Genomic DNA, 57,671 nt, shown 5'->3' with positions numbered 1-57,671 from the left:
AACTTAGTCCCGCTAATTGAACCACTGTATAGTTAATCGCTGCAAAGATAATAATTGTCAATGCAAATGGAAATAAGTTATTAAAACTGCTTGCTACATTTGAAGGTACTGAATCTGGCATATTAATCTTCAAATATTTACTTTTACATAATTTTGTAAATAGTTCTACCGAAAACAGTGCAATAATCATTCCCAAAAACAATCCTTTAGAAGCCGTATAATCTTTGGCAATTCCAGCAACCGTAATTGACTCTTCTCCTACTGTAGCTACAATATTTGTACTTAAGCATGCAACAAAACTACAAACCGCTACTATTCCCGTCATAAACCCTTTTATTCCATTTTTAACTCCCAGCTCTAATCCAATTAAAACGACAGCTGCAATTGTAAAGAAATTTAAAGTAGCATAATTTGCTGCATTAAATAGATCAGTGAACATTTCCAGCCAAGAAAACCCTTGCACCTTTGCTAAACTAATCCCTGTTGTTTCCGTCGAACAAACTACATTAACAATCAACGTACAAAAAGCTCCAGTAATAATTACCGGCATCAGTGTTGTAAAAGCTGTTTTAATTGCATACATATGTTTTTGATTACTAATCTTGCTTGCTACAACTAATAATTTTTCAGTTAACGAATCTGAAATTTTCATTTTCCTTCTCCTTTCATATATACGAACTTAGTTCTTATATATGTATTTTAGAAAATAAAGTTATCAATGTCAACGAATCAAGTGTATTTGTGTACAATATCCGTATATACGTAAAATAGTACAAAAAAAAACCAGATTACTCTGGTTTTTTATTCATGTTCTTAAATGCAGTTGAAAGCATTAATTTAATACGATTTAATTGATTAACCTCACTTGCACCAGGATCATAGTCTATTGCCACGATATTACTTTCAGGATAAGCTTTGCGTAAAGCTTTAATTGCCCCTTTACCCGTAACATGGTTTGGCAAACATCCGAATGGCTGCATACAAACAATATTAGGAGCTCCTGATTCAATTAGTTCAATCATCTCACCCGTTAAGAACCATCCTTCTCCCGTCTGATTTCCAATCGAAACAATCGAACTAGCTTTTTTAGCTAAATGTTGGATTGATGCAGGAGGATCAAAACGATTAGATTTCTTTAAAGCTTTGATCATATCATGACGAAGTAAATCAACAAACTTAATTGCTAAATTACAAATTCGTGCAGAATTTTTAGAAGCATGAAAATGTTCATTTTCAAAATCAGTATTATAGAAACAATATTGGAAGAAATCTATTAAATCAGGCATTACTGCTTCGCCACCTTCACGTTCAATTATTTCTACAATTTCATTATTTGCAGTTGGATGAAATTTTACTAAGATTTCACCAACTAAACCAACCCGTGGTTTTTTTATATCTAATAGTGGTAATTCATCAAATTCTTTAACAATTTGATAAACATTTTTTCTAAATTGTTTAATACTTCCATTTTTTACATTTTCTTGACATCGTTCAACCCATGATTGATATAAATCATTTGCACTTCCTGGAATTACTTCATAAGGTCGAACTCGATATAATACTCGCATGAAAATATCACCGTACATTGCCCCAATTACTACCTTTTTAATTAGTGGCAAAGTTAATTTAAATCCAGGATTATTTTCCAAACCTTGAAGATTAGCAGAAATAACAGGTACTTGAGGCATTCCTGCATCTTGCAATGCTTTACGGATAAAGGCGATATAATTAGTAGCACGGCATCCTCCGCCAGTTTGCGATATAATTACAGCAGTCTTTTCTAAATCATACTTACCACTCAATAAAGCTTCCATAATTTGACCCGTAACTAAAATACTTGGATAACAAGCATCATTATTAACATATTTTAAACCAGCATCAACTGCCCCTTTATCAACTGATGGTAAAACCACTAAATTATAACCAGACTCCTGCATTGCTGTCTCTACAAATTGGAAATGTAAAGGTGACATCTGAGGGCATAAAATAGTATAACCTTGATCACGCATCTCTTTAGTAAAAGGTACTTTTAAGGGCTGATATTTTGGATAGAGCTGTTTTTTGTTTTTAGCTTGTTTTTCAATCGTTGCTTTTAATGAACGAATTCGGATTCTAATTGCCCCAAGATTGCTCCCCTCATCAATTTTAATCAAAGTATAGATTTTATGACGAGCTTTTAAAATATCAGCAACTTGATCACTAGTCACAGCATCTAGCCCACAACCAAATGAAGTCAATTGAATCAACTCTAAATTAGGCTGAGTTGCTACAAATGAAGCAGCCCGATACAATCTTGAGTGATATGTCCATTGATCGACTACTCGCAATTGATCTAAATCCTTATCTAAGTGGCAAACACTATCTTCACTAAGAACTGCCATGCCCTCAGCTGTAATCAAATCAGCTAATCCATGGTTGATTTCCGGATCAACATGATATGGACGTCCAGATAAAACAATTCCTGTCATCTTATTATCTTTAAGATATTGTAAAACCATTTCTCCTTGATCTTGAATATCTTGCCGACATTTAGCTAATTCATCATAAGCATCATTAATTGCACTCAATAATTCTTTGTCGTTAACATTAAATGCCCGCAATTCATCCTTTAAGTTATTGAATAAAGTTTTTCGATTGCTTAGGTCCATAAATGGATTTCGATAGATAATACTGCGATTCTCCAGATTATCAACATTATTACGAATTACTTCTGGATATGAAGTAACGACCGGACAATTATAATGATTATTAGCATTATCAAATTCTTTACGTTCATAAGCTAGACTTGGATAGAAAATATATTTTATACCTTTCTCAATCAAAGCTTCAATATGCCCATGTGCTAATTTAGCTGGGTAACAAACACTTTCTGATGGAATTGATTCAATGCCCTTTTCATAAATTGCTTTAGATGAGCGAGGAGAAAGAATTACTCTAAATCCTAATTTAGTAAAGAAAGTATGCCAAAACGGATAATTTTCATACATATTCAATACTCGAGGAATTCCCACAGTCCCACGCACAGCCTGATCTTCAGTTAGTGAACGATAGTTAAAGACACGACGATATTTGTAATCAAATAAATTTGGTAATTTCTTTGATGAAACTGGTATATTGGCTCCACGTTCACAACGGTTACCACTAATATACTCACTATTATCATTAAATGTAGATACGGTCAACATACAGTGGTTAGTACATTTTTCACAATATCTAATTTCACTTTGACAAGTGAAATTTTCTAATTCATCCTTAGTTAATAAGGTTGTCGGTTCTCCTTGGTAACTTTCTCGGGCTAAACGGGCAATCCCAAAAGCTCCCATCAATCCAGCAATATCTGGACGAATGGCATTAACACCAGCTTCTTTTTCGAACGCTCTTAATACTGCCTCATTATAAAAAGTTCCCCCCTGGACTAAAATACTGTCCCCTAGTTCTTCTTTACTTCTTAATTTAATTACTTTATATAGAGCATTTTTGATTACTGAATATGATAAACCAGCACTAATATCTTCAACTTTTGCCCCTTCTTTTTGGGCTTGTTTTACTTTTGAGTTCATAAATACAGTACAACGACTTCCTAAGTCGATTGGCGCTTTTGACTCTAATGCCAGCTTTGCAAAATCACTCACCTCGTATCCTAAGGATTTAGCAAAAGTCTCAATAAATGAACCACATCCACTTGAACAAGCCTCATTTAATAAGATATCTTGAATAATTCCATCCTTGATCTTGATTGCTTTCATATCTTGACCACCAATATCTAAAATGAAACTTACATCTTCTTTAAAATAAGTAGCAGCCTTATAATGAGCCATCGTTTCCACTTCACTCATATCAACTTTAAGAGCCGCCTTGATTAATGCTTCACCATAACCAGTGACTCCACTACGAACTAATTTAACATTAGGAGGAATAAAATCATAAATATCTTTGACTATTTTTACTACCACATCTAGCGGATTACCTTCATTTGAATCATAGAAAGAGTATAATAAAGAATCATTATCATCGATCAATACCGCTTTAGTTGTTGTAGAACCAACATCTAAACCTAAATACACATTCCCGACATACCCCTTAATATCATTTTTTCGAACTTTATTAATATAATGACGATGTCTAAATCCATTTCGATCATTTTCATCAGCAAATAGTGGGTCTAGTGTATCTTCGCTAGCAAGCATTGTTTCATCAATATTATCTAATTTCTCAATCAACGCTTCAATCGTTGTTGACTTTTCTTCTTCTTTCGCTAATAGAGTAGCTCCCATGGCAACAAACAGTTGAGAATTATCAGGAAAAATAATTTCGTCATCTTGTAAATTTAAGGTTTCAATAAAACGTTGTCTTAATTGATCTAAAAAATATAACGGTCCCCCTAAAAAAGCTACTTTACCACGGATTGGTTTACCACAGGCAAGACCACTGATCGTCTGATTGACTACTGCTTGAAAAATTGAAATCGCAATATCCTCTTTGTTTGCCCCTTCGTTAATTAGAGGCTGTACATCAGTTTTCGCAAATACTCCACAACGTGAAGCAATTGGATAAATCATTTGATAATTTTTCGCTAATTCATTCAATCCTCCAGCATCAGTTTGAAGTAATGATGCCATCTGGTCAATAAAAGCTCCAGTTCCCCCTGCACAAGTTCCATTCATTCTTTGTTCCAGTGAACCTTGAAAATAAGTTATTTTAGCATCCTCTCCACCAAGTTCAATTGCAACATCACATTCAGGAATATAAGTTTCAATTGTTTTTGTGCAGGCAATTACTTCTTGAACAAATTTAACATCTAGACATGAAGAAAGTGATAACCCCCCTGAACCTGTCATCACAGCCGTTACTTCTAAATTACCAAATTGTTCTTTAACATCATTGATTAATGTTTTAATTGTTGCTTGGATATCAGAATAATGTCGCTCATATTTTGAATAGATACAATTATCATCCTGATCCGTAATATAAATTTTTATCGTAGTTGACCCAACGTCAATTCCCATGTAATACTTCTTTTCCATTTTGTTCTCCTACTCTAAATTTTTCTTAATCTTACCAATTATTCTGATTAAGTCATCGACCTCTTGCGGTTCTAAATCTTTAACCAAAATTTCTTCCATTTTTTGAATATGTGATTCTAATAACTCTTTGAACTCATGTGCTTTGGTCGTGAGAACGATCTTTTTTAATCGTGCGTCATAATCAACACTTACCCGTTTTACAAAACCATTACCTTCTAAGCATTGTAATAACCCCGTTGCTGTTGAACGGCGAATATTGAAAGTTGCTTCGATATCTTTTTGAAAAATATCTTTATCTTGATGATCATACAAATACCCTAAAACTAACCCTTGAGGTCCAGTTAAACCATTGTGCTCTTCATTAAAACCCAATTCATTTAAACACCGGCAAATCAAGTTCGCAAGAATCCTAATTTCTATTCCGATCCGCTTTTCTTTCACTATTTCCCCTCCTATTGTTAGGTTGCTAACATTATATACCAATGTCGAAAGATGTCAACGTTTATGCTTTTATTTTTAAACAATTTTTATTTTTACCCCTTATAATCTACAATATTATCAACTAAATAATTCAAAAGAAAAAGAACATCGGCCCGCCAGTACAATGTTCATCAGTTAAATAATTGGAACCCAACTGACCTAAGTTCTAATTTTAGTTGCACCAGCAATAACTTTTGTTGCTTTCGATAACTGCTAGGACTCATTTTAAACAATGCTTTAAAACTTTTAGAAAATGAACGTTGAGTATCATAACCACTAATCAATGCAATATCCTCATAAATAAGCATCCGCGCTGCCTCATTAAAACGACGTCGTTGAAGCTATTGATAAATTGTAATTCCTGCAATCATAGTAAACATTCGATACAAATGATATTTTAAGTAGCCAATTTCCTGTGCAATCGTAGTAAGTGTTAAATTTTCATCCTGTAGATGTTCTTCAATATAATCTATTACTTTATTAATTTGCTCTTCATTGTTCATTCTTATTTACTTCCCCTGCTCTAAGCATAGCACATTAGTTAATTTCATCTTGCACCATTCTTGCGCAATTAAAAAAGGCTACCAAAATAGCCTTTAAATCTTATCAATATTACTTATTTCTGTAATATTTTGATATGTGTATAAATACCCTAAAAAGCACCATGCTAATGTAGCTGATAAAGAATAAATATAGAATACCCCATAATCAGATAAACTACCAATAAATTCACTTAAAACGATCATAGCGAACATTTGAACAATAAAGTATATTTCTTTGCCGTGACTTTTTTTCAAAACATTAAAAATCATTAAAAGTGTCTTAAAGAAAAATACAACAAATAATATAAACCCAATTACCCCAGTAGTTACTAACGCCTCTAAAAAAACATTATGACTATGAACAACTTGAACTGCCCAATACTCCAATGCATCTGTTTCCTGACTGCCTATTTTTTTAAAATTATTTGCTCCAATTCCAATAACTGGTTCCGTATGCCAAATTTCTAAAGCAGCTTTAGTTAATGATACCCGTCCATTAGAAACCTCATCGATAATTGTCAATCCTTGATTAAAATCTTGCCAATTCCCAGCAATTAATAAATGTCCCGCCTTAACAACTTTATCCATTTGAAAACGACTTGTCTCCTTAGAAGCAATTCCCTGCATCTGTGGAACAATCTCAACTACCCGCTGACCTACTAGACTTGCACCAGCAATAACTACAATTAGACTAATTACCAGCCCTAATCTCTTAAAATTACTATACGGCTTACGACGTATTAAAAAATAATATCCAACCATGACGATAATGATTGCTAAAATAATTAATGCCGCACGACATCTTGTTAAAAGAATATATACCAGCTGAATCCCAATATTCGCAAGATACCAGTATTTTCCCTTAAACTTCTGCCTTGCTGCGACTAACGCTAAAACAATCGTAATACACGCTAAAAAAGCAGCTGGATTACTATTAAAATAAATTCCAAACAAACGATTCCCGACCATTCCTAAAGTCCAGCCGTTAGCTAAACTAGAAAAATGCACTAAATACATTCCAATAGAGATAAGTGAAGCTCCACCAACTAATACATTTACTAGTGGAATAATCATTCGTACTTCATCTTCAATATCATCTTTGCTCATTGAAACAGGATTATTAAAAATCAATAAATAAATAACTAATTGCATTACTGCAATAACATAGGAATTTAAATCACTATAGTCATTCCTCGCTGTAGCAAGCAATAAAATCAGTCCTTGAACGATCATTAGCAGACTGTAATTCTTTTTTAATTTAAACTTTTTTTTATAAATATCATGCACAATTATTACTAATGCCCAAATCAATAATGGCACAAACAGGTAGTTCGTCTCAATACCTAAATAGCCCAATGCTAAAGTATTGATAAACATATATATAATAAAACATAATTTATAATACTTTCGATTAAAAACCATTTTCTTCTATCTCCAATTTAATACTCTTATTATACCATTATTATAAAAAAATAAAACAACAAAGGAGCTCGAAAGAGCTCCTCTTATTTAATGAGTTAATCCTTTTAATTCACTATCTTTAATTTCTTTACCTTCTTCGACTTTATTGATCAATTCTTGTACTCTTTCAATATGTGATTCAAAAGGAATCATAACATCACTATTAGTCCCTTTCATTGAAAAAGTATCATCCATTAATTGATACTCACCTTCAATTTGAACATTGATGATCTTCCAATCCGCCATATCATTTAATTGCATATTTATCAATGACTTAATCTCTTTATCTGACATATCTGTTTCAAAGCAGCCTTCAACTGCACTTAAAATATTATTAAAATTAGTAATAATCTTAGGTGACATAGCTTTATCAAGCATTGCCTTTAAAACCTTTTGCTGATTTTCACCACGAGCAAAATCACCACGTTTTAATCTTTTTCTTTCTCGAACGAAACACAATGCTTTATCACCATCCATCTCATTCAAACCTTCAGTGATTTGATAATTACCATGCAAAGTTTCAAAAGCCTCACTTGAATTAACTGTAATTCCGCCTAAAGCATCAACAATATTAGTCATGCCACTAAAATTAGTACGTGCAAAATAATTAATTTTCATTTCCAATAAATCTTGAATTGTATTAATTGTTTCACTTGTTCCATATATACCAGTATGTGTTAATTTATCCATTTTTCCATTTTTATGCAAGTTAATTTGACAATCACGAGGTATACTTGTCATCAAAATTTGTTTTGTTTTGGGATTTACCGTAACAATTAAATTTACATCACTACGTGATACTGTTTTTAAACTTCCATAAACATCAATTCCTGTAACATAAATTGAAAAAGCATTTTCAGTAACATCTGTTTGTTTAGTCGTTACTTCCATTTTCGCATCATAAGCATATGATTTTAAAACCTTAGTAACATCATTAAATTCTTCATGATTTGTCTGCAGCATCGTTCGATATTGTTCACCAACAACAATTGCATCTACTTTTCCCTCATAAAGAGCATCTGCAAGTGAAGCATAATTATCATACTTAGTATATTCATGATCACCAATCTCGGTATCAAGATCTTTTAAGGCTTCAGCAATCGTAACAGTATCCTTTTCATAAGATACTCCAATTTTTTTGGAACTATCAAGATCTTTTAATTTAGTAATTTTACCATTCTTTAATGAAATCACTGAAACAACATATTCTTGTCCAGTGGCATTAGAAACATTTTCAATAAAATTATTCCCTCTTGAAATATAAGTACAGCCAGCAATCAAAATGATACTTGTCAATAAACTAATAATTTTAGTAACTATTCCTCGTTTACTCGATAATCCTTTTTTGATTTTTTGTTCACTACTATAAATAATTCCAAAGAATCCTGCTAATAACAACGCTAATACCACAATTCCAGCAATTAAATACTTAGTCGGCACTAAATCCAGTTTGAATGTAAAGTAGACTACTGCAATCGTAGCTAATAATTGAATTCCTAAGACAAAAAACTTCGATGTAATAAATTTGAGTATTTTTTCTTTCATATTCTTGCTCCCAACTATAACAGTTTTACCTATCATACATAAAATAACTTTATTCGTCAAATTAATCCCTTTTTTTCTTTGATTCGGACGTATATAGATATTATAATCTATAAATCTATGTAATAAAAAAGAAAAATATGTTAATTATCTACTTCTTATCAAGTACCATTCATAACTAATTTACTATAAAAGTTTATATTGCAAAAATTATATATAAAAAGACTTGTGATTTTCCACAAGTCTAAATTAATCCATTGTTTCCGTTTTAGGATCAATTCCTGCTCTATCCAAGACTGCATGAACAACATTACGTTTTCCGCTTTCACTACCAGCTGAAGTACATGTTGATAAAGTAATTACCGGATTACCTGCAGCTTGTTCAAAATCAACCTTAATATCACTAGTTTTTAACATCTCTTGATAAAAAGCTTGAATATCAGTAATTCCAGTATTATATAATAAACTCTCTTCTGGAATAATATGTGCTGCTACTACTTTATAACGACTTACTGTCCCATCTGGTAAATAAATATAAACATACGGGTGTTTATCTGCAAAATCTTGTTCTGTATATGATTTAATGTTATTAAACATTGAACCATTTTTCATATTATGACCATAAATAACAGTATTTAAATCAGTAAAAGGGTTTTTATTTTCACTTGCAATAAAAATTGAACCGGCTCTAAATTCCTTTTTGTCAATATCACTATGAATATATGTATCATTAGTTTCTCCTTGAACAATTGGATAACTAACTTTAGTATCAGGAATATCGATCCATCCCTTAACATCTGAATTTCTTGCTAATAAGGCTTCAAAATCAATTGTCTTATATGAATTTTTTTGTTCTGTATTTTCAGTAACATATGTTTCTTCTACTTCTTTATTACTATCATCCATGCTCTTATATTCAAGAAAAATTGAGGCTAGATTATACGCACTATAACAAAATACACAAATACAAACTAATAAAATAATTTTTCTAATTAAATCTTTAGCTCCAGTCGGTTTTATTCTCTCAATAAAACTCTTTTTTGTTTTTGCCATTAGACATTAAATTTAAACAACATGATGTCACCATCTTGACCAACATATTGTTTTCCTTCCTGACGAATCTTACCAGCTTCTTTTAAAGCATGTTCACTGCCATATTCGACTAAATCATCAAAACTATATGTTTCTGCTTTAATAAAACCTCTCTGGAAATCACTATGAATAATTCCCGCCATTTCTGGGGCTGTCATACCTTCTTTAAAAGTCCAAGCTCGTACTTCTTGTACCCCGGCAGTAAAGTATGTACGAAGTCCTAATAGTTTATAGGCTTCTTTGATCAATTTATCAAGACCGCTTTCTTCAATTCCTAAATCTTGTAAAAATAAATCTTTTTCTTCTTTATCCATTCCAACTAATTCACTTTCAATTTTTGCACAAATAGGGACAACATCAGCCCCTTCACCAGCTGCAAATTCAACGACTTTATTATAATGTGGATTAGTAGTTGGATCTTCTAAGTCTTCTTCACCTAGATTTGCCACATAAATGATTGGTTTCATTGTTAATAAAGTATATTGTTTAACAACATCCATTTCTTCTTTACTAAACTCGATCACTCGAGCTGGTTTATTGGCTTCTAGCGTACTTTTTAATTTTTCTAAAATAGCGACTTCTAACTTCGCTTCTTTGTCTCCTGATTGTGCTTTTTTACCAATTCGTCCAATTCTTTTTTCTACAGTATCTAAATCAGCAAAAATCAACTCTAAATTAATTGTTTCAATATCTCTAATAGGATCGACATCGCCATCAACATGAGTTACATCCTTATCTCTAAAACAGCGAACAACTTCACAAATTGCATCAGTTTCACGAATATTCCCTAAAAATTTATTTCCTAAACCCTCACCACGACTCGCCCCTTTAACAAGACCAGCAATATCAGTAAAACCGAAAGTAGTTGGAACAGTTTTTTTAGGTTCAACTAATTCTGTTAACTTATCTAAACGATAATCAGGTACTTCTACAACCCCAACATTAGGGTCGATTGTTGCAAACGGATAGTTTGCTGCCTCAACTTGGGCATTTGTTATTGCATTAAACAATGTTGACTTCCCAACATTTGGCAATCCTACAATTCCGGCTGTCAGTGCCATTTATATCACTCCATTCATATGCTCTTATATTCTACTTAATATCCAGGTAAATTGCAAGTTTGTTTAATTTTAAAGTATCTAGTATAATTAACTAAACTTTAATTTAAGGAGACTATTATGTTTAATCAAATCGATATTCACGGCTGTACTACGATTGAAGCTAAAATCCGGCTGGATAACTATCTAAATTCATTATCCCCCAATACGAAAGAAATTACTGTAGTTCACGGCTATTCAAGTAAAATACTACAACAATTTATTCGGAAGCAATATAAACATAAACGTGCTGGTCGGCGCATCTTAACAATGAATGCAGGCGAAACGATCATTCAATTAAAATAAGGAGTTTTTATGGAAAAATTTTATCAAACAATGTTATCTAATATTCGTAAACATCCCTTGCTGCAAAAAATCATTATGGGCTTTACCCGCTATATCCCTATTATTACTTTTATTGTTTATTCAATTTTGCTCGTTTATTTACTTTATACTCAAAATACATTATTAGCTAAAACACTTTATAAGCCACTTGCTTCATTTTTAATTGTAACACTTTTGCGCAAAGTAATTAATCGTAAACGCCCTTATGAAGCTATGGCTATTGATCCTTTAATAGAACATAAGCAAGGTGAATCTTTCCCTTCACGACATACGGTCAGTGCTTTTGCAATTGCATTAGCTTGTCTTCAGGTAAATTCACTGCTTGGGACGATCATGTTAATTCTAGCATTTGTCGTTAGCTGTTCACGAATCTTAAGTGGTGTTCATTATATCAGTGATGTTCTAAGTGCCGTAATCATTGCTTTAATCATCAGTTTCCTCTAAGCGTATATGCATATATATAAAAGATGGTGCCTATGCTATTTCAATTACCTGTTGATACTAATTTAGATAATCCGTTAAATCAATCTATTTTAACCAAACAAGTTCTCGTTTATATAAATAATAAATCATGGATAAAAGAAATTGATTAAAAACGTCATTTATTTGAATTGTTTAAAAATGAATTGAACTATAAATATCTGTTCTATATGATTTATGATAGCTCAAATGATGCTCTTATCAAACAATTATATCAAAAGCTCTCTAAATACATTAATCTAACTATAAGCTCCTCGTCGAACGTGATGATGGGCTTCCATCAACACTTGAAATAATTTTAACAGACCATTAAAAACTCTTCTTTTGAAATTACTATCTCTTGTGAACTGGTAATAATCAAGTTGATTCAAAATAATTATTGACCCAAAATATTACCTAGTTAATAATGTTTATTCAAAAACAATTAAATATTTCATTTTTATGCTATACTTTTATTGGTGATAAAAATGAAAAGAGAAGGTATTCATGGTTTAATTCAATATCTTAATAAAACTACTAATAATGCAACTAATACTCAGGTTGCTAAAGCAATCTTTACTAATCGTGATAAAATCAATGAAATCAGTCTTGAAAAACTAGCCGGTGACAATTACTTGTCTCAAGCTTCGGTTAGCCGGTTTATAAAAAATCAGGGTTATAAAAATATCAATGAGTATCGTTGGGATTTCATTGCTGGACAACAAATGCTGCGACTTAATGCTTTTAATAATAAAAAAGTGATTATTAGTAAAAATAACGAAGAAATTAAAAATGATGTAAAACAATCATTACAAAATGCTTTTAATGATATTGATAAGCTTGATATGACAGCACTTGAAAGATTAGTTAAAATAATCAATAATTATAAACAGGTTCTTTTTATTGGTTCTGAATTTTCATTGGCTAATATTTATCTAGTTCAATTAGAAATGGTTCAATATGGTATCAATGCTTATAGTTATAACGATCCCATTATTATGGCAGAAAATCTTAGGTCTTTGAAAGAAGATACCCTAATTATTTGTATCAGTACCAGTGGTCAATGGTACAATGCTCCTTCAACTAAGGAAATTAGAGATATCTTACTCAGTCTTAATAACCCTAAAATTCTTCTTACCTGTATTACACAGCATACTGATGAAGCAAAGTTTGATTATATCTATAAATTTGGCAATCAGCGTAATGATGAAATTAGCGGTTATATCCAGCTTACTTATTTTATTCCAATCTTTAGAAATATGTATATTCGTTACATCGACTAGTTCATTCAGTTTTTGAATAAACTAGTTTTATTTTGAATTGATCGTTCAAAGATAATTATGTTTTATTATTGTAAGCGCTTGTATAATTTTAATGTAACTTAAAAGTTATAAATATAAAATCAGGGGTGGAACAATGAAAAAAATAACAAAAGCATTATTAGCACTAACATTGTCACTATTAATGTTAGCAGCTCCAATTTCAGTTAATCAATTATATGCAAATGAAAACATTTTAACTGAAGTAACTAGTGACACAATCAATAATTATACTTACTACGAATATGATAGTGAAGCAGATGGCTACACCTCAAAACGTAGTAATATCTTAACACCTATTTATTACATTTTTGCGGGAAAACAAGATCTTACTAGCGCTGATAAATTAATTGAAGAAATTGGTCTTCTCGATAATGTTCATGAATGGGCAGGGAAAGTATATATTATTAATCCTATATCAACGCAATATAACAATGATGATGTCACAGCCTTCAAAAAATTAGCCGGCACTGGTGTCAGCAACATTAAAGTGATCGGAATTGATGAGGGTGCCACTTTCGTCAATAATTATATTAGTCAAAATTGTTACTTTATTGCTGGAATGATGGTATATGGCGGTACAATGAATAGCGATTTAACTTATAACGTTCCTATACCAGCATATTTAAGTTCAACAGCAACATCAGCTGTTAGTTATTACAAACAAGCTAATCAAACTGACCAATCTCAATCATTTAACAACTACACGATCTATCAAAATTCTACAAATCCATTACAAATCGTGGTAAATTCAAAAACAGATGAAACATTAAAAAATGCATTCGATAATGCCTGGGAAACAGTTTTTTCTAAAAACTATCGTCAGCATAATGAAACAACCGAGTTCTATAATATGCCTGTTACTGATACAAATTTAGCTAATGCTGAGCAACCGTATAAACTAATTGAAACGCCAATTTTTGATCGCCTTGGAATCATTCATAATCAAGAGATTAATCAAACTGTCTCAAATATGCCTGGAAAATACACTTGGTTTGAATATTTACCTAATCAAGTAATTGATACTAAGAAAGATTCAGTTCCTTTAGTTCTTACGCTTCATGGAAACGGTAATGATCCTCGGGTTCAAGCCGATTCTTCTGGTTGGATTGAATTAGCTGCAAAAGAGAACTTTATCGTTGTATCCCCAGAATGGCAGGATGCTAGTGTCAATTTTTCAAAATGCGATGGTTTAGGGGATGAAGGAATTATTAACTTAATTGATGATTTGAAAATTAAATATCCACAAATCGACAGATCACGAGTATACGTTACCGGCTTATCAGCAGGCGGTGCCGAGTCATTATTATTAGGGGTCAAGAATAGTGAAACTTTTGCAGGGGTTGGGGCTGTTTCTGGTGTCAATCTTTATAGTGAAGCAATCACTGAATTAACCAATGATTATAAAGGACATGAAACACCTTTATTATATATTTGTGGTGATCATGATTTCTTTCAAATGATTCCTGTTGATGGTTCAAGTCAATACGGTACTTCACAATTATATGGTTTTAGTATTTGGGCTGAAGACAGTAATACACATATATATAGTGCCCTACAAGCATATCAAAAAATCAATGACTTAACCGTGACGGATATGAATATGGATTTAAACCCTTATTATGGCATTAAATTGGATAATCAGCAATGGACAAAACTTGGTGAAAAAGACATGTATACAGGAACTTTGTCTAACAATAACGGTGTAGTAATGGAACTTGCTGCAATTAAAGATCATGCTCACTGGAACTATAAACCAGAAGCCCAATATATTTGGAATTTCTTTAAAAACTACCAACGTGATCTACTAACTGGTGAACTGATTTTTGTCAACAATGGTAGCAATACTACAACAGTTATTGATAAAAAAGATGATTTGACAACTTCTGTAAAAACAGGAGATGAAGTTGAATTTGAATATCTAGGTATTCTATCTGTTATTACGATAACTACTTTTATCTATTTTAAAAAGAAAATAGCATAATAAAAACATTGAGTAATTAAATTACTCAATGTTTTTTACACTTTTTTTGTCTTAAATAATTTTCTAAAATCAAAGAAAGCAACTAATACTCCCAAAGCAATTAATAAAATTGCAAAAATCAATTGTAGTCCTGATGTCAAGAAATCAAAAGTTCCTGTTGTCATCCATGCATTTACGATGTTATATACAGAAAGACCAAGTGAACTTAAAGTTACTACCAGCATTGTACACATTGGAATGTATAACATAAATCCTTTTCGACCAGTCACCTTTAGGAAAACAGATAATGAAATCAATACCATAGCTGCTAACAATTGATTTGCTGAACCGAATAACGGCCAGATATTATTGTAACCACCTAATGATAATAAATAACCAAAGAACAAGGTAATTAATGTTGCAAAATACTTATTTGTAAGAATTTTATTCAACCCTGAAGCTTCTTGAGAATTTTCTACTTCAAATAATTCTTGGAATGATAAACGTCCAATTCTTGCAACAGCATCCAATGATGTAAGAGCTAATGCTGAAACGAACATTGTCATAATGCAAATTCCCCATTCTTGAGGTAATCCTAGTTTAGAAACAAAAGCCGTTACCCCTACTGAGAATTTAGTAAATGGAGTAGCTCCTTCAGCAGTAACTAATGAAGCTAGCTGATCAGTTAAAACACCGTCACTAACTAATTGAGTTAAAGAACCAACTACGACAACAACTAAGATTGCTAATAGTGATTCCAATAACATTGAACCATAACCAACTTGTAACATATCTTTTTCATTTTTGATTTGTTTACTACTTGTTTCTGATGAAACCAGTGAATGAAAACCAGAAACAGCTCCACAAGCAATCGTGATAAACAAAGTTGGGAACATGTAGCTGCCTGTCTCACTTGTAAAACCAGTAAATGCTGGTAGTGAAATAGTTGGGTTATAGAATAGTACGCCGACTACTGCAGCCACGATCATTCCAACAAATAAAAACGTAGTTAAATAATCACGAGGTTGTTTCAATAACCACATTGGTGTAACAGAAGCAAAGAAAATATAGACAAAGACGACATATAGCCAAGTTGTTTTACTGAAATAAATTGGAAAAGCAATCCCTCCAATTAACATCAAAACAATTAAGCCAATTCCTAGCATTGCTTGCACTTTGCCACTTACATGCCGTTTCTTTAAAAAGAAACCAAAAGCAATCGCTACAACGATATACAACATTGAAATTGATGCAGCTGCAGCATTTGGCTGTAATTTAGAACCATCAACAGCTGAAAAACCATTAAATGTTCCTGCTACCATATCAGCAAAAGCAGCAATTACCAAAAGTGTAAATAACCAGCAAAACAAGAAAAATAATTTCTTCCCAGTTTTACCAATATATTCTTCAATGATACCACCCATTGATTTACCGTTTGATTTTACTGATGCATAAAGTGCTCCAAAATCTTGGACAGCACCAAAGAAAATCCCCCCAACAATAATCCATAAAACTGTAGGTACCCAACCAAACATCAATGCCATAACCGGTCCCGTTACAGGTCCTGCTCCAGCGATTGATGAAAACTGATGTGCAAATACTTCCCATTTGCTACTAGGAACAAAATCAACCCCATCTTCATTAGCAACCGCTGGTGTCTTAGCCTTAGGGTCGATTCCCCAAGTTTTCTCCAAATAGCGACCATAAATTACATAAGCTGCTGCCAATGCAACCATCGAAAGCGCCAGTAATAATAATCCATTCATTTTTTATTTCCCCCTTTAATGTATATACCTATACAATGTTTTATATAGAATACTCTTATGATTATTGTTTGTCAAGATAATAATTTTTTTATTTTAATTATTTTTAGGATTTTAGATAATAAATATACATATAATTGTTTAAAAAACAAAAAGATTGACTTTTATAGCCAATCCTAGATTAATTTATTAAAATCACTGAAGTCTTGTATCGTCATGATAACGCCAGGTAAATCCCGATACTCACTTTCTTTTTCCTGAGGACAGATTACTACGATTTTTTCAATTCCCGCTTTATATGCATTCGCAATTCCTGAAAAAGAATCTTCAAACACTAAAATATCTTTAACATTATGTTTTAATTTTTGTGCTGCATCTTTAAACATATTAACTTTATTTGAATAGGAACCATCATCATAGATAATCATTTCAGGGTCAATCCACTTATCCAGATTAAATGATTCAACAAAAAAATCAATATTTTCTTTAATTGAAGCACTAGCAATCGTAAAAGGAATTCCCAGTTCTTTTAATTTATCAAAAAAAGCTACTGCTCCATCTACCAAATGAAAAGATGCTTTATCTTGCTTACAAAATTCACGATAATATTCTTCTTTTAATAATGAATATTTTTTAAGCTCTTCACTCGTTGCTTGATTATTCATCATATACTGAATATTTTTAGCATTCGGTGTTCCATTAAACTGCTCATGCAACTCCTCGTCACTGATCCCCCTACCACGAATCAGCTTGGAGATTTTTCCCCAAGCTAAAACATGTTTATCATTGTCAAAGAATAATGTTCCATTAAAATCAAAGATAATTGCTTTATAATTCAATCTTATCTAACTCCTTTGTTTCACTAATTTGCTTGAACCAGCTAGCTGATTTTTTTGGGTATCTAATTTGACTGTCATAATCAACATAGAATAGTCCATAACGCTTATTATAACCATTAGACCAAGAAAATACATCCATTAACGACCAAACAAAATATCCTTTAACATCCGCACCATCATCAATTGCTTTTAAAATCCATAATAAGTGCTTTCTAATATAATCAATCCTTGGAGTATCATCGATCTTACCTCCAACAAATTCATCCTTATATCCCATTCCATTTTCTGTGATATAAATTGCTTTATAGTTAGGATATTGATTTTTAATTCGCATGATCATATCATAAAGTCCTTGAGGATAAATCAACCAGTCCCAGTCAGTTCTTTCGATTCCTTCCTTAAACATCCGTTCACCAACACCCTTCAGTCTAAAACGTGAAGTACCTTTATCCCCCGTTCCATTATGGAAGATATCATTCTCACCATCGTAAGCTTGAATAAAGTGGCTTTGATAATAATTAATTCCTAGATAATCATTTAACTTAGCAGCTTTTTTCATGATTTCCAAATCTTCTAGATCAACTCTAAAAGTTCCATTATTTAAAGCGACTAATCGTTTAATTATCGTAAGAGTTTCATCAGTGTATTCACCTAAGAAAGTTGCATCTAAAACAAACTGGTTAGCTAATACATCTTCATTTTTTGTTGCCTGATAATCAGCTTCATTATCATTATAAGGATATTTTGTTTCTAAAGAGTGAATAATTCCAATTTGGCCTGGATATTTTCCCTCTTTAAATGCCAATACTGCTTTCGCATGGGCAACCATCATATGATGCATTGAATAAACTGCTTTAGGAATATCATATTTAATTGCTGGTGGAAAACTTCCTACAATGTATTGATTTACTGCAATTGGCCATACTTCATTAAAGGTGAACCAATATTTTACTTCATCATGATATTCTTGAAAACAAAATTCTGCATAATTAGTATATTGATCGATGATTTCATGATTTAAAAAATCACCAATTTTATGCAAAGCATCAGGAGTATCAAAATGATGTAATGTAACATATGGTTCAACACCCTGCTTTTTACATTCTTGAAAAACACGATGATAAAAATCTACCCCTTCTTGATTAATTTGACCAACACCATTAGGAAAAATTCTTGACCAGGCAATCGAGATTCTAATCCCTTTGATTCCATAATCACGGCATAATTTTAAATCTATCGGATATTGATGATAAAAATCACTCGCCGGATCACCAGAAAAACGTCCTTCTTTTTTTAAATAATCATCCCAGGCAACTTTACCTTTTCCATATTTCAAAGTACTTCCTTCACATTGGTAAGCAGCTGTAGCACCACCAAATACAAAATTATCAGGAAATTTCATTTTTATTCTCCCTCCATAATTTTAAACACAAATTTCAAGGCCCCATCAGGATCTCTTGTTAGATTGATATATTGTTTACCTTCACAAGCAACACATTTAATTCCTAAACGATCTGTATCTTTTTTCAAATCTTCATAATAATTAGCTACTTGTGGTGCCAATACAACTAAATCATAATCTTTCATAATATCCATATGTGCTCCATAAGAACCGGCAGCTGTAATCAATGGAATATTTTGTTCTTTAGCGCCTTTAGCTAAAGCATTTGCTAATAAACCACTTGTTCCACCACCAGCACATAAAACCAAGATTCGTTTTGATTTTAAAGTATTTCCATCTACTTCAATCATTTCTTCTTCTTTTTCAACTGCATCTAAGTTCTTATTCTTTTCTTCTTCACACTTTTCATTATCATAAACTTTAAAAAATGGATAATAAATAGCAAAATCAACTAGTAGAATAACTGCAGCAAAAAGAATTGTTAATAAACCTAAACCGCATCCTAAAACAATCCCAATTGGTCCTGGTGTTGTCCAAGGTAATACATACATAAAACTATTCATGCCTAAGAAATCTACAAAAGCTTTAAATAACCAAACATTTAAAATCGGAGCGAAAATAAATGGAATAAAGAAAATTGGATTTAAGATAAGCGGTGCCCCAAATAAAATTGGTTCATTAACCCCAAAGATTACCGGAATCGAACTAGCACGGCCAATTGCTTTTAATTCTTTTGATTTTGACATAAATGCAAACATCAATGTAATTACAAGAGTTGCACCAGTCCCACCAATTGTTGCAACAAATTGTTGAACTCCTGGTGTTAATATATTATTAGCATGTTGTCCCGCTTGGAATAAATCTAAATTATTTGCTATATTTACATAATAGATTGCCGAAACTGCCGGTTCCACGATTGATGGACCTTGAATTCCCACAAACCAGAATAATGACATTGCCCCATAAATAATAGCCAACCCGATATACCCATCTGCTGCAGTAAATAGTGGTTGAAAAAATTCAATTACACCTTGAGCAAAACATATTCCAGTTACATTCCTAAAAATAATATCAAAAATAGTAAAGATGATTGCTGAAACCGCAAACGGTATAACATCAGCAAAGGTTTGAGAAATATTTGGTGGTACTGCATCTGGCATTTTAATAGTTACATTTCGTTTTACACAAAAACGATAAACATTACAAACGACAAAGGCAACTAAAAAGGCTGTTAATAACCCTTTTGACCCCATATAGCCATTTGCAAACCCGCCTTCGATCGAATCGACCCCAACAATCAAGAAACCAACAATTGCTGCCATTAACGCAGAAATATTATTGATTTGACGATTAACCGGCATATCACGATTAAAATTATCTGCTAAATTCTTAGCCGTAGTACCTGCAACAACAAGAGCTAAAATCCCCATTGAATAATTATATGGTTTTAAGATCATTGCTTCTATTTCTTTAGACCAGTAAAAACCAAAGATATTTGGTACATATGCAAGTAACATAAAAATACTTGAAAATAATACAATCGGCATGGCCGAAATGAAACCATCACGAATCGCTCGTAAATAGCGGTTACGTGAAACTTTTTCAAAGAAAGGTTTTAATTTCTCTATATTTGAAACTAATTTATTCATATACGATCCCCCGTTAAATTTTTATTTTTTATATACATCCATTAAAGTCCCAACAATATCCTTTAATAATAATGTTGTCATCAGATGATCTTGACCATGAACCATGATAAAACCAACCTCAACATTATCCCCTCGAGCTTCTTGTTGCAATAAATCTGTTTGAGCTTTATGAGCATCTACTAAACATTCATTAGCTTCTGCTACTAATCTATCAGCAGTCACTAAGTCACCTGCTTTAGCTTTCTCTACAGCCATTAATAATTTTGAACGAGCATCCCCTGAGTAAGCTACGATTTCAAAGGCAACCATTGTTGCTTCTTCTTTAGTCATATTTAATCCTTCTTTCTATTTATCTCTTTTTAACGATTGAAATAATCGTTGCAATTTCAGCGTCACTGATTGATATATTTAAAGCCATCTCTAAAGGAACTAAAAGTTCCTTGACCTTACTAACTAACATTCCATGATTTAAAATTATGTTTGATGCAATAAAATTAACAATCGGTGCTTGATGTCTACTGATTCGATCAATCAAACAAACCAAGTGTACTATTAAACCGATTTGCTGATCCTCATCTAAAGTTGCATCTAGTGTAACTTCTAAACTCTTAGTAAAATCCAATAGATAATCTTTTATTCCATCAACATCTACCTCATTGAACTGATCCTTTAAATATTCAAATATTTCATTAATATCATCACGTGCTTCATCTTCCTCAATGAATATCTCTTCTAAAGTTTTAGCATTCTTTTGTTCTAGCCATCTCACTTCAGCAAAAGGATATTGAGCTAAATTTGGTCTATTATTACCAATAATTCCGATAATTTTTCCTTCATTAGCAATAATATTGATTTCATTGTATAGATGATTAGCTTCACTATTTTCAATTACATGAACAGTAACATTACTTAAATCAAAATGTTCATTTAAATAACTCTTTAACCTTGTAACTTCTGACTGCTCTTTTGAAATTATTACTAAGATCTTCTTATCACTTTGTTTTCTAAAATATTTTATATCTTTAAACTTTGTTTGAAGATATTCATAAATTTCATCAACTGAATCATTATTACTGGCTTTATTACTGCTAGTGACACCAATTAAAGTAACTGGCATTTCTAAATATTTAATTTCTATTTTTGTTTCAAAAGCAATTGATTCAGCCATAGTTCGAATTGAACCCATGTCATAAATAAGAATAATCCCTTTACCTTGATCAATCTTTATAATTTGCTCTTTCAAATCTTCATAGGCATCATCCATGCTTTTATCTAAAGGCAAATCATAGGCATAAGTATTGTTATGCATTGCTAAAGCGTTAACAACGTTAACAATCGAACTAGCCGAACTGTCACCATGCATCGCAATCAAAGTAACAACATGTTTATTAGTTACAGGCTTACTCTCATTTAAAATAAACAGCATTGTAAAGATTATTTCATCAATATTCATCTTTACCCTAAATTCTTCTTCAATTTCATGAACGAATTCTTTAGCAAGATGATAATGTTTAGGATAAAGATCAATCATCCGCTTAATTTCTTCATTTGCAAGACGCTGTTTACTGCTTACTTTAATTAGTGAAGCATTAATATGCAGACATAACCCATAAAGAATATTTTCTTGATAATTTATTGCTAGTTCACTGCTTACACGAGTAATGAAACGTTCAACTAAACTAATTAATTTCATTGAAACAATTTTACTTAATTGCTCTTTATCACTTACACGATTACTCAATTCATTTAAATATTCTTGAAAATCTTGATGAAGCTGTAATGAAACTAAAGTATTAATTTGTTCCTCACTAACACTTTGTTTTTTTAACTCTTTTTTACGAACATCAATCGTTCGATAAATATTAGCATTATTTTCCTTTGCTCTATTTTTTAATACCTCATTTTTAGTAAATGCAAATTTACAATCTCCAGGAATAATCTCATCAATTTCTTCTTTAAATGTTTTATAGTAAATCATTCCTTTGCGAACATAATTAGGAAAATCTGATAACAATAACTCAATATGGTGATGATGAACATCATGTTCTCTTACATAACAATTTGCTACTCCTGTATGAATATCATTTTTTAAACCACGGATATTGTCCTTCACTTCATATAATAATAAGGAGTGTAATATATTAGTGCTTACTTCTAGAACCCGATCAAGTTTTCTGGCTTCTTGTTTTAAAAACAATTCTAAAAGAGCAAATCGTTCTTTTAAGGGTCTTTGACTTAATGGCAAAAGTTCAATAACAAAATCCATTTTATTACGATAGAGATCATAAAGATCCTTACTGGCATCACTGGCTATTGCACAAAGCATGATACATTTATAATTACGCGGTAATTCTACATATTGATTAGAGGGCATCTTATTACTTGTAATGATTGAAAATAACATTGTTCTTTGATACCCTGATAAAAGTTCAACATGTTTAATCAACAGCATGCCTTGATTAGTCTGATGTACTAGTCCAGTATTCACTTCATCACCATAAAGCATTTCATTAATAATCGTCGGATTTTCAATGAATGTTTTACAGTCGAAAACTGTAAATGGTGCATTATTTTTTAATACTTTAGATTTAACTGCAAAGTCATAAACGTTTTTAGCAAAATATTTAACCCCACTTCCACTTTCTGCAGTTAAGAGAATATGAGGACTTCCTTGAGGATAAAGAATGGCAGCTTTTGCTAGCATCACTGCTTCATTCAAACTTTGGTTATAACCAATTAAATTCTCAAAGTCTTTTTGATTAGTCAATTGGAAATTTGCTAATTGATACAGTACTGGACGTGTAGTTGTTTTAGTAATTTTTCCTTCTTTAACCAATTGATTCAAAATACTGCTTAGATTAGTTCTTTGCATGTCTAATTTTTCGGATAGATACTGAGTTGTCAATTTAGGATATTCATCTGTACTTTGAGTAATTGAATATTCTTTAATGAACTCAAATACTTTTACTTTGTTTGATTTCATAGCTAACTCCTTTGACACTACTTGCTCTAGCCAATTACAACTATAAAATAATCAATTATTTCTCGCAAACTTGATAAATCATCATTTTTTAATACACTAGAGCATATTTTATAAGTAGTGTATACGCTTTCTTTTAATTTTTACAAGTTCAATTATACACTAAACTATAATAATCATATATTTTTATTTTAGTGTATAAAATATTTATGTCCCTATTTCTTCTTTTATACACAAAATACTTTTTGAATAATTTCCTTTAAAATAATAAAAACTGCTAAAGTTTACCTCCAGCAGTTATCTTTACCTTTATAGTTTATAATCATTTTAGCTTATTGTATCTTTTTTATTAAATATCTATCACTTAGCTAAATTAAATTGGCTATTATGAAGATTATAATAATAACCTTGTTTCTCTAACAATTCTTGATGCGTTCCCTGTTCAAGAATATGTCCTTTATCCATTACTAAGATCATATCGGCATTTTTGATCGTCGATAAACGATGAGCCACAATAAATGTCGTTCGACCTTTCATCATCGTTTCGAAAGCTTCCTGGATTTGTAATTCTGTACGTGTATCAATTGAGCTTGTTGCTTCATCAAGAATCAGCATTGGAGGTTTTGTTAACATAATTCGGGCAATACAAATCAATTGCTTTTGCCCTTGAGAAATATTTCCTCCATCTTCATCAATCATAGTATCATAACCTTCAGGTTGTTTCATAATAAATTTATGAACCCGGGCTTTTTTAGCAGCAGCAATAATCTGTTCATCTGTAGCATCGCTTTTTCCATAAGCTATATTTTCTTTAATAGTTCCTTTAAATATCCATGACTCTTGCAATACCATTCCGTACATACGACGTAAATAATCTCGCTCCATATCTAATGTATTAACATTATCAACCATAATACTTCCACTATTTTGATCATAAAAGCGCATTAATAAATTAATTAGAGTTGTTTTTCCACAACCAGTTTTACCAACAATTGCAATTGTTTGACCTGGTAATGCCTCTAAACTAAGATTTTCTATTAATGATACTTTAGGGTCATAGCTAAAGTATACATTTTTTAAAGAAACATTACCTTCCATTATTTCAACGTTTTGAGGATTACTGACTGGTTTTTCAACAGGTTCGTCTAATAAATTAAATACTCTCTGACTAGCTGCTAAAGCTGTTTGCATTTCTGTCATTACTGACGAAATTTCATTAAAAGGTTTGGTATATTGGTTTGCATAAGTTAAAAAGCTAGATAATAAACCAACCGTAAAGCTACCATTTAACACGCTAATTGCACCAAATACTCCAACCGCACCATACACCAGACTATTAACAATCCTTGTCGTCGGATTGATCAAAGCTCCATAAAATTGTGACTTTACACCACTTACATGCATTCGTTGGTTTACTTCTTTAAAACGTTCTTCATTCATTTGTTCATAATTAAAGGCTTTAATGATTCGTTGATTCCCTATCATTTCTTCAATATAGCCATTCATTTCACCTCGAAGTTCAAGCTGTTCTTTAAAATAGATATGGGTCCTTTTAACGATTAGTGAAGCGACTAGTAATGATAACGGGGTTAAAACAATCACTACGATTGCAATTGATAAATTAATCAAACACATTATAATAATTGTTCCAACAATCGTTGCAACACCAGTAAATAAACTAGTAAAACTTTGCAATAAACCCGCTGCAATCAAATCAATATCATTAATTACTCGACCAATAATATCACCATGTGGCGTACTATCAATATATTTTAATGGTAATAAATGAATCTTTTCAAAGACGCGATCACGAAGATCGTTCGTTATATTATAAGTAATCTTATTAGTTAATTGCCCCAAGATCCATTGGACTAATGCTCCCGCAAGCACAACTCCTACAATCACTAGAAGCTGCCAAAACAAACGACTAAAATCAACCAGTCCTATTCCTATTAATAGATCGATTGCTTGTCCAAATAAGATTGGCGTAATTAATGTCAAACAGACACTAATAAAAGATAAGATAAATATTAAACCTAAAATCACACGATATGGTCGACAATATGTCAATAACCGCTTTATCGTCTTACTATTCATGATCGTCACCATCCTTACTATGTTGTGAAGCATAGATTTCTTGATAGATCTTACAATCTTTCATTAACTGTTCATGACTATCAAAGCCAACCAAGTCACCATGATATAAAACCATTATCTTATCTGCCTGTTCAATTGAAGCTGTTCGTTGTGAGACAATAATTTTTGTCATATTAAGTTGTTTCAATGCTTGTCTCAATTTAAAATCAGTTGCATAATCAAGTGCACTTGAACTATCATCAAGAATTAAGATTTCCGGCTGTTTAACTAATGCTCTGGCAATCGTTAAACGTTGTTTTTGACCCCCAGATAAATTCTTTCCGCCTTGTTCAATTACTGTATCTAATCCAGCCGCTTTATCTTCGAGCATTTCCTTTCCCTGAGCAATTTCCAAGGCCTTGAGCAATTGTTGATCATTGGCTGTTTGATTTCCTAACTGTAAATTTTCTCTAATCGTTCCTGAAATAAGAGCTGCATATTGTGGTACAAATCCAATAAAAGAACGTAAAGCATGAAGATCATAATTTTTAATCGCTTCTCCATTAATTAAAATCTCGCCACTGCTAACATCATAAAAACGCCCAATTAAATTTACTAAAGAAGTTTTTCCAGCTCCTGTTCCACCAATAATTCCAATTGTTTGACCACGTTTTATCGTAAAATTCAAATCATTTAAAACATTTTTTTGTTCATAAGCAAAGCTAACATGTCTAAATTCAATACAATCTTCACTTTCTCGATATATTTGTATTTGTCCATCATTAACTACTGCCGGTTCTGTTTCCAAAACCTCAAAAATCCTTGTATAACTAGCACCTGCTTTATTGTAGATCGATAACACATTAGCAAAAACAATCAAGGCTAATAAAATAGAATTCATATAATTAACTAGAGCAATAACTTCCCCTTGCGATAATCCCCCAACATTTACTTCAGTTCCACCAAAATAAACTATTAAAACAATAGCCACATTAACAATCAGATATGTAAATGGATTTAATAATGCTTGAATTCTCCCTACTTTTACTTGGATATCTTTTTGTTGCCGAGTTTCTGTTTTAAACTTATTAATTTCTTTATCTTGTGAAGCAAATGCTCGAATTACTCTAATTCCATTTAAGTTTTCACGAACGATCAAACTAATTTTATCAAGCTTTTTTTGAACATTATTAAAATACGGCATTGAAATTATTGTAATCATCAACATAACAATTGCTAAAACGATAGCCCCAACTACAAAAATAGAAGCCAGCGGCCCGCTAATCAAAAACGCTAAAAACAAGGAACCAATCATAATAAACGGTGCCCGTGAAGTTAACCGGATCGTCATTGCTACTGCCAATTGAATTTGTACAACATCATTAATCAATCTAGTTACTAAGGTAGGCGCACTTAATTTATCCAAATTATGATGATCATAACGATTAATTTGATGATACATATCTTCACGCAATTTTGTTCCAACACTTTGTGATGTAAGTGATGCATAATATTGACATACTAACGCAAATAAATAACCAGCCACCGCTAATCCTACCAAAAATAACCCCCTTACTAAAATATAATTTTGATCATTGTTTTTAATTCCTACATCAATAATATCAGCCATTACCAATGGAACCATTAATTCTAAGGCTGCTTCGGCAATTTTGAAAACAAATCCAATTATCGCGGGAAATCGATACTCTTTAACATATTTTAATAATTTCATTGTCTAACCCCCCAAATCTGGATTTATTATACCCTATCTTTCCACAAAAATAAAAGGAATTAGAATTTAATCTAATTCCCAATCCGCTATTTAGTCACCGGTATTTGTAATTCTGTTAGCCATTCATCCTTACTTTCTTTATTCCAGATTCCATCAATATAGCTCTCACGGGGATTATCAAGTACCTGATATCCATTTTCTTCAATCCATTTAAAAGCATACGCATATGCTTTAGGTAATCCCGCATAATCACCTTTATGCATTATAGATACTGCTTTAACCGCCGGCATCTTTTTAAACTTGATATCATCAAAATCTACCTTTACTTGATCAACCGCCTCACAAAATTCAATATCAATATCTTTTTCTTTATATTCACCATCTCGATAAATAATAAAACAATATTCTGGAACTGTACATTTTAAGTCCGGGTACTTATTCATCACTTTTTGACCTATTGCAGGAATCAATTCAAAATAACTGTCATACCCAGGGACTACCATTCTTTTCGAATATACGGTACATGCTGGTAATTCTTTAATACTTGCTTGATAATTCATAAATGTATCCTCCTCTTTGCCAGATAAAATAAACTCAATGCGTGAAAGTTGATCTTCTGCTTCACTAATGCTTTCTTTTATTGCTTTTTTCCGACTTTCTAGAATTGCAACACCATCAACACCATTAATAATCATCTGTATTTCATCTAATGATAAACCTATTTGTCTTAATGACTGAATTTGATGAATTATTACTAATTGATTACTCGTATAAAAACGATATTTACTATAAGTATCTACATATGCCGGCGCCAGCAATCCAATCTCATCATAATGTCGCAAAGTCTTTACAGTCGTTTTAGCCATTTTTGAAAACTCACCAATCGAAAACATCTTATCACCTTCCATAAACATCGTATAAGCTCCCCTTACCGGAGAGTCAAGCAAATATAAAATTAATTTTCTAATCACCCTATTCTAACATATTTTATCTTTTTTATTTAAACTACCGACAATAAAGAACTAATTATCTTTTTATGATAAAATAAAATAATTAAAACAAGAATCTTATTAATAATTAAAATTTTCATACATTTATCCTTCAATAAATGGTATGGTTAATATAATATGACATTATTATCCATAAGGAGTTTATTTTATGAAAAAGAATTCAATTTTTAAACAGGCTGCTTTTTTAGCTGCTGCTGGAATATTAGTAAGAATTATTGGTCTGTTATATCGAAGTCCATTAACTAAACTGATTGGTTCACAAGGAATGGGTTACTATTCTACTGCTTATAATGTATATGCACTAATTCTTTTAGTTTCTTCTTACAGTATTCCAACTGCTATTTCTAAGTTGTTATCTGAAAAACTGGCCGTTAATCAATATAATAATGTTAAAAAGATTCTTCTTTGCTCATTTATTTATATTGTTGCAGTTGGTGGAGGAGCAGCAATTATCGCATTTGTAATTGCACCCTATATTGTTCCTGATAAAGCTGTTTCAGCTTTGCGAATTCTTTGTCCAACGATCTTTCTTTCTGGACTATTGGGGATTTTTAGGGGTTATTTTCAAGCCTTTAAAACTACTGCCTTTACTGGAATTTCACAAATAATCGAACAAGTATTTAATGCCTGTGTTTCAATTGGAGCTGCTTATCTATTTATTCAACCATACCTTAATAATCAAAGTCTAGTTGCTAGTCACGGGGCAACTGGTAGTGCCTTAGGCACTGGCGCCGGAGTTCTAATCAGCTTATGTTATATGTTGTTCATGTTCAAAAGAACTAAACAAAGTTATTTAAATCCTCCAAATATCGAAGCAGCCGATCCCCATACAGATTCGTTTAAAGATATCTTTAAAATGATTTCAAATATTGTTACTCCAATAATTTTGGCTACTTGCGTTTACAACCTTATCTCAACTATTGATATGTATATGTTTTATCTAGTTTGTGGTGATGGTGCCAAATCCATCAGTGCCTTTGGGGCTTATGGGGGTGAGTATATTATTTTACAAAACGTTCCTGTAGCTCTTGCCTCAGCAATGTCAACAGCTTCAATTCCCAATATTTCATCAGCATGGCTATTTAAAGATACTGCTGAAGTTAAAAAACAAATTGCTCAAGGAACAAAAGTCATCATGTTGATCCTTATTCCCAGTGCCGTTGGAATGAGTATTCTTGCAGTTCCGATTATTCAAGCAATTTTTCCGCAAAAAGAAACGGTTGTTCTAGCCAGCACCCTTTTAACATTTGGGAGTCCAGCAATTGTTTTCTATGGTCTTTCTACCTATACCAATGGATTATTGCAAGCTTTAGGATATTCATCTATTCCTTTAAAAAATGCTATATATGCGTTAATTATCCATTGTTTTATTACTCTATTTCTTTTACTTGCAACGAATTTAAATATTTATTCTCTATTGATCGGTAACTGTCTTTATGGTTTACAGCTTTGTTTCGCAAATCAAAGAGCTTTAAAACATATTACTACTTATTATCAAGAGAAATTACACACCTTCATCTACCCATTGATTAGTTCAGCAATTATGGCATTTACAGTCGCGCTATGCTACTATGGTTTAATTAAAGTTATTGATCGTTTGATTATCACTCTATTTATTGCAATCGTTATTGGAGTCATTATATATTTTGGAACATTGCTTTTTCTATATAAAGATAATGTTGAAGAATTATCACAAATACCTTATCTTCAAAAAATCATAAAACATAAATAAAAGCAACTAAATGTTGCTTTTATTAAATACAAATATAAATATAGCGTCCAAATTTAACATATTCTGTCTTTTTACGTAAGCAGCCGTCAATGATCAAAAAGCCAGCTTGATTTATTTCTTTACTCATTTCCTCAAAAGTTACCATAATCATTTTGTCACAAATTCTTCGCGAGGACTGAATCATTCTACACTGTTCTTCGTAAGTTATTGGAGTATATAAATTATATGGGATATCCATGATTGCAACATCATAATGTTTTTGTAAGTCATGAATACTCACCTTATTAATCAAATACTCATCATAACCATAATACTTTAAATTTTTACGTGCTTGCCAAGATATTTCCCTGGAAATATCGAATCCTTCAATATCTAAATCTAAAGCGAGTCCTTCTAGAACAACTGTCCCCATACCACAACAAGGATCAACGATCGTTACCTGATCATTATCTCCAGCTGCTAAATTAACTAAAGTTCGAGCTAACCGAATATCTAAAGAATTAGAAAAAGTATTAGGTTTATCATCGTGTTTTTGCCAAGACGGAACACCATGATGATAATAACCGCAAAGCCATTGATCTTCTAATTTTGTAATCGCGATAGTATGTTGCGGTCTAGACATATTAACACTTCCTGCAATACCCCAAGAAATATCTTTACACCTAAGTAAACTTTCTTGATAGTCAACATGAGTAACTTCATTTTTTAAATATATTACTTTAAAATTCTGGTAATCTTTATGCAGCGCAGCCACTTTTTCGATTAGTTTATTAAAATCAGCATCTATTCCCCAAAGATCGAGCTTTGCTTTTACAAAAACACTTTTATCAACACTATAATCTTTATTTGATAAATAATATTTACTCTTAAATTCATCTTTAAATAATGTTCTAAATTCTAAAGCACATAATTCTTTATCTTCTGGGGGATAGTTAAAAACATATAAATACTTTTTCATTATATCTCCTTTGTTTGTGTCTATTTTATATTTATGCTATAGTAACAGTACTTGGAGGTCTATTATGAAATTTATCAATTCATTAAAAGAACGTTTTACTAAGGAACAATTAATGATTATTGCTACCGCCCTTAGTTTATCTACCCCATTTTATATTTGTGTACCTTTTTTATTACTTGAAACATTATACCTATTGTACACTAAAAAAATTATAAATGCGTTTAAAAGTACCCCAAAATCTAAATATTTAATAATTTTTATGCTTTTAACATTAGCTATTTCTTTAATTTATCAAAATTGGATTGGTGTAGGATGTGTCGCACTTATCTTTATCTTTGTTTCACTAATGTTATATTATCGACAATATATCAATGAAGATACTTTTGAATTTATTTTAGATATGTTAATTGCATTATCGATTCTATGGACCATTTATGGACTATTTGAACAAATTCAAATTCTCGATCGTTTAGGTTATGATCATTTTACTTTAAAAGTATTTAGCAGACGTGAAAATCGTCTTAATTCTGTTTTCTTCAATGCTAATTACTATGCCATGATGATTGAATTTACCATCATGATGATTGGATATAAAATATTTGGTACTAAAAATGTCAAAAAACAGCTTTATTATTTTATCGTTGCCTGCCTTAATTTCTTTTTATTATATATGACTGGATGTCGTACCGCTTTTGTTGCAACCGCTGGAGCAATGTTAGTATTCTTGATCATCAATAAAAATTACCGGATTTGCAGTTTAATTGGGCTACTTTGTATCATTGGTGGTATTTATTTTATCTTTAATCCTGAACAGTTCCCAAGAATTGAAAAACTAGTTGATAACTTTACTGTAAGAACAAAGATCTGGCATGCTGCAATTGAAGGAATCAAAGCCCATCCGCTCTTTGGTCAAGGCCCAATGACATATATGATGATTTTTAAACAGTATGGTGGTCATGTCACTCAACATGCTCACAGCGTCTATCTTGATCCGATTTTATCATTTGGTGTCGTTGGCGTTGCTACTCTTGTTCCTTATATGTTTGATAATTGTAAAAGATTATTTAAGGTCTATCAAGAAAAGCTAAATCTCCGTTATGTCGCCCTTGTAATTTCATGCATTGCAGTTATTCTATTACATGGTGTTCTTGATTATACAATTTTCTGGGTACACACAGGTATGCTATTTTTATTAATTGCTTCATCATTTGAAATGTTTAAACATAAATAAAAAAAAGGAAATCATAATTTCCTTTTTTTAATACCAGTCTTTGATTTGGACTTTTTCTTTTACACAAATTATTCCCATCCAAATTAGGCTAAAACCAATTAAACCAACTACCCAAAGAGGAATTCCCTGGACTACGCAATCTCCAACTAGAATTTCTACAACTACAAATAAACTTATCGCAACTAAAGCTAATTTGTTCATTAAAACCGCCTCCTTACTAAATATATGTTTATCCTTATCTTTATAATACTTATTTTGTAGACTAATAATATCATCAATTTGTTAACAAAATGTTAAATTTTGGAATTTATGAAATATGAAAAATGAGGCTGTTGCCTCATCTTTCATATACATAGGGAAAGTTATTCAAATAGAGCAGGTATAAGATATGATTAGTCTTTTAATCAAAATTTTATAGTGTGCATAAAGGACTTAGCATTATTTTATAACCAATCCATCTATACCATAGCTAAATTATCTAATATTCTCATTTAAAATTATATCATCCCTGCTTTAATTCTATGTAAAGTTTTAGTTATTTAACCTCACCCTTACTAGCTAAATAGATAATTCCTAACATTACCGGTACAAAAACAATAATTATTGCACTTCCCGGTAAATTACTATTACCACTATAAGCCATAACTCCTGACAAATTAGATAAAATTGTTATTAAAAACATTCCCAAACCTAACCCTAATCTCTTTTTCATTTCTGTCACCTCTTTAACCTCATTTTACTTAATTACAGAAACGAAACTATACAACTGTGCTTAAGATTATGTAAAGATTAACCTAAGGCGACATCTAACATCATCATCACGACAAACCCAATAGCAAAACCAATAGTTGCAATATTACTATGATGCCCTTGTGAAGCCTCCGGAATAAGTTCCTCAACAACTACATAAACCATGGCTCCTGCCGCAAATGCTAATAGATATGGTAAAATCGGTACTACTAATGAAGCCATCAAAATAGTTAATCCTGCACCAATCGGTTCAACAATACCTGATAGCATCCCATATATAAATGATTTGTTCTTTGATAACCCAGAACTTTTTAACGGCATTGAAATAATTGCTCCTTCAGGAAAGTTTTGAATTGCAATTCCCAGCGATAAAGCTAAAGCTCCCGCATAAGTTACTCCCTGACTTCCAGATGCCAATCCCGCAAAAATAACTCCAACTGCCATTCCTTCTGGGATGTTATGCAAAGTTACTGCTAAGACTAACATTGTTGATTTTTTCAATTGACTTTTAGGACCCTCTTCTTCATTATCCAAATGCATATGAGGTACATTACGATCAAGTAAAAGCAAAAAAGCTATTCCTAATAGAAAACCTACTGCTGCAGGAACAAACGCCATTTTTCCCAAATCACTTGACATATCCATCGCCGGAATCAATAGTGACCAAACAGAAGCTGCAATCATTACTCCCGAAGCAAATCCTAATAATACTTTCTGAACTAAATCGTTCATTTTATTTTTCATAAAATAGACACACGCTGCCCCTGCCGTCGTTCCAATAAACGGAATCAATATTCCAATTAATGTTTCCATATTATATTTCCTTTCTTTCTAATAACTTATTCCAGCCCGCCTGATAAAATTCTTGTAAATCACTGACAAAATCCTCAGCTTGTTTCTCAGTCATTTGATGACGGACAATTTCAAAAACACCAAATAAATATGAATGATTAATAATATGTGATAATTTATCATCAAAACCATGTTCATTAAATTGCTTCGTTTTTTCATTTACTAAACAATCTAAATATTCTTCATAACGAGTTCCTTTACTACAGCAAATGATTAATTTAAAAACTTCAAAATTTTGATAAATGTAATCAATCGTCTCAAGATTAATTCCCTCAACCAAATAATCATTTTTAAATTCCTCAGACACTTCTTCAACAATATCATTAAAAAGTGCCTCTTTATTTTTATAATATCCATACATTGCTCCAGTTGTTACATGAGCTGCTTTGGCAATTTTTCTTAGCGATGCACCAAGATACCCACTATTTAAAAACTCCTGAGTCGCAACATTTATAATTTTTTCTTGTGTAGTCATAGTCACCTCCAAAATATAACACTGTTATATTTCGACATTATTCTACCTCAGAGCTATTGCATAAGCAAATAATATGCATAAAAATAAGAACTTCGTAGAAGTTCTTACAAAAATTCACCAATTATTGAATTCTCATTACCCTTTATATCATTTGGTGTCCCAGCAGCAATTACATAACCACCATCATTTCCTCCCGCTGGCCCCAGATCAACGATCCAGTCAGCAGCATTGATAATCTGCTGATTATGTTCAACGATTACTACTGTATTACCACTATCAACAATACGATCAAGCAAAAGTAGTAAATGCTCAATATCCAGAGGATGTAAGCCAATTGTTGGTTCATCAATTAAATAAAGATTATGTTTATTTATGTTTGTTAGTAATGTCGTTGCCAATTTTAAACGCTGTTTTTCACCACCCGACAGCGTTGTTAAAACTTGTCCTAATTCTAAATACCCTAAACCAACATCTTGCAGCATTTTTAAAGTTTTAATTATTTTGGGACAATCACTAAAAAAACCTACCCCTTCATCAACTGATAAATGAAGCACATCATCAATTGAATGTTCATGATATTTTAATGCAAGGATTTCAGGAATGAAACGTTTTCCTTGACAAACTGGACAGACAACCTCAACATCTTTAAAAAATAACATGTTGCTAGTAACAGTTCCTAATCCTTCACAATTTTCACAACGTCCTCCTTGGCTGTTAAAAGAAAAATGTTTAGCCGTAAAACCCATTTCTTTAGTTGCTTCTAAACTTCCAAAAAGCTTTCTAATTTCATCATAAATTCCTGTATATGTAGCAATATTAGAGCGCCTTGTCGTCGTAATACTTTCTTGTCTGACAGCAATAATATCATCAAAATATCGATAATGCTGTTTAGCTAATACAGCAAACACCAAAGTACTTTTACCAGACCCTGATACACCGGTAACAACATTTAAACAATCAACTAAAAAAGTTACATCAATATTTTTCAAATTATGAACATGAGCATTTTTCACCTCAAAATATCGATTACTTGTTCGATATACTCTTTTACATTTCTTTTTATTAACAAAATATTGTCCAGTTATTGAACTAGGATTATTTTGCAACTCGTGATAAGTTCCTAATGCAAGAATTTGACCACCATGCTTTCCTGCACCAGGTCCAAGGTCAATTAAATAATCTGCTGCTTTAATTACATCTAAATCATGTTCAATTACAATCACCGTATTCTCTTGATCTCGCAATTCCTTTAAAACATTAATAATTCCTGCTGTATCTTTAGGATGTAATCCCATTGTTGGCTCATCAAAAATATAAATTATCCCCGTTAACTGACTTTGTAAAGCCGCTGCCAATTTAATTCTTTGTTTCTCACCGCCAGATAAAGTCATTGTTTGACGATCTAAATGCAAATATCCTAAACCAACATTAATGATTCTTTGAATTTTTGTTTTTAAATCAATTATATATTGTTGGACAGCTTCTTTTTGTGGTCCTGAAACAGTAGCTTCCAGCTGCTCAAGCCAATGTAGTAATTCCGTCAAAGGCATTTTTGTTGTTGCTGTAATAACTGTTTTATTCACTGTAATTTGACGACTTAATGAATTAAGCTTTTCACCATGACAATCAGGACATACCTGTTCATCGAAATAACTGCTTATTTCTTTACTTTGATTTTTCTTTTCTTCAACCCGACGCCATAAATTAGTTATAATTCCTTCAAACTTACTTATTTTTATTTTACCAAAAAGTTCCTTAAACTGTTTTGATTCAGTTCCATATAATAAGATCACTCTTTGCTGCTGATTAAAATCAATCACTTTTGTTTCCGGAGTCACTGAAAGCCCCAGTTCTCGATATACTTTTTCTAATTGTTCGATTTGATATTCTTTATAACGATGATGCCAAAATGCAACTGCACCCTCGCGAAGAGATAAGTTTGGCTCAAGTACTTTATCTAAATTAAGTATTAATGTTTTACCTAATCCAAAGCAAGTTGGACAGGCACCTTTTTCACTATTAAAAGAAAAATGTGATCTTGTTAATTTTTCCATCTTATAATGACAATAATTACAGTACATATAAACAGTAAAATCATTATCAGCTCGAACTAATTCTTCATGACAGTATGATGCATCAATCATTTTACCACAGTGGGGACATTTACGAACTCCTAGCTTTTCATAAATCATTCGAATATCAGTGTAAATATCTGTTACTGTTCCCAGTGAAGAACGAGGATTATTATTTTTTTCATCCTGTGTAATTACAACTGCTGGTGAAACATTTCTTATTACTTCGACTCCTGGTTTATTAATTCCTTGAAAAGAAATTGCTTCTAAATACTGTCGCTGACATTCTTGATAAAGAACATCAATTGCTAAAGTTGATTTACCTGACCCGGATAAACCAGTGATTACGACTAATTTATTCCGAGGAATCGTCAAATCAAGATTCTTTAAATTACCATGATACGCATTTTTAATTATAATATCTTTCATGTCAACTCCTGCTTAATCAACTTTTTCTTCTAGAATAGAAGTACAATGAGGACAGCGGGTTGCCTCTTTCGCAACTTTTTCTCTACAATAAGGGCATACTTTTGTTGTTTCAACCAGCACTTCTTCCTTGTCAGTCAATTTAGCTTTGATACTTTCATTAATTTTATTCATTGCACGAACAATTAAGAAAATAATCATTGCTATAATTAAGAAATTAATCACCGCCGTTAAAAAACTTCCATACTTTAAAACTGGAGCATTTTCACCACTCCCCATGACAAGTTTTAAATCAGAAAAATCAACTCCGCCAAAAATCCCTAAAATCGGTGAAATAATATCATTATTAAGTGAAGTTACGATTGTTGTAAAAGCACCACCAACAATGACCCCTACAGCCATGTCCATAACATTTCCTCGAGTTATAAACTTCTTAAATTCCTCAATAATACCTGATTTTTTTTTCATCATTTAACCTCCTAACAAGTTAATATGTTTAATTATACCATATTTCTATTATTTCAACGTTTTTTCTTAATAGCTTATCAACATAATTATTAAATATAATAATTATGTAATTAAACCCCTAGTTTTATTTCTACAATTCAATAGCCAAATATAATTTACTTGTATCTTCTTTTCTTGCTTGCTTGCTGCAAGTGCTTTATTAGTAAAAAATAACAGGACAAATTAAACTTCATCCTGCTTTTATTTAATGATCACTCAATACTTTCTTTTTAAACATTAATACTGAAATAGTATAGATTATATAAAAGATTACTAAAATAACGATAGCACTAACAATATTTACAGTGTATAGTTCTGTCTTCATAACATTAGCTAGCGCATGAACAGAAAAATATGAGGACAGTACCATCAAAACAAAAGGACAATAATAAGCAAAACGTATCTCATTTCTAATTGACCTACTCAATGTTCGTTTACTGATTCCTAGTTTTTTTAGAACATTATATCTCTCTCGATCCTCAAAAGCCTCATTACTCAATTTCATAAAAATGATACTTCCACTAGCTAAAATGAATACTAAAAACAAGAAAATACAAATAGAGTACATTACTCGAACCCAAGCAATATCCCCACCATTAGGATCATTGGCTAAATAACTCACATAATCTACAGGTCCATCTTTTACCAAACTATTTAAATAATCAATCGATGCTTGATAATTATTAGGATCTTTTATTTGATAGTTATACATATAAAACTCTTGTCCAAAATTTCTTAACTTTTCATATGTGTTATCACTAACAATATAGGTACTAATATTTTCTTGCAATAATCCTAAATATGATGTTGCAGTTTCATCAACAATTTGATATTTTTCACCTGCAATTTCTATCACCGGATTAATTTCAGGATCTGAGATATCAAGTAAATATAATCTCGTCAAATTAACTACTTGCTGATCATCTAATTTTGGTATATCAAATTTAATTTTAGCCTCTTTTGCGGCTTTTTTTAACTGGCTAGGCTATATGAAACTACACCATACTGATTATATAGATATTTACTTTTAACCATATCTGCATTTAAGGCAATATAGTTTAGACTATTATGATAGTTGAGCTCATTATTACTACTGATTTTTTGAGCAATTTGGTTGCCATCAAGAGCTTTATTTGCCATCACAGTATAAGTATAAGTACCTCTAAAATGACTGATATTATCGTAGCGTTGTTTCATTGCAAATGAGGTTGCTAAAACGGTAACCGAACAAATCATTAAAATCGTTACCATTGCATAAGCACGATAATTCTTTTTTAAACGAAATGCTAAATTATTGACCCACAATGAGCGTTCTTTTTGATATAGATAACTTTTGTTTTGAGCTAACTTTTTAATTACAAACGGAATTACCCCATTATATAGAAAATAGATTCCAGCAACAACCAAAACTACTGCATAAAATATATAGATAAACGAAGACATATCACCAACCATCATCGCAGCATAATAGCCACCACAAATCAAAACTACCCCAATTACCACTTTTAATAAAGTAATAATTATTTTTTCTTCACGTAATTCATTTTGTTTTGATGCTGATAACATATCTAAAACACTGCTTCTTAAAATGTTAATATAGCCTTTAATAATCATAATAGCAAAAATCGTGACAAATAAAGCGGTTGTCAGTAATACAGGAATAATACTAAAACTAAATGAAACATCCACGCTTATATCTGATAAGCGTAATAACAACATTGTAAAAAGTTTAGAAAAAAGCGCTCCACTCCCTAGGCCAATAATTAATGATAAAAGTCCAATCATCGCAACTTCAATTACATACATCTTACCAATTTTTACATTATCCAGTCCCATAAAAGTAAAAATTCCAATTTCTTTTTTACGCTGTGATAAAAAAACATTTGTCGCATACCAGATAAAAAAGAAGACAAAAATTATTAAAACAATAGAAATAACTTGAATAATAATTGCAATATAATCACTGTTTTTTTCTTTTAAAACATCCATCGCATTAGAAAAAACAATATTTTGAAAATTAAAAAACGTAAAAATTGAAAACGATAAAGAAATAATCAAAGCAACATAATTTTTGACACTGCGTTTAAAATTTGAATAAGCTAATTTAAATAAACTCATTCTTGTTCACTTCCCATCGAAGCTAGTAAGCTTAAAATTTCATCATAAAACTTTTGTCGCTCACCACTATGATTTAAGCGACATTTAATTGCTCCATCACTAAGCATATAAACCTGTTTAGCATAGCTGGCACTATAAGCATCATGAGTTACCATTAAAATCGTTGCATTGCCTGACTCATTCGCTTTTTTCAAAGAAATTAATAAATCTTTACTTGACTTAGAATCTAATGCTCCTGTCGGTTCATCAGCAAAAATAATCCGTGGATTAGTAATCAATGCTCGTGCACTGGCACCACGCTGCTTTTGTCCCCCTGATAATTGATAAGGATATTTATTTAAATGTTCACTTAATCCAAATAAAGAGGCCATCTGTTTAGTCTTTTCAATAATTTCACGGCTTCTCTTTCCATTTAAACTCAACGGTAAAGCAATATTATCCTGTAAAGTCATATTATCTAATAAATTATAATCTTGAAAAATAAAACCAATTTTCTCCTGTCTAATTTTCGACAACCGCTTATTATTAACCTTTGTAATATCCTCACCATCAATAATGATTTCACCACGAGTTGGTTTATCTAAAGTTGATAACATATTTAATAAAGTCGATTTACCTGCTCCAGAAGGTCCCATAATTGCAATAAAATCATTTTCATAAATGTCTAAATTAATATTTTTTAATACTTTAGTCTGATAATCTTTACCACCATAACTTTTAACGAGATTTTTTATTTCCACAATCTTTCTCATTTTTAATTCCTCCTTAGATTACAACTAAAGTTTACCAACTAATCAAGAAAAAATCCTAACGCTTATCTAACAGTTAGCTCTATAATCTTACATTTTAGTAATCTAGCATGAAATATTCTGCATTATCTTCAAATTGTAATTTAAAGCGGCTTCCTGAGCAAAAAGTATTATCATAGATAACTTTAATGCCTAACTTCTCTGCTATCTCTTTAACAAAATATAAACCCATTCCCGTTGAGCGATAGTCTCCATCACGAAGATTATGACCGATAAAGCCACGGTCAAATATATATGGAGCATCTTCCGGTGCAATTCCGATTCCATTATCTTCAACAATAAGTTCTAATCCATCATGATCTTCTCTAATATAAAAAGTCAAATTTGGTTCTGTTTGTTTATATTTAATCGAGTTGGTAATGAACTGGTCCAGCATATATGTTAACCAGCGCCGATCACTATAAACATACTCATTCTCTACCTTTAAATTAATTTTAAAATGATCATTAATTAAGAAATAAGATTGATGTTTTATCGCTTCCTTAATAACTTGAGATAAAAAAACTTTCTCTATTTTAATATCATTCACAGGATTTCTAAGCTTACTAGACATTAACATTGTATTTAATAATAATTGAATTTGTTCAATAGTTAAACGCATTTGTTTTTTTAAAACTAGATCTTGATTACGTTCATTCATTAAGCGCATTGAAGCAATCGGCAACTTAGCTTCATGTGACCATCTAGAAATATAATCCGATAATTCTTGTATTTGAGTACTTAAGTGATTAATTTCTTCATGATAATATAAATCGTTTTGCTCAATAACACTAAGTGCTTGCAACGATAAATAGCTTTTTAATTCCTTTGTGGTCAAAAAATTATTAGTTTTCATTATTTTTTCAACTGCTCGGTATTTCACATTTCCATAAATAAAGATCGTAATCCCAATAAAAATTAAAATAACATCCAAATAAACCAGATCACTTAAATATAAGCGACTACCACACAAATATAAAAAATAAATATTAATAAATACTAAAACTAACATTCCACCTACAATAGGCCGTAATTTCTCTTTTAAATAATTAATCAATATAATAACCTACTCCCTTTTTCGTCTTAATAATATCTTTTCCATTCGTTAATTCCTTTAATTTATTTCGTAGACGTGAAATATGAACCGATAAAGTCGCATCAGTAACAAATTCATCAGTATTCCACAATGTCATCATCAACTGTTCCCTGGTTACCCAGTTGCCTCGTTGCCCTAATAGTGTCGACATTATCTTACCTTCTGATTTAGTCAATTCTAAAACTTTATTTTGATATACAAATCGCCCCCTCACAATATCATAAGAGGTATCCTCATCAAGATATTCTTTTTCCAAATGTTTATATTCATAAGTTCTTCTCAATATTGCTTTTATTTTCACCAACAGCAATTCTAAATCAAATGGTTTTTCAATATAATCATCGCCTCCAGCTGACAGTGCCAGAATTTTATCAGCATTTTGCTCTCGACTAGAAATAAATAATATTGGTACTGTGGAATTTTCCCTTATCTTTTGACACCAGTAAAAACCATCATAAAAAGGCAAATTAATATCTAATAAAATCAAATCCGGCTGATATGTACAATATACTTGATCTACATGCTTAAAATCCTCAAGATACTTTGCCTGAAAATTCCACTTAACACATAATAATTGCAATTCACGCGCCAAGATCAAATCATCTTCAACTATCATGATTTTCATTCTCTTCAACTCCTTTTATTCATTATACTATCGCCTCTTAAGATAGCCTAGTAATTTAACCAACCTTACAAAACTGTTAGAAAAAAAACTAGATCGCAATCTAGTTTTAACTATCAGGATATCCTGACCCATGATGATAATAATACTGATAATTATTCTCTTTGAATTTATCGACTGCTTTTCTCCCCCGATTAGGATAATTAGTAATGATTCCACTAACCCCAAGTTCAAGATACTGTATCATCCTACTTTCATCATCTACTGTCCATACATAAACAGGAACCCAATTACGATTAGCCTTTTCTACAAAACTCACTGTAGCTCGATTTTCTTCTATCGCCAAAAAGTCGATACCTTGGTTCCATAATGATCCTTCAATATCTCCAGCACTACCATAAATACAATATCCAATCCACCATTCAGGACGCTGACTTTGAAGATATTGAACAGTATCTAAATCAAGCGACATGTAGATAGCCTGCTTTTGATAATCATTTTTCTCTATAACATCAATAATTTTTTTAGCTAGTTTTTCTCCATTACCGCCCTCAACTTTTAACTCAATCAAAAGTCCCATTTTAGTGCTATTCTTTTTTAACTTTTTAATCAAATGATCTAGCGTCGGAATTTTATCAGTGTATTCGTTATGATAAACCAAGGTTTCACTTAATTGTTTAGCAGTCATATTTTTTACTTTTTCATCTTTATGTGCCAATCGCGACAAATCTGCATCATGAATCACAACAGGAACCCCGTCTTTAGATAATTGCACATCAATTTCTGCATAATCCGCTCCTTTATCAGCTGCTGTCATGATAGCTCCATCTGTATTTTCAACCCCGTAAATTGAACCACGATGACCGATTACCCATGGATGATGGAGCATCAACGGTTGTTCTAAATACATACCTACTAGACAAACAGAAATAAAAGCTAAGAGTGCTGTAACCATTCTAGGATGATGATTATATAAGCGAGAATTATTTAAAGTTCGTTTAATTAAGCGATAAGGCAAAAACAGCAAAGCACTATCATCTTCAAATTCCTGACCATTTTTTCTTTTTTCATAACGAATAATAATACTAGCAGCAAAATACATCAACAAAACAACAATTAAGATAGCTGATAAAATATATATTGAATTAGGAAAAAGATAAGTAATCAAGATGAACATACAGGGCCAAAAAACAAGGTTGATCATCCCACGATACTTTTGATAAAAATGTGTTTCAAAAAAATATTTATCCAAGCTTTGAAAAAAACGATTACCATGAATTTGTGCTTTTAATAAAGTTCGGTCAAATAAGCGATTAAATTCTAAATCCACCTTTACTTTCAATAGTTCAGGCTCGTGCTTACCCATAACACCTATTAAATATTGATAGAAAACAATCATCAAAACCATGATTATTAATGTATATATGATGTATTCCAATAAATAAATTCTAAATCTCGAAGAAATAATTAAATTCTTTAAAAAATAACGATTAAAATCCGCATTTTTTATTAAAGCATCTGGTAATATTTGAATTAATCCATTCTCAAGAACGATCCAAATACCCATTATTCCAATTAATGAAATACGTTCTTTTAATGTCAATAATTTATGGAACTTTATATTTTCTTTAAAGGCTTTAATAATATTTTCTTTTTTTAAAATCATTAAAACCGGTACAAAAAACATTAATCCATAAATTCCAAAATACAATCCATAGATTAAACATATTAAAATATTCCCTTGAAAAGTTAAGCTCAATTCTCCAAAAATAAAATTAGGAATTTTTAAACTTGGTATCAATGAGTTTATATAACCAAGATGCACTAATGGTAAAATAAATAAAAAGAATATTCCTGTTAAAATACTACTAGGATGCTTTAAACAACTCAAATTTAATAACGAGGTTTTCATTACCTCATAAATTCGAAAATCTTTATTTTGCTTATTTAAAGTAATCATATTGATCAGTACACTAAATTCATATCCAATTGCAATTACTGCCATCATCATAATAATTAAAACAACTGTAATCCCTTCAAGATTTAAGAAATTAAATAATATGTATTGGTTAAATGCAGCTCCGCTGGAATTATTATTTAAATATATTTGAAGAATTTTATTAATCAATGGACTGATAATTAGGAATATTGCAAATTTATAGAAAATCTCAAATTTTAGGATTTTAAAAAAGAGATGTTTAAAGTTTTTTAATTTATCTTTCATTTTTACACCCCCAATATGACTTATTCTATCATTATTACCAATTTATTGTTATTAATAATCCTTAAAAATTTTCTTAAAAAAAACTACCCTTCCGGCAGTTTACTTAAATCTAGCATTATTATAGTTGTAGGGGATACTCGTTCCTACTACAACATCTTCAATTCTATCAAGAATCAACCAATCATCCATATTCCCCTGATGATCAAAATCTAGTGGTTTAATTGCTTCTACATCTGTAAATTCAACTAAACACAAACATTTTTTATGCCAGCGAACTTGTTGTTTTGGCGTTAAATCTAATTTATCTTGATACTTTAATAATATTTCATTTATTTCATCTTCACTTAATTTAATAAAATTTAAAACGTTAACTACTCTTGCTTTTGCTGTTATTTTTTTAGTTCCTTTTTCCATGAAATATAATACTTCGTCATTGAATACTCTACTATGAGGAATCTTGCGTCCTGCTGCTCCTCGAATTATCATTGTTTTTTTGCCACTCATAATCTTTTCTAAGACTTTTTCTTTATTGTCTAAATATACTAAATGTATCATCTAATCACCTCAAATTTATTATAAAGCCTCTAGTAACTAGAGAGTCAAATGCTTTTTACAGGAATTCTTAGTTCAGTCACAAATTCATTTTCATCATTAGTAAAGATAGGATCTATTAAATAATATTCTAATGCTGGTCCACACATTACTAAATTATTTTTTTTCATCCATTCCATCATAAGAGTATAAGTCTTATATTCATCTCGATAAGGCCCATAATGAAGAGCAGAAACACATAAATAACCAGGTTCTTTTCTAACTACTCCACCAATTTCATGATTTAAATCAATTTGAATAGAAACTTCAACATCAGCACAATCGGGATCATATTGCTGATAATCATCATAATAACGCGCCATTATATTTCCTATCGGCTCTAAATTATTCTTACGACATAAAGTATTTAATTCACTAAATCGACGCATAAAGGCTGCTTGGTCTGCTAAACCTTGTTGACGAACATAAGCAATATAAATTTCCGGTATTTCCTTTAATTGTAAATGCAACTGATGATCTTGATACTTTAGACACTCCAAAAAGAATCCTAAACGTTTCTCTAATTTATTTAATTCAGCTATTGTTTTTTTTAATTCAGCATGTTTTTGATTCAAGGTTTCTTCACTCAAAGAAACGGAATTATTTGCAAGCTGATGTTTAATCTCTTTAATTGAATACCCCTGAATCTTAAATTGATTAATAATATTAGCTTGTAATATCTGATGTCTAGCGTAATAACGATAGCTTGATTCAATATCCCTTTTTTCAGGGACTAATAGCCCGATTTCATCATAGTAACGTAAGGTCCTTATCGGAATATTACAAATTTCTGCAATCTCACCTATCGAATAATATTCTTTATCCATGATTATCTCCATCATTAATGTGTTCATGTCCCCACTTGCATAAACATTCTAACACCGGCATCAATGTTAAACCACGTGGAGACAATGAATATTCAACTTTAGGCGGGACTTGCGGATACTCATTGCGAATGATCAAGTTGTCCTTTTCCAATTCTTTTAACTGAGTGCTTAGCATTTTATGTGTAATTGTTCCTAATGCACGTTTTAACTCACTATATCGTAGTACTTGTTTTTTCCATAACCAAAATAATATGTGCATTTTCCATTTGCCATCGATCAAAGACATTGCATATGCAAATGGTCTTACATTTACTTCATCGTTCATTTTTACTCTCCTTTTAGATAGTATTTTACTTATAAGTGTATACTTGTTATTAATTTAGTTCTAATTTATCATATAGTTATTAAAATAACAAGGAGGCTAATTAGATGAAAAAACAAATAAATGTATTTGATTATGCTAAAGAAATTATGGAAGCTGTTCAAACTGGCGTTCTTTTAACAGCTAAAGTTGATGATAAAGTCAATAGTATGACAATTTCCTGGGGAACCTTAGGAATTGAATGAGCAACAGAATTATTTACTGTTTTTGTAAGAGAACATCGTTTCACTAAAGAACAGATAGAAAAAAATCCTGAATTTACAATCAATATTCCTTTAGGTGCTTTTGATAAGAAAATCTTAGGGGTTTGCGGTACGAAATCAGGAAGAGATATTGATAAAGTTAAAGAACTTGGGCCTACTTTAGAAGATCCTGATAAAATATCAGTTCCAGGTATTAAAGAGCTTCCTTTGACACTTGAATGTAAAATTGTCTATCAACAAGTACAAGATAAAAATGCAATTACTCCAAACAATTTAGAACGTTTTTATCCTCAAGATGTTGATAGTTCATTCTATGGAGCAAATAAAGATTTACACACGGCTTATTATGGCCAAATCATTAATGCTTATATTATTGAATAAATAGAAAAGTCCGGTTAATTATTCCGGACATTTTCATTATTTAGCCTCTAAACGATTCAGTAAATCTATAATCAATCTTTGATTATTATCATTAACATCAAATTTATCAAGTAATTGATTTATTTTTAAGCGTCCCCCTAGTTTTAATTGAAGGTCAGTAACTTTTCCTTCACTAACTAATTTAATAATTTCTCTAAGCCCTTTTATTTCCAAAACATCCTTTAATTGACTATTTAAAGTATAACGTTTTTTTTCATCAACACACTCACCATTTGTTCTTATAATTTCCTGATATACATAAAATGAATCTTTAATATAACGTTTTAAAGTACCATTTCCATCATTATCTTTATCTACGTAAATAAATCCATAACGTTTTTTCATTTCGCCAGTTGAATAGCTTACAATATCAATCGGACTCCACCAAGTGTACCCAAGCAACTCAACTCCATCTAAGTCTACTGCTTTTTTCATTTCTCGAACATGTTGCGTCAAATAATCAATTCGGTAATTATCATGAATTTGATGATCGTCACTAATTTCATCGACTGCTCCTAGTCCATTTTCTACGATAAATAACGGAATTTGATAACGATCATATAAGTAATTCAAAGAAACTCTAAGTCCCTTAGGATCAATCGGCCAGCCCCATTCGCTTACTTTAATATATGGGTTTTTAGCTCCACTAAAAAGATTTCCGCCACTTCCAAGATTATCTAAAATATCACTTGACATCGTAATACTCTGGTAATAACTAAAACCAATATAATCAACTTTTCCTTGTTCTAAGATTTTTTCATCACCATCTATGACTGGTAATTCAATTCCATAACGTGACATCCATGTCAATGCTTTATTTGAATATCTCCCTCGTACCTGAACATCGGTAAAAAAAATATTTACATCCATAAAATTATGATTAAACATTACATCATCGGGTTTACATGTAGCGCTATAACCACATAAGAAGGCAATCATACAGCCAATTTGAGCAGAAGGAATAATCTCATGACAAGCTTTAACCGCTTTTGCTCCTGCTAAGAACATATGATGACATGCAGTCAAAACGGTTTGTAAATAATTATTATCAATTTTTGCAATCGCACCACCTCCAGTATAAGGATTGGTGATCATTCCATTAATCTCGTTAAAAGTTAGCCAATATTTGACTTTAGCAGAATATCTTTTGAAACATGTAATAGCAAAACGTTCAAAATAATCAACACACCGCCGATCAAAAAAGCCATTGTACTGCCTGCTTAAATAATAAGGCATTTCATAATGCGATAATGTGACCACTGGTTCAATATCTAGTTTCAACATCTCATCAAATAATTGATCATAAAACTGCAACCCTTTTTCATTCGGCTCTAGCTCATCACCATTAGGATAGATGCGTGACCAAGCAATTGACACTCGCAAACAATTAAAGCCCATTTCTTTAAAATATTGTAAATCATCTTTATAGTAATGATAAAAATTAATTGCTTCATGACTTGGATAATATTCTCCAGCAACAATCCCATCAGTCCGTTTTCGTTTTTTAGTCTTACTTCCTGCAAGCATTACATCACTAACACTTAATCCCTTACCATCGAGATTATACGCACCTTCGCACTGACTCGCAGCCAAAGCACCACCCCATAAAAAGTTTTCTTTCATCGTTTTCCACCTCATACTTATTATTATAACATAGAAAATAAAAAGCAATGGTATTAACCATCACTTAATTACTTCCATTACATATTTATAATCAATGTCCTCAGTTAACCACACACCATTTTGGGAATAATAAAATTTACAGCCATCTTCACACATTGCCTTTGTATCAATAACTAAAACAATTGCTTTACCATGTCTACTTCCGACTTTAAATGCTGTTTCAATATCTTTCGATAAATGAACATATAAACGTTTCATTTTTTTAATCCCTTCTTGCTCTATCTTGTTCAAATATTTAAATGCCGTTCCATGATAAAGATATTCTGGTGGAATCTTTTCAATTAATTCAATATCTACTTTGATTGAATGACCTTGGTTAGCTCGAATTTTTGTATGATCTTCATTATATTGATATCGCTGTTTATTATTTGTCATGACAATCTCATCTAATAATGTTCGATTAATAAAACGACCACTATTATTAATTCCTAACAACAACTCATCAACCTTTGCCCATCCATGATAATCTAGCTTTAATCCAATTAGTTCCGGTTTATGTCGTAAAATCAAACTAATAAACTTACCAAGATTTACTAAATCATTCATGTTCAAACTCTAAACGCATATCATACCAGATAGCACCACCATGCATTGACTGAGAAATCCCACAATTTTTAAATCCAAACTTCTCATAATAATGCAATAATTTATCCTTGCAAGTAAGAATACATCCTTTTCGTCCTGCCATACGGGCATCATCAATTACCACCTGCATGACTTTGGCAGCTAACCCTTGTTGACGATATTCAGGAATTGTATTTACTCCAAAAATTGCCTGCCATTCTCCTGCTTCATCATGTAAGCTAGCATCTTCAAACATAATATCATTGATCGTTGTTTCATTTGTTACCATTCCGTTAATAAAACTAATCAATTTTCCTTCATCTTCCAATAGCCAAAAATGATTCGGATAAGTTTTCAAACGTTTTTTAAAATTACTCCGACTAGCTGCTTCTGCAGGTGGAAAACAAGTGGCTTCAACAGCTGTAATTGCTTTTAAATCTTTAATTGTTGCTTTACGTATTATCATTGTTAAAACCTCCTTTACTCGTTTAGAGTATATCACTTATTATAAAATTAATAAAGAATCATTGGATAGTGGTTAATTATTGCTATTTTTATAATATTAGCTTATAATGTTATTGACATATGTCAATAACAAAGGTGGTGAAGCTATGCCAAGACCATGTCGAAAAAGAAAAGTATGCAGATTACCTAGATATGCATATTTTGGTCCAAACCCGTCAGCTACAAAAACAGTAGTCCTATCAATCGACGAATATGAAACAATTAGATTAATGGATCTTGAAGGACTCACACAACAAGAATGTGCTAAACAAATGGATGTTGCCCGAACAACCGTTCAGAGTATTTATGAACAAGCACGTTATAAGCTTGCTCAAAGCATTGTCCGGGGCTATTCTTTAAAAATTGAAGGTGGTAACTACTCTCTTTGTGACAAAGCTCACTTAGTCAATTGCACTTCATCTTGTACAATTAAAAATAAAAGAAAAATGGAGGATAACAGAATGAAAATAGCAGTAACTTATGAAGATGGTAATATTTTTCAACATTTTGGAAAGAGTAAAGAGTTTAAAGTATACGACATTGAGAATCAAGAAATTATCTCTAGTCAAATAGAAAGTACTAACGGTCAGGGTCATTCAGCCTTAGCAGAAATTCTAAAAAATCTTAACATTGATGTATTGATTTGTGGTGGAATTGGCGGAGGTGCACGAAATATCCTCACATCATTAGGAATCGAAATCATTCCTGGGGTCATTGGCAGTAGTGATGAAGCAGTAATCGACTATCTAAAGGGTGAGTTGCATTACGATCCTAACACAGCCTGTAATCACCATGATGATGGTCATCACGCTTGTCATGAACACGATAATAAATGTTGTCATTAAAAAGATGAGACTAAAAACTATAGTCTCACCTTTTTAAAATTCAACTTTAATTAATTCTACATCATTAGAAACCACCGCTTCATTAGTATTTTTTATCTCTTTTAAATCAGTATGATTTGTTATTAAGACAGGTGTTTCTAATGAATATCCCGCAGCCTTGATCTTATCCATGTCAAATTCCAATAGTAATTGTCCTTGACCAATACGTGCAATAAAGCCCTCGCCATTTAATTGAACTGCATTAATTCCCACGTAAATTAATAATTCAACACCACCTTTGGGGTACCGTAAAGTGAAAAAAGCGCTCAATTAGTGACTAATCCAGTTAATGCTAATGTTGTAAAACATACCTTTCAAATTGATGGAGATGGCTATGGTACCTTACAAATTGCTCACACTTTAACAAGAGAAACATTCCAACACCATCTCTTTCTTTACATGAATTTAGTTTAAAGAATGAAATAGATAATAAAAGTAAGTATACTGATGTATGGAATAATCCCTATATGTGTAGAATTTTAATGAATGCAACTTATCTTAGAAATTTAATTCTTCATAAAAGGGAATATTTCAAAACTAGAGGTGAGTATCAAAAACTTCCAAAAGAGAAATGAAAAATCTTTAAACATCATCATGAAATAATTATAGACGAAAAGATATTCTGTATTTATCAAGCAAAATTAGAAAGCAAGGAAGTACGTTCAAAACGAAAACGAAAGATTTATAAAAATATATTTCATGGTTTATTATATTGTGCAGACTGTGATAGCCTTTTAAAGACCTTATTGTATCGCTTTTACCAGTAACTGAAATCATTAAAAATAGATCTTCTTTATTAGCAATTAAATCAATTGCAAACAGGTTATCGGGCTATTAACCTCTCCAACACAGCGAACTCTTCTTGTTTATTTTACTAAAACGGCTAACTTTCTCATCATTTTATCATTAAGGTATAATGCATCAATTCGATTGTATCAATATATTTTTTCAATCTTATTATTCTCTTTATTAACGGTATCTTTAGCATTATTTAAGCTATTTACATATTTAACGCAATCATATTTAAATTCTGTATAACCTGAATATCCTACTTTTAACAAAATCATTGTTTTAGTAACTTTCTTCAGTTAATATTTCTGTTAGCGATAATCTTTAAATCTTTGTTAAACCTTTACAAATCAATTCACACGGTTTTAATTCATTTTTGTTAATAAATTCTTTTTTTGATTGATATTAAAAATAAAATCCATTGATCATCGCCTCCTGTCTCTTTAGTAATTGCATCTTACAATGGAATCTTTTTCAAATTAATTATCAAAATAAAACTATAGTTTCTTTAAAAAACCATAGTTTTATATAAACTATTCTAATTTTAAACCATTACTTTTAATAACATTTTGATACCATATATATGAATCTTTTTTATATCTTTTATGACTGCCTACTCCATAATCATCTTGATCATTATAAATAAATCCATATCTTTTTTTCATTTCACTTGTTCCTGAAGAAACCATATCAATTGGCGACCAGGCACAATAAGCAAAAACCTTGACACCTCGTGTGATTGCTTTATTCAAAGCAATAATATGTTCTCTAATATAATCAATTCGATAATCGTCGTGTATTGTATCATTATCTAACCTTTCAATTTGACCAATTCCATTTTCAGCAATCATTAATGGTTTTTGATAACGATCCCAATATTTAAGAAAACAATCATATAGACCAAGAGGATTAATTGTCCATCCCCATGGATTAGTCTCCAGATAAGGATTTAATTGGGAATCGCCAATAGCTAAAGTATTCTTTTCATGACTGACAACGTTAGAATTATAATAACTAATCGCTAAAAAATCTAAAGTATTTTCTTTTATTAATACTAGATCGGTTTCTTTTATCTCTACGGCGATATGATTATGACTAAAATAACTTATTGCATATCCAGGATATTCTCCCCTTAATTGTACATCTGCATAAAAATACATTGTCATTTGATTTTTTTCAGTTGAAAAAACAACATCCTTAGGCTTACAAGTCATTGGTGTTACTAAAAAATCAGCTAGCATACACCCAAATTTAAAGTTATTATTTATTTTACTTCCAATCTCTTTTATTTTTGCACAGACAACAAATTTATTATGAATAGCTTGATATTTCTTTTGTTCCAATTGTGTCACTGTATCTTTTACAATTCCTAACGAACTGAGACCTACCCGTGTTAAATTAATCTGATTAACAGGTATCCAATATGTTACTTTATCCTTATATCTTTGCATAATCAAAGTTGCATATTTTATGAATGCTGTCACAACTTTTTCATTTAAAAAACCATTATATTTTAAAGCTAAATCAATTGGCATATCATCATGATATAATGTAACAATAGGCACTATCCCCATTTCTTTTAACAAATTAAATATTTTATCATAATATTTTAATCCTTGCTCACTAGGTTCACCATCTATTCCATTTGGAAATACTCTTGCCCAACTTATTGAAAACCGAAAACAAGTAATCCCCATTTCCTTAAGCAATATCAAATCCTCTTTATAACGATAATAAAATTCAATTCCTATTTTTTTAGGAAAATTATATCTTTCTGGATAATTGAGACGGTCTAAAATCTCCGCTTTAGATAAATCTCCTTTCACCTTTGCTTTATCATTTGGATCATAATTTTGCAAATCAGCAACTGTCAATGCTCTATCATCAGCCCCCTCAGCCTGTTTTGCGCTCATTGCCACGCCCCATAAAAAATCTTTAGGAAATTGATAATATATTTGTTTTTTGTATTTTTCTGTTAGTAGCATATTTAATTCTCCTTATGACCCTGTATTTGGTAAAAAGATTCAAATAATATTATCATTTTTTCTGTCAAATTAACCTCACTCATGATTGTCATAAGAGTATCTTGAGCATGGGTAAATAATAAACATGTTTTATAATGTTCACCTGCAGCCTCTTTTTGAATTATTTCTGTTTGTTCTTGATGTGCTTTTTTTATATCCTCCCTTGCCTCCACAATTTTCTTATGTGCATTTGAAAAATCAAAGATACTGAGTGCCTCCAATGCTTCATTTGCTTTTGTTCTTGCATTGCCTGAATTCATAATGATTTTCATCGCAACTGGTATTAAAAGACTATTTTCATCCATTTATTATTCCTCCACACTATATGACTAATTGGTTACGTTAATCAAAATTCTTTCTTTAATAATTCTTTTTCATGTTCTTCTTTAACAAGCTGATTATCATATCTCATTAAAAATGGATACCAGATCAATCCATAAATAATAAATAGTACAAGAAACCATATAAACGCTCGGAAATCATCAGTAGTTAACCAGGTGCAAATCGGCGCAGGAATACGAGAAATATTATTAACTCCGGCTGGAATATTTAGCATACCAGCTTTCATTACAAACCAGATAATTAATGGACCAATAATTGAATTTATCCACATTGGAATCATTAGTAACGGATTAAAGACAATTGGCGCCCCATAAACAAGTGGCTCATTAATATTAAATATTGACGGTCCAATACAGATTTTCCCCATTGTTTTTAATTTTTTAGATTTACATTTAAATAACATTAGAAAATTTAATGGTAATGTTCCACCTAAGCCCCCCATTGCGATTAAGGCCGTTGTAAAAATCGTTTCTGTTGTCACAATATAAATTGGACTTCCTCCAGCCAATGCCATCTCAGCATTGGCTGCAATTCCCGCCATTAAAATTGGTTTAACAATAGCATTTAACGACCAAGCTGAAATACCTACTGAATATAACAATACGTATAAAAAACAAATAACAACAAATCCCAGTAAAGATTGTCCTAAATTAACAATCGGCTGGAATATTAAATTAATAAATTCTACTAAATCAAAACCTATTGTAAATACAGTTACTCCAAATATTAAATAGATAATTGTCATTGGAACAATATTATTTATCCATTCACAAACAAAATCCGGCATTGTAGCACTATCTTCCAAAATATGTAACTTTGCATATAAATGGAAAATCAACATTACAACTAATCCTACAATAATCGCAATAAATAAACCTGATCCACCTAAAAAATTAATATCTGTAAAAGTAAGTTCAGTTTTCCCAGTTGTTGCATTTTTTAATAAGGTTGCCATGGTTGGACATAAGGCCATTAAAAATACAGTCACTGAAGTTAACCCTGCAGTTATTGTATATTTAGGATGATCCAGTTCCACCATCCCAAAATAAGTAACCATAAAAGCTACTATCAATGACATCATTCCAAAGCTAAATGTATTAACAAAACTCAAGTCCGGTAGTGATGGAATGTAACGTACAAATACATTGTAAATTGAAATAACTGATCCTACCAAAATAAACGGCAAGATTTTCTGCATTGCGCTCGCCACTGCTGCAATCCAAGGATTACTGAAAACTTTTTGCATCCCTGGTGCTAATTTATTAGTAAACCAATTCATAATTCCTTTCATTTTTCTCTCTCCTGTTATATATTTTATTTATAAAACTCTTCTATTTCTAATAATGCTAATTCAAGTAATGCTTTTCCATCTAACATTGAATAAATTTCTTCAGGAATAACAATTACAGGAATATTATATGGGGCTGCCATATCTTTAAAAGCATTCAGCCTAAATTCATAATGCGGTCCAATGCAAAGAATATCCATTTTTGGCAAATATTGTGTGACTTCGCTTTCACTCTTTGCTTCAATAGTTGCATCTATTTTACCTTTTTTTGCAGCTGCTCGAGCTTTTTGAGCTAAAAATCCTGAAGAGAGCCCTCCTCCACAACAAAGATAAATATGTGCTTGTGCCATTTTTATTTCCTCCATTTCTTATTTGTCTGCAAGTTCTTGAACTTTACGCTTATATTTAATCATTTTGTTCATATCTACTCAACTAACATTCTGCACAGTGCAAATAAGTATTTTGCACTGTGCAAAATTCTAGTTTTAAATAAAAATTAAAACTATTATAATATAGAAAACAACAACTAGGGAAGGATGAGAGCATGAGAAGGAAGCAAGAAGAATTGATCAATTATTTATATACTCATAATGAAAAAGTTACAGCAAATATTCTTTCAAAAGCATTAAATCTCTCTATTCGAACAATTAAATCATATATTGCCGAATTAAACATGAATTATCCTAGCTTGATTTCTTCTAGCAATCGTGGTTATGTCATCGATAAAGTAAAAGCTAACTCACTACTTCAATATAAAGACGATATTCCTCAGGACTATGAAAGCAGATGTATTTATATCATAAAAAAGACGCTTTTAGAAAAGCAGGACTATATTGATATTTTTGATTTATGTGAGGAATTATTCATTAGCTATAGTACTTTAAAAAAAGATATTTATAAAATGAATACTTCATTTGCAAATTTTAAAATTACTTTTTCTAGTGAAAATAATAAACTTCATGTTGGAGGTTCTGAACAAAATAAACGTAAACTAATTAGCCATGTGATGTCAGAAGAAGTAAGCGGAAATTTTCTTAACTTAACTTTGCTACAAGAAAGTTTCCCAGATTATGATCTTGATGATGCCTGCACCCTAATCAAAGATATTTGCAAACAGCATCACTACTATCTTAACGATTTTTCTTGTGTTAATTTTATTTTGCATGTAACTATTATGGTTAGTCGAATCAACCATGGTAATCACATTATTAACAATAATGAATTAATTCAAGTTACTAATAAAAATGATGAAAAAATAGCTAAAGAACTATGCCTAGCCTTAGAACAAGTCTTTAATGTCTCTTTTAATTCATCAGAAATACTTGAAATCTATATTCTCTTTAAAAATAATGCAAATTATATAAATAATGAAAACGAAAATGTTTCTTTATTAGTATCAGATGAAATTATTCAAATTACCAAAAATATCATAAAAAATGTTGATGAACATTTCTTTATTAATCTTGACTCCGATAATTTTATAACTCCTTTTATGCTACATCTAAAAAACCTTAAAAATAGATTAATAAAAAACAATCTTCTTAAAAATCCAATGCTTGATTCTATTAAAATATCATGCCCAACTATATATGATATCTCAACGTTTATTGCTTATCAGCTGACATTATCATTTCATGAAAACGTCAATGAGGATGAAATAGCCTTCATTGCTTTACATGTAGGAACAGAGATAGAAAGACAAAAAAAAGAAGAAACAAAAGTATCCTGTCTCCTATTATGTCCTGAATATTTAAATATCACTAGTACTTTACACAAAAAAATTATGATGGATTTTGGAGATCAATTAACTATTCAAAAATCAATTTCATTTGAAAATGAGATCCTAGGGAATAATTTTGATCTTCTTATCACTACTGTTCCTGTTTTAGAATCTACAAACTACTTTACCGTATTATTACCACCATTCCCAATGAGCTATGAGAAAAATAAGATTTTAGATGCAATCATTAGAATAGAGAACACTAAAAAAAGTCAAATTCTTACTAATAATCTTAATTTTTATTTTAATGAAAAACTTTTTTATTCAATGAATGAAGATATTAGTAAATCCGCTGTTATTAACGAACTAGCAGAACGAATGATTAATCTAGGCTATGTAGAAGAAAACTTTAAAGAAGAGATATGGAAAAGAGAAACAGCAAGTTCTACAGCTTTTATGAATATTGCCATTCCACATCCTATGAAAATGAGCGCTTATAAAACTAGTATAGGAGTGGTAATTAGTCATAAAGGAATTGACTGGGGAAACCAGCATTTTGTCAATGTAGTTTTTATGATTGCTTTTAATAAAATAGATAACAAACATTTTCATGCATTGTATGAATCTCTAGTATTATTATTTAATGAACCAATTGTAATATCAGAAATAAAAAAATGTAAGAACTTTAATGATTTTAAAGATATCGTTATAAAAAACTATTTAAAATTCAATGAACGATAAAAAAGATACCAGTATCAACACACTAGTATCTTTTTAAATAGTTTTAACATCTTATTTCAATTCAGGCCAGAAATCTTTATTCG

Annotated in this window: 51 protein-coding genes and 2 pseudogenes (1 of these 53 running past the window's edge); 10 read left to right on the top strand and 43 right to left on the bottom strand. The window is 31.1% G+C overall.

Annotated elements, in window-relative coordinates; genetic code table 11:
- From KTF99_RS12690 to ychF, 9 genes and pseudogenes are all read right to left on the bottom strand, one after another.
- Window positions 1–652, bottom strand: the 5' portion of a protein-coding gene (locus KTF99_RS12690; protein WP_029482296.1) for a PTS sugar transporter subunit IIC. It extends 680 nt beyond the left edge of the window; only the first 652 of its 1,332 coding nucleotides appear in the window; its start codon is at window positions 650–652; its stop codon lies beyond the left edge, outside the window.
- Window positions 653–788: 136 nt separating this feature from the next.
- Window positions 789–5,024 carry a 2-hydroxyacyl-CoA dehydratase gene (locus KTF99_RS12685; protein WP_029482295.1) on the bottom strand — a complete coding sequence of 1,412 codons (4,236 nt, stop codon included), beginning with the start codon at window positions 5,022–5,024 and terminating at the stop codon, window positions 789–791.
- Window positions 5,025–5,033: 9 nt separating this feature from the next.
- Entirely contained in the window at window positions 5,034–5,465 is a 432-nt protein-coding gene (locus KTF99_RS12680) for a MarR family winged helix-turn-helix transcriptional regulator (RefSeq protein ID WP_008792673.1), read from the bottom strand.
- 170 nt (window positions 5,466–5,635) lie between these two features.
- Window positions 5,636–5,833: pseudogene (locus tag KTF99_RS12675) on the bottom strand (helix-turn-helix domain-containing protein); the annotation flags it as partial.
- Window positions 5,834–5,845: 12 nt separating this feature from the next.
- Window positions 5,846–6,007, bottom strand: coding sequence for an AraC family transcriptional regulator (locus tag KTF99_RS12670; protein ID WP_003539491.1), 162 nt, complete (start codon window positions 6,005–6,007; stop codon window positions 5,846–5,848).
- 93 nt (window positions 6,008–6,100) lie between these two features.
- A complete protein-coding gene (locus tag KTF99_RS12665) occupies window positions 6,101–7,468 on the bottom strand; it encodes an O-antigen ligase family protein (RefSeq protein WP_009008898.1) in 1,368 nt (455 codons plus the stop codon).
- A gap of 87 nt (window positions 7,469–7,555) precedes the next feature.
- Window positions 7,556–9,052, bottom strand: coding sequence for an LCP family protein (locus KTF99_RS12660; protein ID WP_009008897.1), 1,497 nt, complete (start codon window positions 9,050–9,052; stop codon window positions 7,556–7,558).
- A gap of 246 nt (window positions 9,053–9,298) precedes the next feature.
- A complete protein-coding gene (srtB, locus tag KTF99_RS12655) occupies window positions 9,299–10,102 on the bottom strand; it encodes a class B sortase (protein WP_003539485.1) in 804 nt (267 codons plus the stop codon).
- Window positions 10,102–11,202 (bottom strand): redox-regulated ATPase YchF, encoded by a 1,101-nt coding sequence (ychF, locus tag KTF99_RS12650; RefSeq protein WP_003539483.1) that lies wholly within the window; start codon window positions 11,200–11,202, stop codon window positions 10,102–10,104. The genes srtB and ychF overlap by 1 nt, the downstream gene beginning before the upstream one ends.
- A 117-nt stretch (window positions 11,203–11,319) precedes the next feature.
- Between ychF and KTF99_RS12645 the strand changes: the two genes are divergently transcribed.
- The 4 genes from KTF99_RS12645 to KTF99_RS12630 all read left to right on the top strand — a co-directional run bounded on the left by KTF99_RS12645 (window position 11,320) and on the right by KTF99_RS12630 (window position 15,345).
- Window positions 11,320–11,544 carry a Smr/MutS family protein gene (locus KTF99_RS12645; RefSeq protein ID WP_003539481.1) on the top strand — a complete coding sequence of 75 codons (225 nt, stop codon included), beginning with the start codon at window positions 11,320–11,322 and terminating at the stop codon, window positions 11,542–11,544.
- Window positions 11,545–11,553: 9 nt separating this feature from the next.
- Window positions 11,554–12,027 carry a phosphatase PAP2 family protein gene (locus KTF99_RS12640; RefSeq protein WP_003539479.1) on the top strand — a complete coding sequence of 158 codons (474 nt, stop codon included), beginning with the start codon at window positions 11,554–11,556 and terminating at the stop codon, window positions 12,025–12,027.
- A 503-nt stretch (window positions 12,028–12,530) separates the two neighbouring features.
- On the top strand, window positions 12,531–13,325 hold the full coding sequence (locus tag KTF99_RS12635; protein WP_029482293.1) for a MurR/RpiR family transcriptional regulator: 795 nt from the start codon (window positions 12,531–12,533) through the stop codon (window positions 13,323–13,325).
- A 133-nt stretch (window positions 13,326–13,458) separates the two neighbouring features.
- Entirely contained in the window at window positions 13,459–15,345 is a 1,887-nt protein-coding gene (locus tag KTF99_RS12630; RefSeq protein WP_029482291.1) for an alpha/beta hydrolase family esterase, read from the top strand.
- Window positions 15,346–15,380: 35 nt separating this feature from the next.
- Here the strand turns inward: KTF99_RS12630 and KTF99_RS12625 are convergent, their stop codons facing one another.
- The 9 genes from KTF99_RS12625 to KTF99_RS12585 all read right to left on the bottom strand — a co-directional run bounded on the left by KTF99_RS12625 (window position 15,381) and on the right by KTF99_RS12585 (window position 28,679).
- Window positions 15,381–17,090, bottom strand: a complete 1,710-nt coding sequence (locus KTF99_RS12625; RefSeq protein WP_003539465.1) for a carbon starvation CstA family protein — start codon at window positions 17,088–17,090, stop codon at window positions 15,381–15,383.
- A 173-nt stretch (window positions 17,091–17,263) separates the two neighbouring features.
- The gene (locus KTF99_RS12620; RefSeq protein WP_003539461.1) at window positions 17,264–17,926 is read right to left on the bottom strand and encodes an HAD family hydrolase; all 663 of its coding nucleotides are present in this window, start codon (window positions 17,924–17,926) and stop codon (window positions 17,264–17,266) included.
- A complete protein-coding gene (gene lacG, locus KTF99_RS12615) occupies window positions 17,916–19,328 on the bottom strand; it encodes a 6-phospho-beta-galactosidase (protein WP_029482289.1) in 1,413 nt (470 codons plus the stop codon). The genes KTF99_RS12620 and lacG overlap by 11 nt, the downstream gene beginning before the upstream one ends.
- Before the next feature lie 2 nt (window positions 19,329–19,330).
- A complete protein-coding gene (locus KTF99_RS12610) occupies window positions 19,331–20,977 on the bottom strand; it encodes a lactose-specific PTS transporter subunit EIIC (RefSeq protein ID WP_003539457.1) in 1,647 nt (548 codons plus the stop codon).
- Between the two features lie 21 nt (window positions 20,978–20,998).
- Window positions 20,999–21,307, bottom strand: coding sequence for a PTS lactose/cellobiose transporter subunit IIA (locus KTF99_RS12605; RefSeq protein WP_003539455.1), 309 nt, complete (start codon window positions 21,305–21,307; stop codon window positions 20,999–21,001).
- A 19-nt stretch (window positions 21,308–21,326) separates the two neighbouring features.
- Window positions 21,327–23,960 (bottom strand): PRD domain-containing protein, encoded by a 2,634-nt coding sequence (locus tag KTF99_RS12600; protein WP_020994454.1) that lies wholly within the window; start codon window positions 23,958–23,960, stop codon window positions 21,327–21,329.
- Between the two features lie 357 nt (window positions 23,961–24,317).
- The gene (locus KTF99_RS12595) at window positions 24,318–26,054 is read right to left on the bottom strand and encodes an ABC transporter ATP-binding protein (protein ID WP_022007628.1); all 1,737 of its coding nucleotides are present in this window, start codon (window positions 26,052–26,054) and stop codon (window positions 24,318–24,320) included.
- Complete coding sequence (locus tag KTF99_RS12590; RefSeq protein WP_022007627.1) at window positions 26,047–27,765, bottom strand: ABC transporter ATP-binding protein; 1,719 nt, start codon at window positions 27,763–27,765, stop codon at window positions 26,047–26,049. The genes KTF99_RS12595 and KTF99_RS12590 overlap by 8 nt, the downstream gene beginning before the upstream one ends.
- Window positions 27,766–27,851: 86 nt before the next feature.
- Complete coding sequence (locus KTF99_RS12585) at window positions 27,852–28,679, bottom strand: MerR family transcriptional regulator (protein ID WP_003539447.1); 828 nt, start codon at window positions 28,677–28,679, stop codon at window positions 27,852–27,854.
- Between the two features lie 244 nt (window positions 28,680–28,923).
- Between KTF99_RS12585 and KTF99_RS12580 the strand changes: the two genes are divergently transcribed.
- Window positions 28,924–30,507: a putative polysaccharide biosynthesis protein gene (locus tag KTF99_RS12580; protein ID WP_008792665.1), complete on the top strand. Its 1,584-nt coding sequence runs from the start codon at window positions 28,924–28,926 to the stop codon at window positions 30,505–30,507.
- A 22-nt stretch (window positions 30,508–30,529) separates the two neighbouring features.
- Here the strand turns inward: KTF99_RS12580 and KTF99_RS12575 are convergent, their stop codons facing one another.
- The gene (locus KTF99_RS12575; protein ID WP_003539443.1) at window positions 30,530–31,465 is read right to left on the bottom strand and encodes a TRM11 family SAM-dependent methyltransferase; all 936 of its coding nucleotides are present in this window, start codon (window positions 31,463–31,465) and stop codon (window positions 30,530–30,532) included.
- A 64-nt stretch (window positions 31,466–31,529) separates the two neighbouring features.
- Here KTF99_RS12575 and KTF99_RS12570 point away from each other — a divergent pair, with 64 nt between their 5' ends.
- On the top strand, window positions 31,530–32,696 hold the full coding sequence (locus KTF99_RS12570; protein ID WP_029482284.1) for an O-antigen ligase family protein: 1,167 nt from the start codon (window positions 31,530–31,532) through the stop codon (window positions 32,694–32,696).
- A 27-nt stretch (window positions 32,697–32,723) separates the two neighbouring features.
- Here the strand turns inward: KTF99_RS12570 and KTF99_RS12565 are convergent, their stop codons facing one another.
- The 15 genes from KTF99_RS12565 to KTF99_RS12500 all read right to left on the bottom strand — a co-directional run bounded on the left by KTF99_RS12565 (window position 32,724) and on the right by KTF99_RS12500 (window position 46,369).
- Window positions 32,724–32,897: a hypothetical protein gene (locus KTF99_RS12565; RefSeq protein WP_003539439.1), complete on the bottom strand. Its 174-nt coding sequence runs from the start codon at window positions 32,895–32,897 to the stop codon at window positions 32,724–32,726.
- Window positions 32,898–33,231: 334 nt separating this feature from the next.
- The gene (locus KTF99_RS12560; protein WP_003539438.1) at window positions 33,232–33,408 is read right to left on the bottom strand and encodes a hypothetical protein; all 177 of its coding nucleotides are present in this window, start codon (window positions 33,406–33,408) and stop codon (window positions 33,232–33,234) included.
- Between the two features lie 77 nt (window positions 33,409–33,485).
- Entirely contained in the window at window positions 33,486–34,259 is a 774-nt protein-coding gene (locus tag KTF99_RS12555) for a ZIP family metal transporter (RefSeq protein ID WP_003539437.1), read from the bottom strand.
- Between the two features lies 1 nt (window position 34,260).
- Entirely contained in the window at window positions 34,261–34,773 is a 513-nt protein-coding gene (locus tag KTF99_RS12550) for a TetR/AcrR family transcriptional regulator (protein ID WP_003539436.1), read from the bottom strand.
- Between the two features lie 104 nt (window positions 34,774–34,877).
- The gene (locus KTF99_RS12545) at window positions 34,878–37,274 is read right to left on the bottom strand and encodes an ATP-binding cassette domain-containing protein (protein WP_009008891.1); all 2,397 of its coding nucleotides are present in this window, start codon (window positions 37,272–37,274) and stop codon (window positions 34,878–34,880) included.
- A 12-nt stretch (window positions 37,275–37,286) separates the two neighbouring features.
- Window positions 37,287–37,739 (bottom strand): large conductance mechanosensitive channel protein MscL, encoded by a 453-nt coding sequence (mscL, locus tag KTF99_RS12540; RefSeq protein WP_008792661.1) that lies wholly within the window; start codon window positions 37,737–37,739, stop codon window positions 37,287–37,289.
- 244 nt (window positions 37,740–37,983) lie between these two features.
- Window positions 37,984–38,634, bottom strand: coding sequence for a hypothetical protein (locus tag KTF99_RS17260; RefSeq protein ID WP_254210165.1), 651 nt, complete (start codon window positions 38,632–38,634; stop codon window positions 37,984–37,986).
- 116 nt (window positions 38,635–38,750) lie between these two features.
- Complete coding sequence (locus KTF99_RS17255) at window positions 38,751–39,896, bottom strand: FtsX-like permease family protein (protein ID WP_254210163.1); 1,146 nt, start codon at window positions 39,894–39,896, stop codon at window positions 38,751–38,753.
- Complete coding sequence (locus tag KTF99_RS12530; RefSeq protein WP_003539432.1) at window positions 39,893–40,648, bottom strand: ABC transporter ATP-binding protein; 756 nt, start codon at window positions 40,646–40,648, stop codon at window positions 39,893–39,895. The genes KTF99_RS17255 and KTF99_RS12530 overlap by 4 nt, the downstream gene beginning before the upstream one ends.
- Before the next feature lie 94 nt (window positions 40,649–40,742).
- Window positions 40,743–41,741: a sensor histidine kinase gene (locus KTF99_RS12525; RefSeq protein ID WP_009008889.1), complete on the bottom strand. Its 999-nt coding sequence runs from the start codon at window positions 41,739–41,741 to the stop codon at window positions 40,743–40,745.
- Complete coding sequence (locus tag KTF99_RS12520) at window positions 41,734–42,405, bottom strand: response regulator transcription factor (protein ID WP_003539430.1); 672 nt, start codon at window positions 42,403–42,405, stop codon at window positions 41,734–41,736. Before KTF99_RS12520 ends, KTF99_RS12525 begins: the two co-directional genes overlap by 8 nt.
- 106 nt (window positions 42,406–42,511) lie before the next feature.
- Entirely contained in the window at window positions 42,512–44,626 is a 2,115-nt protein-coding gene (locus KTF99_RS12515; protein ID WP_029482281.1) for a glycerophosphodiester phosphodiesterase family protein, read from the bottom strand.
- Window positions 44,627–44,725: 99 nt separating this feature from the next.
- Window positions 44,726–45,181 (bottom strand): hypothetical protein, encoded by a 456-nt coding sequence (locus tag KTF99_RS12510; protein ID WP_003539427.1) that lies wholly within the window; start codon window positions 45,179–45,181, stop codon window positions 44,726–44,728.
- A gap of 44 nt (window positions 45,182–45,225) precedes the next feature.
- Window positions 45,226–46,071, bottom strand: a complete 846-nt coding sequence (locus KTF99_RS12505; protein ID WP_233523249.1) for a MerR family transcriptional regulator — start codon at window positions 46,069–46,071, stop codon at window positions 45,226–45,228.
- Window positions 46,037–46,369 (bottom strand): winged helix-turn-helix transcriptional regulator, encoded by a 333-nt coding sequence (locus tag KTF99_RS12500; RefSeq protein WP_009300361.1) that lies wholly within the window; start codon window positions 46,367–46,369, stop codon window positions 46,037–46,039. The genes KTF99_RS12505 and KTF99_RS12500 overlap by 35 nt, the downstream gene beginning before the upstream one ends.
- Window positions 46,370–46,473: 104 nt before the next feature.
- On the opposite strand from KTF99_RS12500, the gene KTF99_RS12495 reads away from it, so the two are divergent.
- Together KTF99_RS12495 and KTF99_RS12490 are read left to right on the top strand one after the other, a co-directional pair.
- Window positions 46,474–46,611, top strand: coding sequence for a hypothetical protein (locus tag KTF99_RS12495; protein WP_009300363.1), 138 nt, complete (start codon window positions 46,474–46,476; stop codon window positions 46,609–46,611).
- A gap of 21 nt (window positions 46,612–46,632) precedes the next feature.
- Window positions 46,633–47,010: pseudogene (locus KTF99_RS12490) on the top strand (flavin reductase); the annotation flags it as partial.
- A gap of 36 nt (window positions 47,011–47,046) precedes the next feature.
- Here KTF99_RS12490 and KTF99_RS12485 read toward each other — a convergent pair.
- Genes KTF99_RS12485 through KTF99_RS12475 form a run of 3 tightly spaced genes read right to left on the bottom strand, consistent with a single transcriptional unit; the run spans window position 47,047 to window position 49,762 of the window.
- On the bottom strand, window positions 47,047–48,672 hold the full coding sequence (locus KTF99_RS12485; protein ID WP_029482279.1) for a family 1 glycosylhydrolase: 1,626 nt from the start codon (window positions 48,670–48,672) through the stop codon (window positions 47,047–47,049).
- Between the two features lie 60 nt (window positions 48,673–48,732).
- The gene (locus KTF99_RS12480; protein WP_003539419.1) at window positions 48,733–49,278 is read right to left on the bottom strand and encodes an RNA 2'-phosphotransferase; all 546 of its coding nucleotides are present in this window, start codon (window positions 49,276–49,278) and stop codon (window positions 48,733–48,735) included.
- Window positions 49,271–49,762 (bottom strand): GNAT family N-acetyltransferase, encoded by a 492-nt coding sequence (locus KTF99_RS12475; protein WP_003539418.1) that lies wholly within the window; start codon window positions 49,760–49,762, stop codon window positions 49,271–49,273. The genes KTF99_RS12480 and KTF99_RS12475 overlap by 8 nt, the downstream gene beginning before the upstream one ends.
- Before the next feature lie 145 nt (window positions 49,763–49,907).
- Here KTF99_RS12475 and KTF99_RS12470 point away from each other — a divergent pair, with 145 nt between their 5' ends.
- The gene (locus KTF99_RS12470; RefSeq protein ID WP_008792656.1) at window positions 49,908–50,645 is read left to right on the top strand and encodes a NifB/NifX family molybdenum-iron cluster-binding protein; all 738 of its coding nucleotides are present in this window, start codon (window positions 49,908–49,910) and stop codon (window positions 50,643–50,645) included.
- A gap of 33 nt (window positions 50,646–50,678) precedes the next feature.
- Here KTF99_RS12470 and KTF99_RS12465 read toward each other — a convergent pair whose 3' ends face one another.
- The 6 genes from KTF99_RS12465 to KTF99_RS12445 all read right to left on the bottom strand — a co-directional run bounded on the left by KTF99_RS12465 (window position 50,679) and on the right by KTF99_RS12445 (window position 55,477).
- Entirely contained in the window at window positions 50,679–50,954 is a 276-nt protein-coding gene (locus KTF99_RS12465; protein ID WP_009008885.1) for a PTS glucose transporter subunit IIA, read from the bottom strand.
- 665 nt (window positions 50,955–51,619) lie between these two features.
- Entirely contained in the window at window positions 51,620–51,751 is a 132-nt protein-coding gene (locus tag KTF99_RS17435; protein WP_256443941.1) for a hypothetical protein, read from the bottom strand.
- Between the two features lie 255 nt (window positions 51,752–52,006).
- Window positions 52,007–53,458 (bottom strand): glycoside hydrolase family 1 protein, encoded by a 1,452-nt coding sequence (locus KTF99_RS12460; RefSeq protein ID WP_217215597.1) that lies wholly within the window; start codon window positions 53,456–53,458, stop codon window positions 52,007–52,009.
- Between the two features lie 2 nt (window positions 53,459–53,460).
- A complete protein-coding gene (locus KTF99_RS12455) occupies window positions 53,461–53,802 on the bottom strand; it encodes a PTS lactose/cellobiose transporter subunit IIA (RefSeq protein WP_003539406.1) in 342 nt (113 codons plus the stop codon).
- 41 nt (window positions 53,803–53,843) lie between these two features.
- The gene (locus KTF99_RS12450; protein WP_003539405.1) at window positions 53,844–55,130 is read right to left on the bottom strand and encodes a PTS sugar transporter subunit IIC; all 1,287 of its coding nucleotides are present in this window, start codon (window positions 55,128–55,130) and stop codon (window positions 53,844–53,846) included.
- A 23-nt stretch (window positions 55,131–55,153) separates the two neighbouring features.
- The gene (locus tag KTF99_RS12445; RefSeq protein WP_008792651.1) at window positions 55,154–55,477 is read right to left on the bottom strand and encodes a PTS lactose transporter subunit IIB; all 324 of its coding nucleotides are present in this window, start codon (window positions 55,475–55,477) and stop codon (window positions 55,154–55,156) included.
- Window positions 55,478–55,671: 194 nt separating this feature from the next.
- Between KTF99_RS12445 and KTF99_RS12440 the strand changes: the two genes are divergently transcribed.
- A complete protein-coding gene (locus KTF99_RS12440) occupies window positions 55,672–57,588 on the top strand; it encodes a BglG family transcription antiterminator (protein WP_008792650.1) in 1,917 nt (638 codons plus the stop codon).
- Window positions 57,589–57,671 lie beyond the last annotated feature (83 nt).

Source organism: Erysipelatoclostridium sp. MSK.7.34 (genome assembly GCF_019041935.1).
Lineage (GTDB): Bacteria > Bacillota_I > Bacilli_A > Erysipelotrichales > Coprobacillaceae > Thomasclavelia > Thomasclavelia ramosa.
This window is presented reverse-complemented; position numbering and strand designations above follow the sequence as displayed.

Excerpts from the sequence above, each read along its gene's own strand:
- KTF99_RS12485 (WP_029482279.1), bottom strand. The coding sequence starts at position 48,672 with ATGAAAGAAAACTTTTTATGGGGTGGTGCTTTGGCTGCGAGTCAGTGC.
- KTF99_RS12565 (WP_003539439.1), bottom strand. The coding sequence starts at position 32,897 with ATGAACAAATTAGCTTTAGTTGCGATAAGTTTATTTGTAGTTGTAGAA.
- KTF99_RS12460 (WP_217215597.1), bottom strand. The coding sequence starts at position 53,458 with ATGCTACTAACAGAAAAATACAAAAAACAAATATATTATCAATTTCCT.
- KTF99_RS12480 (WP_003539419.1), bottom strand. The coding sequence starts at position 49,278 with ATGAATGATTTAGTAAATCTTGGTAAGTTTATTAGTTTGATTTTACGA.
- KTF99_RS17435 (WP_256443941.1), bottom strand. The coding sequence starts at position 51,751 with ATGATTTTGTTAAAAGTAGGATATTCAGGTTATACAGAATTTAAATAT.
- KTF99_RS12475 (WP_003539418.1), bottom strand. The coding sequence starts at position 49,762 with ATGATAATACGTAAAGCAACAATTAAAGATTTAAAAGCAATTACAGCT.
- KTF99_RS12580 (WP_008792665.1), top strand. The coding sequence starts at position 28,924 with ATGAAAAAGAATTCAATTTTTAAACAGGCTGCTTTTTTAGCTGCTGCT.
- KTF99_RS12550 (WP_003539436.1), bottom strand. The coding sequence starts at position 34,773 with ATGACTACACAAGAAAAAATTATAAATGTTGCGACTCAGGAGTTTTTA.
- KTF99_RS12530 (WP_003539432.1), bottom strand. The coding sequence starts at position 40,648 with ATGAGAAAGATTGTGGAAATAAAAAATCTCGTTAAAAGTTATGGTGGT.
- KTF99_RS12665 (WP_009008898.1), bottom strand. The coding sequence starts at position 7,468 with ATGGTTTTTAATCGAAAGTATTATAAATTATGTTTTATTATATATATG.
- KTF99_RS12555 (WP_003539437.1), bottom strand. The coding sequence starts at position 34,259 with ATGGAAACATTAATTGGAATATTGATTCCGTTTATTGGAACGACGGCA.
- KTF99_RS12505 (WP_233523249.1), bottom strand. The coding sequence starts at position 46,071 with ATGAACACATTAATGATGGAGATAATCATGGATAAAGAATATTATTCG.
- KTF99_RS12630 (WP_029482291.1), top strand. The coding sequence starts at position 13,459 with ATGAAAAAAATAACAAAAGCATTATTAGCACTAACATTGTCACTATTA.
- KTF99_RS12520 (WP_003539430.1), bottom strand. The coding sequence starts at position 42,405 with ATGAAAATCATGATAGTTGAAGATGATTTGATCTTGGCGCGTGAATTG.
- KTF99_RS12455 (WP_003539406.1), bottom strand. The coding sequence starts at position 53,802 with ATGGATGAAAATAGTCTTTTAATACCAGTTGCGATGAAAATCATTATG.
- KTF99_RS12440 (WP_008792650.1), top strand. The coding sequence starts at position 55,672 with ATGAGAAGGAAGCAAGAAGAATTGATCAATTATTTATATACTCATAAT.
- lacG (WP_029482289.1), bottom strand. The coding sequence starts at position 19,328 with ATGAAATTTCCTGATAATTTTGTATTTGGTGGTGCTACAGCTGCTTAC.
- KTF99_RS12645 (WP_003539481.1), top strand. The coding sequence starts at position 11,320 with ATGTTTAATCAAATCGATATTCACGGCTGTACTACGATTGAAGCTAAA.
- KTF99_RS12495 (WP_009300363.1), top strand. The coding sequence starts at position 46,474 with ATGAAAAAACAAATAAATGTATTTGATTATGCTAAAGAAATTATGGAA.
- KTF99_RS12610 (WP_003539457.1), bottom strand. The coding sequence starts at position 20,977 with ATGAATAAATTAGTTTCAAATATAGAGAAATTAAAACCTTTCTTTGAA.
- srtB (WP_003539485.1), bottom strand. The coding sequence starts at position 10,102 with ATGGCAAAAACAAAAAAGAGTTTTATTGAGAGAATAAAACCGACTGGA.
- KTF99_RS12660 (WP_009008897.1), bottom strand. The coding sequence starts at position 9,052 with ATGAAAGAAAAAATACTCAAATTTATTACATCGAAGTTTTTTGTCTTA.
- KTF99_RS12545 (WP_009008891.1), bottom strand. The coding sequence starts at position 37,274 with ATGAAAGATATTATAATTAAAAATGCGTATCATGGTAATTTAAAGAAT.
- KTF99_RS12450 (WP_003539405.1), bottom strand. The coding sequence starts at position 55,130 with ATGAAAGGAATTATGAATTGGTTTACTAATAAATTAGCACCAGGGATG.
- KTF99_RS12625 (WP_003539465.1), bottom strand. The coding sequence starts at position 17,090 with ATGAATGGATTATTATTACTGGCGCTTTCGATGGTTGCATTGGCAGCA.
- ychF (WP_003539483.1), bottom strand. The coding sequence starts at position 11,202 with ATGGCACTGACAGCCGGAATTGTAGGATTGCCAAATGTTGGGAAGTCA.
- KTF99_RS12595 (WP_022007628.1), bottom strand. The coding sequence starts at position 26,054 with ATGAATAGTAAGACGATAAAGCGGTTATTGACATATTGTCGACCATAT.
- mscL (WP_008792661.1), bottom strand. The coding sequence starts at position 37,739 with ATGAAAAAAAAATCAGGTATTATTGAGGAATTTAAGAAGTTTATAACT.
- KTF99_RS12590 (WP_022007627.1), bottom strand. The coding sequence starts at position 27,765 with ATGAAATTATTAAAATATGTTAAAGAGTATCGATTTCCCGCGATAATT.
- KTF99_RS12445 (WP_008792651.1), bottom strand. The coding sequence starts at position 55,477 with ATGGCACAAGCACATATTTATCTTTGTTGTGGAGGAGGGCTCTCTTCA.
- KTF99_RS12510 (WP_003539427.1), bottom strand. The coding sequence starts at position 45,181 with ATGATACATTTAGTATATTTAGACAATAAAGAAAAAGTCTTAGAAAAG.
- KTF99_RS12635 (WP_029482293.1), top strand. The coding sequence starts at position 12,531 with ATGAAAAGAGAAGGTATTCATGGTTTAATTCAATATCTTAATAAAACT.
- KTF99_RS12640 (WP_003539479.1), top strand. The coding sequence starts at position 11,554 with ATGGAAAAATTTTATCAAACAATGTTATCTAATATTCGTAAACATCCC.
- KTF99_RS12500 (WP_009300361.1), bottom strand. The coding sequence starts at position 46,369 with ATGAACGATGAAGTAAATGTAAGACCATTTGCATATGCAATGTCTTTG.
- KTF99_RS12600 (WP_020994454.1), bottom strand. The coding sequence starts at position 23,960 with ATGAAATCAAACAAAGTAAAAGTATTTGAGTTCATTAAAGAATATTCA.
- KTF99_RS12470 (WP_008792656.1), top strand. The coding sequence starts at position 49,908 with ATGCCAAGACCATGTCGAAAAAGAAAAGTATGCAGATTACCTAGATAT.
- KTF99_RS12575 (WP_003539443.1), bottom strand. The coding sequence starts at position 31,465 with ATGAAAAAGTATTTATATGTTTTTAACTATCCCCCAGAAGATAAAGAA.
- KTF99_RS12585 (WP_003539447.1), bottom strand. The coding sequence starts at position 28,679 with ATGTTTATGGAAGGTGATAAGATGTTTTCGATTGGTGAGTTTTCAAAA.
- KTF99_RS12515 (WP_029482281.1), bottom strand. The coding sequence starts at position 44,626 with ATGAAAGATAAATTAAAAAACTTTAAACATCTCTTTTTTAAAATCCTA.
- KTF99_RS12685 (WP_029482295.1), bottom strand. The coding sequence starts at position 5,024 with ATGGAAAAGAAGTATTACATGGGAATTGACGTTGGGTCAACTACGATA.
- KTF99_RS12570 (WP_029482284.1), top strand. The coding sequence starts at position 31,530 with ATGAAATTTATCAATTCATTAAAAGAACGTTTTACTAAGGAACAATTA.
- KTF99_RS12605 (WP_003539455.1), bottom strand. The coding sequence starts at position 21,307 with ATGACTAAAGAAGAAGCAACAATGGTTGCCTTTGAAATCGTAGCTTAC.
- KTF99_RS12670 (WP_003539491.1), bottom strand. The coding sequence starts at position 6,007 with ATGAACAATGAAGAGCAAATTAATAAAGTAATAGATTATATTGAAGAA.
- KTF99_RS17255 (WP_254210163.1), bottom strand. The coding sequence starts at position 39,896 with ATGAGTTTATTTAAATTAGCTTATTCAAATTTTAAACGCAGTGTCAAA.
- KTF99_RS12560 (WP_003539438.1), bottom strand. The coding sequence starts at position 33,408 with ATGAAAAAGAGATTAGGGTTAGGTTTGGGAATGTTTTTAATAACAATT.